Annotated in this window: 46 protein-coding genes, 2 tRNA genes and 1 other annotated feature (2 of these 49 cut by a window edge); of the genes, 6 read left to right on the plus strand and 42 right to left on the minus strand. The window is 36.4% G+C overall.

Going from position 1 to position 57671, the window contains the following annotated elements:
* Together ACZLXV_RS04655 and abc-f are read left to right on the plus strand one after the other, a co-directional pair.
* Positions 1-314 carry the 3' portion of a metal-dependent transcriptional regulator gene (locus tag ACZLXV_RS04655; RefSeq protein WP_022224418.1) on the plus strand. 52 nt of this gene lie to the left of the window's left edge, so only the last 314 of its 366 coding nucleotides appear in the window; its start codon lies beyond the left edge, outside the window; the stop codon is at positions 312-314.
* Between the two features lie 152 nt (positions 315-466).
* Positions 467-2416, plus strand: a complete 1950-nt coding sequence (abc-f, locus tag ACZLXV_RS04660) for a ribosomal protection-like ABC-F family protein (protein ID WP_022224417.1) — start codon at positions 467-469, stop codon at positions 2414-2416.
* A gap of 115 nt (positions 2417-2531) precedes the next feature.
* On the opposite strand, the gene ACZLXV_RS04665 is transcribed toward abc-f, so the two are convergent.
* The 10 genes from ACZLXV_RS04665 to ACZLXV_RS04710 form a co-directional block, all read right to left on the minus strand.
* Positions 2532-4094, minus strand: coding sequence for an AAA family ATPase (locus tag ACZLXV_RS04665; RefSeq protein WP_482382649.1), 1563 nt, complete (start codon positions 4092-4094; stop codon positions 2532-2534).
* Positions 4095-4144: 50 nt separating this feature from the next.
* The gene (locus ACZLXV_RS04670) at positions 4145-5422 is read right to left on the minus strand and encodes a vWA domain-containing protein (RefSeq protein WP_482382650.1); all 1278 of its coding nucleotides are present in this window, start codon (positions 5420-5422) and stop codon (positions 4145-4147) included.
* Positions 5423-5445: 23 nt separating this feature from the next.
* Positions 5446-6399: a leucine-rich repeat domain-containing protein gene (locus tag ACZLXV_RS04675; RefSeq protein WP_482382676.1), complete on the minus strand. Its 954-nt coding sequence runs from the start codon at positions 6397-6399 to the stop codon at positions 5446-5448.
* 203 nt (positions 6400-6602) lie between these two features.
* A complete protein-coding gene (locus tag ACZLXV_RS04680; protein WP_482382677.1) occupies positions 6603-7775 on the minus strand; it encodes an FprA family A-type flavoprotein in 1173 nt (390 codons plus the stop codon).
* 11 nt (positions 7776-7786) lie between these two features.
* Positions 7787-8722 (minus strand): cytidylate kinase-like family protein, encoded by a 936-nt coding sequence (locus tag ACZLXV_RS04685; RefSeq protein ID WP_022224412.1) that lies wholly within the window; start codon positions 8720-8722, stop codon positions 7787-7789.
* A 63-nt stretch (positions 8723-8785) separates the two neighbouring features.
* Positions 8786-10873, minus strand: a complete 2088-nt coding sequence (locus tag ACZLXV_RS04690; protein ID WP_482382651.1) for a L,D-transpeptidase — start codon at positions 10871-10873, stop codon at positions 8786-8788.
* Positions 10874-11027: 154 nt separating this feature from the next.
* Positions 11028-11876, minus strand: a complete 849-nt coding sequence (locus ACZLXV_RS04695) for a purine-nucleoside phosphorylase (RefSeq protein ID WP_367334695.1) — start codon at positions 11874-11876, stop codon at positions 11028-11030.
* A 22-nt stretch (positions 11877-11898) separates the two neighbouring features.
* Positions 11899-13824, minus strand: coding sequence for an ABC transporter ATP-binding protein (locus tag ACZLXV_RS04700; RefSeq protein WP_482382652.1), 1926 nt, complete (start codon positions 13822-13824; stop codon positions 11899-11901).
* Positions 13825-13844: 20 nt separating this feature from the next.
* On the minus strand, positions 13845-15584 hold the full coding sequence (locus ACZLXV_RS04705; protein WP_482382653.1) for an ABC transporter ATP-binding protein: 1740 nt from the start codon (positions 15582-15584) through the stop codon (positions 13845-13847).
* A 42-nt stretch (positions 15585-15626) separates the two neighbouring features.
* Complete coding sequence (locus ACZLXV_RS04710) at positions 15627-16124, minus strand: DUF5721 family protein (RefSeq protein ID WP_022224407.1); 498 nt, start codon at positions 16122-16124, stop codon at positions 15627-15629.
* A gap of 225 nt (positions 16125-16349) precedes the next feature.
* Between ACZLXV_RS04710 and ACZLXV_RS04715 the strand changes: the two genes are divergently transcribed.
* Positions 16350-16544: a hypothetical protein gene (locus ACZLXV_RS04715; protein ID WP_022224406.1), complete on the plus strand. Its 195-nt coding sequence runs from the start codon at positions 16350-16352 to the stop codon at positions 16542-16544.
* Between the two features lie 183 nt (positions 16545-16727).
* Here ACZLXV_RS04715 and ACZLXV_RS04720 read toward each other — a convergent pair whose 3' ends face one another.
* Complete coding sequence (locus ACZLXV_RS04720) at positions 16728-18632, minus strand: hypothetical protein (protein WP_482382654.1); 1905 nt, start codon at positions 18630-18632, stop codon at positions 16728-16730.
* 209 nt (positions 18633-18841) lie between these two features.
* Here ACZLXV_RS04720 and ACZLXV_RS04725 point away from each other — a divergent pair, with 209 nt between their 5' ends.
* Positions 18842-20473, plus strand: a complete 1632-nt coding sequence (locus tag ACZLXV_RS04725) for an ABC-F family ATP-binding cassette domain-containing protein (RefSeq protein ID WP_022224404.1) — start codon at positions 18842-18844, stop codon at positions 20471-20473.
* 86 nt (positions 20474-20559) lie between these two features.
* Here the strand turns inward: ACZLXV_RS04725 and ACZLXV_RS04730 are convergent, their stop codons facing one another.
* From ACZLXV_RS04730 to ACZLXV_RS04750, 5 genes are all read right to left on the minus strand, one after another.
* Entirely contained in the window at positions 20560-21510 is a 951-nt protein-coding gene (locus ACZLXV_RS04730; protein WP_482382655.1) for a glycosyltransferase family 2 protein, read from the minus strand.
* Positions 21511-21564: 54 nt separating this feature from the next.
* Entirely contained in the window at positions 21565-22011 is a 447-nt protein-coding gene (locus ACZLXV_RS04735) for a GatB/YqeY domain-containing protein (protein ID WP_367334700.1), read from the minus strand.
* A gap of 77 nt (positions 22012-22088) precedes the next feature.
* Positions 22089-22160: transfer RNA gene (locus tag ACZLXV_RS04740), tRNA-Gln, on the minus strand.
* Between the two features lie 66 nt (positions 22161-22226).
* Positions 22227-22298, minus strand: a tRNA-Gln gene (locus ACZLXV_RS04745).
* Positions 22299-22509: 211 nt separating this feature from the next.
* Positions 22510-23100, minus strand: coding sequence for a zinc dependent phospholipase C family protein (locus tag ACZLXV_RS04750; RefSeq protein WP_482382656.1), 591 nt, complete (start codon positions 23098-23100; stop codon positions 22510-22512).
* Between the two features lie 252 nt (positions 23101-23352).
* Between ACZLXV_RS04750 and ACZLXV_RS04755 the strand changes: the two genes are divergently transcribed.
* The gene (locus ACZLXV_RS04755; RefSeq protein WP_482382657.1) at positions 23353-24681 is read left to right on the plus strand and encodes a hemolysin family protein; all 1329 of its coding nucleotides are present in this window, start codon (positions 23353-23355) and stop codon (positions 24679-24681) included.
* A gap of 65 nt (positions 24682-24746) precedes the next feature.
* Here the strand turns inward: ACZLXV_RS04755 and ACZLXV_RS04760 are convergent, their stop codons facing one another.
* From ACZLXV_RS04760 to asd, 12 genes are all read right to left on the minus strand, one after another.
* Positions 24747-26600 (minus strand): right-handed parallel beta-helix repeat-containing protein, encoded by a 1854-nt coding sequence (locus ACZLXV_RS04760; protein WP_482382658.1) that lies wholly within the window; start codon positions 26598-26600, stop codon positions 24747-24749.
* Positions 26572-27882, minus strand: coding sequence for a right-handed parallel beta-helix repeat-containing protein (locus ACZLXV_RS04765; protein ID WP_482382659.1), 1311 nt, complete (start codon positions 27880-27882; stop codon positions 26572-26574). The genes ACZLXV_RS04760 and ACZLXV_RS04765 overlap by 29 nt, the downstream gene beginning before the upstream one ends.
* A gap of 146 nt (positions 27883-28028) precedes the next feature.
* Positions 28029-28958, minus strand: coding sequence for a hypothetical protein (locus tag ACZLXV_RS04770; protein ID WP_482382660.1), 930 nt, complete (start codon positions 28956-28958; stop codon positions 28029-28031).
* Positions 28959-29218: 260 nt separating this feature from the next.
* A complete protein-coding gene (gene fliB / locus ACZLXV_RS04775) occupies positions 29219-30184 on the minus strand; it encodes a flagellin lysine-N-methylase (RefSeq protein ID WP_482382661.1) in 966 nt (321 codons plus the stop codon).
* Positions 30184-30336, minus strand: coding sequence for a hypothetical protein (locus tag ACZLXV_RS04780; RefSeq protein ID WP_022224395.1), 153 nt, complete (start codon positions 30334-30336; stop codon positions 30184-30186). The genes fliB and ACZLXV_RS04780 overlap by 1 nt, the downstream gene beginning before the upstream one ends.
* 180 nt (positions 30337-30516) lie before the next feature.
* Positions 30517-31194 (minus strand): orotate phosphoribosyltransferase, encoded by a 678-nt coding sequence (gene pyrE, locus ACZLXV_RS04785; protein WP_022224394.1) that lies wholly within the window; start codon positions 31192-31194, stop codon positions 30517-30519.
* A gap of 54 nt (positions 31195-31248) precedes the next feature.
* Positions 31249-32151 carry a dihydroorotate dehydrogenase gene (locus tag ACZLXV_RS04790; RefSeq protein ID WP_022224393.1) on the minus strand — a complete coding sequence of 301 codons (903 nt, stop codon included), beginning with the start codon at positions 32149-32151 and terminating at the stop codon, positions 31249-31251.
* A 26-nt stretch (positions 32152-32177) separates the two neighbouring features.
* The gene (locus tag ACZLXV_RS04795) at positions 32178-32963 is read right to left on the minus strand and encodes a dihydroorotate dehydrogenase electron transfer subunit (RefSeq protein ID WP_482382662.1); all 786 of its coding nucleotides are present in this window, start codon (positions 32961-32963) and stop codon (positions 32178-32180) included.
* 20 nt (positions 32964-32983) lie between these two features.
* Positions 32984-33901, minus strand: coding sequence for an orotidine-5'-phosphate decarboxylase (pyrF, locus tag ACZLXV_RS04800; protein ID WP_367336600.1), 918 nt, complete (start codon positions 33899-33901; stop codon positions 32984-32986).
* A gap of 18 nt (positions 33902-33919) precedes the next feature.
* Positions 33920-35197 carry a dihydroorotase gene (locus ACZLXV_RS04805; RefSeq protein ID WP_482382663.1) on the minus strand — a complete coding sequence of 426 codons (1278 nt, stop codon included), beginning with the start codon at positions 35195-35197 and terminating at the stop codon, positions 33920-33922.
* A gap of 73 nt (positions 35198-35270) precedes the next feature.
* Positions 35271-35675 carry an NUDIX domain-containing protein gene (locus tag ACZLXV_RS04810; protein WP_022224389.1) on the minus strand — a complete coding sequence of 135 codons (405 nt, stop codon included), beginning with the start codon at positions 35673-35675 and terminating at the stop codon, positions 35271-35273.
* A gap of 79 nt (positions 35676-35754) precedes the next feature.
* Positions 35755-36852, minus strand: a complete 1098-nt coding sequence (gene asd / locus ACZLXV_RS04815) for an aspartate-semialdehyde dehydrogenase (RefSeq protein WP_022224388.1) — start codon at positions 36850-36852, stop codon at positions 35755-35757.
* 247 nt (positions 36853-37099) lie between these two features.
* Between asd and hisS the strand changes: the two genes are divergently transcribed.
* Complete coding sequence (gene hisS / locus ACZLXV_RS04820; RefSeq protein WP_482382664.1) at positions 37100-38338, plus strand: histidine--tRNA ligase; 1239 nt, start codon at positions 37100-37102, stop codon at positions 38336-38338.
* 159 nt (positions 38339-38497) lie between these two features.
* Here hisS and ACZLXV_RS04825 read toward each other — a convergent pair whose 3' ends face one another.
* The 14 genes from ACZLXV_RS04825 to clpP all read right to left on the minus strand — a co-directional run.
* The gene (locus ACZLXV_RS04825) at positions 38498-40036 is read right to left on the minus strand and encodes a L,D-transpeptidase family protein (RefSeq protein WP_482382665.1); all 1539 of its coding nucleotides are present in this window, start codon (positions 40034-40036) and stop codon (positions 38498-38500) included.
* Between the two features lie 310 nt (positions 40037-40346).
* The gene (locus ACZLXV_RS04830; protein ID WP_482382666.1) at positions 40347-42137 is read right to left on the minus strand and encodes an ammonium transporter; all 1791 of its coding nucleotides are present in this window, start codon (positions 42135-42137) and stop codon (positions 40347-40349) included.
* 282 nt (positions 42138-42419) lie between these two features.
* Entirely contained in the window at positions 42420-43169 is a 750-nt protein-coding gene (locus ACZLXV_RS04835) for a hypothetical protein (protein ID WP_482382667.1), read from the minus strand.
* A 169-nt stretch (positions 43170-43338) separates the two neighbouring features.
* Positions 43339-43674 (minus strand): DUF6142 family protein, encoded by a 336-nt coding sequence (locus tag ACZLXV_RS04840; RefSeq protein WP_022224383.1) that lies wholly within the window; start codon positions 43672-43674, stop codon positions 43339-43341.
* Between the two features lie 23 nt (positions 43675-43697).
* Positions 43698-44177, minus strand: coding sequence for a VanZ family protein (locus ACZLXV_RS04845; protein WP_482382668.1), 480 nt, complete (start codon positions 44175-44177; stop codon positions 43698-43700).
* A 253-nt stretch (positions 44178-44430) separates the two neighbouring features.
* Positions 44431-46869: a phenylalanine--tRNA ligase subunit beta gene (gene pheT, locus ACZLXV_RS04850; protein WP_482382669.1), complete on the minus strand. Its 2439-nt coding sequence runs from the start codon at positions 46867-46869 to the stop codon at positions 44431-44433.
* Positions 46870-46916: 47 nt separating this feature from the next.
* On the minus strand, positions 46917-47936 hold the full coding sequence (gene pheS / locus ACZLXV_RS04855; protein WP_022224380.1) for a phenylalanine--tRNA ligase subunit alpha: 1020 nt from the start codon (positions 47934-47936) through the stop codon (positions 46917-46919).
* Positions 47937-48129: 193 nt separating this feature from the next.
* Positions 48130-48358, minus strand: a binding site (T-box leader).
* Positions 48359-48372: 14 nt separating this feature from the next.
* The gene (locus tag ACZLXV_RS04860) at positions 48373-49761 is read right to left on the minus strand and encodes a UDP-N-acetylmuramoyl-tripeptide--D-alanyl-D-alanine ligase (RefSeq protein WP_482382670.1); all 1389 of its coding nucleotides are present in this window, start codon (positions 49759-49761) and stop codon (positions 48373-48375) included.
* 17 nt (positions 49762-49778) lie between these two features.
* On the minus strand, positions 49779-50894 hold the full coding sequence (locus ACZLXV_RS04865) for a D-alanine--D-alanine ligase family protein (RefSeq protein WP_482382678.1): 1116 nt from the start codon (positions 50892-50894) through the stop codon (positions 49779-49781).
* A 75-nt stretch (positions 50895-50969) separates the two neighbouring features.
* Positions 50970-52682 carry a C40 family peptidase gene (locus ACZLXV_RS04870; RefSeq protein ID WP_482382671.1) on the minus strand — a complete coding sequence of 571 codons (1713 nt, stop codon included), beginning with the start codon at positions 52680-52682 and terminating at the stop codon, positions 50970-50972.
* Positions 52683-52759: 77 nt separating this feature from the next.
* Entirely contained in the window at positions 52760-53371 is a 612-nt protein-coding gene (gene yihA / locus ACZLXV_RS04875) for a ribosome biogenesis GTP-binding protein YihA/YsxC (RefSeq protein WP_482382672.1), read from the minus strand.
* A 6-nt stretch (positions 53372-53377) separates the two neighbouring features.
* Positions 53378-55741, minus strand: coding sequence for an endopeptidase La (lon, locus tag ACZLXV_RS04880; RefSeq protein WP_482382673.1), 2364 nt, complete (start codon positions 55739-55741; stop codon positions 53378-53380).
* 203 nt (positions 55742-55944) lie between these two features.
* A complete protein-coding gene (gene clpX, locus ACZLXV_RS04885) occupies positions 55945-57228 on the minus strand; it encodes an ATP-dependent Clp protease ATP-binding subunit ClpX (protein ID WP_482382674.1) in 1284 nt (427 codons plus the stop codon).
* A gap of 24 nt (positions 57229-57252) precedes the next feature.
* Positions 57253-57671, minus strand: partial view of an ATP-dependent Clp endopeptidase proteolytic subunit ClpP gene (gene clpP / locus ACZLXV_RS04890; RefSeq protein ID WP_022224373.1) — the 3' portion only. It continues 169 nt past the right edge of the window; the window shows 419 of its 588 coding nt (coding positions 170-588); its start codon lies beyond the right edge, outside the window; its stop codon occupies positions 57253-57255.

Here is a 57671-nt window from a genome sequence, read left to right on the forward strand (position 1 = left end):
GTAAAACCCTCCCTGTTGTCAGGGGTGTAGATATAGCAAATCATCTTGGCTTTAAAAAGTCCAGTGTCAGTGTTGCCATGAAAAATCTTCGTGAAAAGAAACACATCACAGTCACTGATGCCGGTTACATATATCTTACCGATTCAGGTCGTGAGATAGCAGAAATGATATATGAAAGACATGAATTTATTTCCAAATGGCTTATATCTCTCGGTGTTCCTGAGGAAATTGCTCTTGAAGATGCATGCCGCATCGAGCATGTAATAAGTAAAGAAAGCTTTGAAGCAATGAAAAACAGTCTTCATAATAATTAAATAATATGATTTTTCAGAAATGACTAAATTGTACTTTATACAGACAGAATTACTCCAAAAAAGTTTTTCTGTCTGTATTTTTAAGCTTGCAAAAATCACTGTTCAAATTTATACTTAACTTTTGTATATAAATTTTTCACACGGAGGTAAATATGATATTACAATGCAGCCACATCAGCAAATCATTTGCAACAGATGTAGTTTTAAATGATGTATCATTTCATATAAATGACAACGAAAAAGCCGCCATCGTAGGTGTAAACGGTTCCGGTAAATCTACCTTATTAAAAATTATAGTAGGAAAAGAAGGTTACGATTCCGGTGATATTATTATAAAAAAAGACGCTTCTGTCGGATATCTTGCACAGAATCAGGAATTTGAATCAGGTGAAAGCATTATAGAAGAAATGCAGACCGCTAAGCCTGAGGTAAAGATCTTAGAAAAAAAAATGCATGAACTTTCAGAAAAAATGAATAATGCATCAGGTGATGAACTTGATTCTCTTATCAAGCAATATGATAATGCCAGACACCGCTTTGAACAGCTTGACGGTTATTCATATGAAAGCGAGATAAACGGTGTCTTAAAAGGTCTTGGTTTTGAAGATAATGATTTTAGCAAACCTATCTCCAAACTTTCAGGTGGTCAGAAAACCAGAGTTGCACTTGCTAAAATGCTTTTACAGGCTCCCGATTTAATAATACTCGATGAGCCGACAAACCACCTTGACATGAATTCAATCCACTGGCTTGAAGGCTATCTAAACAGCTATAAGGGTGCCGTTTTAATAGTTGCTCATGACAGATATTTTCTTGATAAAATAGTCACTAAGGTTGTCGAATTAAGACAGACACATTCAACAGTCTTTTCAGGCAATTACAGCGATTATTCAACAAAACGCCAGGCACTTCTCGACAGCCTTATGAAACAATACATGAATCAGCAGGCTGAGATAAAACATCAGGAGGAAGTTATCACAAAACTTCGCTCTTTCAACAGAGAAAAATCCATAAAACGTGCAGAAAGCCGTCAGAAAATGCTCGATAAGATGGAGCGTATCGAAAAACCTGTTGAAGAAAACACTCAGATGCACCTCCTTTTTACACCGAAGATACAAAGCGGAAATGATGTACTTACAATAAAAAATTTATCAAAGAGTTTCGGTGAACACTCACTCTTTTCAGACATTGCATTTGAGGTAAAACGAGGTGAAAAAGTAGCCATAATCGGTGACAATGGTACAGGCAAAACCACTATCCTGAAAATGATAAACAAAATGCTTGCCCCTGACACAGGCAGCATAACACTAGGCACCAATGTTCAGATTGCGTACTATGACCAGGAACACCAGGTACTCCACATGGAAAAAACATTGTTTGAAGAAATTCAGGATACATATCCTACAATGACAAATACGCAGATAAGAAATATGCTTGCCGCATTTTTGTTTACGGAGGATGATGTCTTTAAGAAAATTAAAAATCTGAGCGGTGGCGAAAGAGGTCGTGTATCTCTTGCCAAACTTATGCTGTCAGATGCAAACTTCCTCATCCTTGATGAGCCGACAAACCACCTTGATATAGACTCAAAGGAAATCCTTGAAAATGCAATAAATAATTTTGAGGGAACGGTTCTTTATGTATCTCATGACAGATTTTTTATAAACAAAACAGCGACAAGAATACTTGACCTTACCAGACATCAGATAGTAAACTATGTCGGTAACTACGATTACTACCTTGAAAAAAAAGAGGACAACGAGCGTGCGCAGCTTAATGACCTGACTTTAAATCAAACCTCCGGAAACAGTTCCACTATGATTTCTGATACAGACAGCTCAGATAATACTTCTTCCGATACAAAACTCAGTTGGAAACAGCAGAAGGAAGAACAGGCTCGTCTTAGAAAAATCGAAAATGAAGTCAAGAAAATTGAAGCTGAAATTGAAAAACTTGAAACAGAAAACGAAGAACTCACAGAACTATTACAGACAGATGAAGTGTCAACTAACTCTGTTAAATTACAGGAGATTTCTTCTAAAATAGAACAAAATACAGACAGACTTGAAGAACTTATGGAAAGATGGGAAACGATACAGTAAAATGACAAAAACAACGGCTTAGTGATATACAAAAAATTATTTTTTTCCATACGCTAAGCTGTTACTTTTGTTTATCCTAAAAATATTTAAGAAATAATTAAAATTTATTGCCTTATCAGAAGTCCCTTACATGCTCTTCTCCGTAAATCTCATCTTTTCTCAGTTTTGACAATATTTCTTCTTTCTTTGTACCGACAAGAAGCTCACTGTTATATTTGAGATATTTTTCACTCGGATTGTCAGAAAGAAACATAGCTGTTTCACTATTTAATGTAAGCTCTGTTACAAATACGACCATTTCCTGACCTGCACCAATTGCCTCTTCAATAAACAAGAATACATTTTCAAGCTGTTCTGATGCCAAATCCTCGCTTTTTTCAAGTTCCTGTCTCATGCATTCAAATCCTGTAAGTGCTTCCCTAAATGCCGCATCTGCATCTTTTTCCGAGCTTATATGTGTCTTTGATAATTTTTCTATTATATATTCATTCGCTTTTATCTCATCTCTGCTTAAAAAGCCTGCTTTTTTACTCCTGTCAAATTCGATTTTCTTTTGTTCAAACATGTCTGCAAAAATGCTTCCATCCTGACCGATACCTGCTGTATCTCTGCACTCTTTTTGTTCATAGCCGTTTTCTTCAAGTCCATTTTTATATTTTTTCAGAAAATCATACCATATATCAGTAATCATCTTATTCAACGATACTTTATGAAATGATACCTCAAGTCCGCTTATCAAAAGGTTTACAACGCTTATCCTCTCATCAAATGATGCGTCAAATATGTTTTGATATGCCTGTTTTCCGGGATTTCCTGCAAGTATATCCAAAATACCGTAATTATTTTTGTATTTTTCATAAAGTTCAAAATACGCAGCTACATCTTTTGCCGTATCTTCATGCTGTATAAATTCGGCAATTATATCCTCATCAACTTTTATCCCTATCTCATTGTATGTATCATAAAGATTACTCAAATCCTCCCAGCCTCTTGCTGTAACAAACTGCATACCGTCTATATCTGCCTCAACTTTATAAAAATTGTTTGGCCTGAGTTCAAGATAATTTATTATTGCCCTGTTTATATGACTGTTTATCGCATATTCTTTCCATATATTAAAATCCGCTTCAACGTTTATTTTTCTTACTCTGTCAAGAGTTACCATGTCAAATTCTCTTACAGATTTATTATATTCTGCCGGATTCCCTGCCGCTACTATTATCCATCCCTTAGGTATCTCCTGATTTCCGAATGTTTTGCATTGCAAAAACTGAAGCATTGTCGGTGCAAGCGTTTCCGACACACAATTTATCTCATCGATAAACAAAATTCCCTCCGGAATGCCGCTTTCCTTAATTTTTCTATATACACTTGCAATAATTTCACTCATTGTATATTCTGTGACAGAATATTTTTTTCCGTCAAATTCTTCCTCAACAATAAACGGCAGACCAACTGCACTCTGCCTTGTATGATGTGTAATCGTATAAGAGACAAGTCCTACTTTACACTCTCTCGCAATCTGTTCCATAATCTGTGTCTTGCCAATACCCGGAGGTCCTATAAGTAATATTGGACGCTGTCTTATAGCTGGAATCATATACTCCCCGTCAGCATCTTTTTTCAAATATGCTCTAACTGTATTCTTAATCTCTTCCTTTGCTTTCTTGATATTCATTATCTAATCCTCTCATTAATTTTCTTTTTATCCTGCTTTATCTACTCACTTTATTCCAGTTCAACCTTCATTGCCCATGCCGGCACCTCACACTCACTCATCTTATCAATAAAAACAAACGCTGTCTGATAAGGCATTTTCTTTTTCGGATATCTTCCCTTTCCATCTGTAAAATAAAGAAGTCCCTGCAGTTTTTTTATTTCACCTGTATCAATCAGCTTGTTTACATACTCAAATGCCGGTCTGAAATCAGTGTTTCCTCCTCCGGCTAGTTCAAAATTATTAATAAGAACATCTATATCCGTATCTTTCGTGATGATTATATCCGAATGTACCATCTCATCACATTGTATTATATGAATTTTTCTTTTATTAAAAAAGCTGTCTGTCTCCGATAATATTATAAATGTCTCTCTGAGAAACTTTTTGACAAGTTCTCCTTTTGTCGAATAACTTGTATCGACAACTATTACAAGTTCCTCTATTCTCAAGTTTTCTTTTGTTTCCATCGGCTCAATAAGCGGCATATTTCTATACAATCTCAAACCATAAGTATAATAGTTTAAGTCATATTCATCCATGTCTATCCTAAGTTCTTCTTTTAATTTACAAAACTTTCTCAAAAAGTCTTTATAACTTTTCTTTCCTCTCTCTGCCTTTATCTGCTGCTGCCAAAAGTTCTTTCCCTCTTCACTGTCCTTGCCCTGGCTTTCCTTTTTTATCTCACTTTGCCTTGATATTTTATCCCATTTATTTTTCGTCTGATTCTGCACGGCCGACATTTTATTTTCTTTTGGCCAATGCGTATGCGTATCCGTATAAAACTCGACTGCAAGCCTGTTTATGGTTTCACTGTCGAGTTTCATTAGTTTTCTGTATATAACTGCTGCCGACAGTCCTGCCTTATTTTCATCCATCTTCTCATAAGTCTGCATCCTCAGCCAGCTAAGAGGTCTTTTTAATATTTCATTTTCCATCTTATCGATTGTATATTCAACGATAATATCACATGCTATCCCCCATAAAAATAAATCTCTCTCACCTCTGACCCAGAGATGGCTGTATATGCAGTGAAGAATGCTATGTAAATAAAGTCTGTCCAGATATTTTGAATTTTTCTTAAACACACTTATCATATGCTCCGGCTTAAAATAAATAAAATTGCCATCAGTTGACATTGTATCAATTGTCTCGTCAATTTTAGGAATAAGTGAACAAAAAGCCACATCAAAAAATCGAAGTTCCATATAAAGCTCATTTTTTATAAACTTAAAAATATCATTGGCAGCCTGCCATTCCCACTCGCTCTGTGTCTGAACTTTTGACATAAATCCCTCCATTTCCGCTATAGCTAAAAAGAGTATCTTTCTTTTCTTATATCCTCTTTTTTACGCCGATACTTTAAAACAAGTGCCGTTACTTCTCCAAACCCTGTCTCAGCTGCCTTAACTATTGCAGTTTCTATCATTTCCCTATCTGAACCAAACAGCTCAAGCATAAATTCCACTTCATCAATACTCTTATTTTCAATAAAAAGATTTACTATTTCACTTTTATTGTTTTCAAGATATTCCATATATAAATCTTTTTCAGAATCATTAAGCATGTACGGATACATCAACCGGTACATTGCTATTTTCCCTGCGACCTCAACACTTTCTTCTGCCGATGCCTTTGGAAATATGGTGTCATATTGTCTCATATCTGCCCTGCCACCGTCAAAACACTGTCTCGCCCTGAATCCCTCGCCCTCTATATTTCTTCCAAATATATGAGCCGGGGCTATTTCATCATAAGATTCACTATATTCCGGATAAAGAACTTTTGCGGTTATCTTATCATATTTCATATAAGTTACTTCTATCTCCGATGATATACGGCTTAAAACCTGCCTAAGTCCTGTTACATCTTTTATATCACTTAGGATACATATTTTATGCAGATTTCGACAATTCATAAAAACATCACTGCCGACTTCTTTTATATTACTTCCCATCGTAATATCAGTAAGTTCCCGGCAGTTATAAAATGCGTTATTTCCTATCTTTTCAACACTTTTTGGAAATGTTATGCTGTTTACAAATCCCCCAGAAAACTCATGATACAATATGTCTGTATCTCTTTCATCATATTCTTTTTGTAATTCTTTTGGCAGATGCATAGTTTCAGAAAAACAATATTGTGCAATATCAGTTATCCCTTCCGGTATATCCACTACGCCACTTTTAGAAAACACACGGTAAAGTATTGTCCCTGTCTCTTTTTCATCTGCTATCAAAATTAAATCATTTATCTTTCTTATCATTTTAATCACTTATCCCTTTTAATACTCAACAGATACGATGCAGGAGTCAAAATCAAACAGCAATATATGTTTATATACCAATTGCTATTTGGTTATATTTACATACTAACAGCCCGAAAACAAAGTTTCCGAGCTGTCTATTTCACTCATTATCAAAATGATGCAAGGGGCAAAATCTGATAATCACACCAATATCCCTGATATTATTTTCCAAGAAGTTCATCAATCATCTTGTCCATCTGCTCAACATTTTCAGCCTTGACTGTTGATTTTATTGAAACTGTGTTTTCACATATTTCAATGTTCTTCATGCCTTCAAGACTTTCACGCATCTTCTTAGCTGCAAGCGGAGCCCATGAACCATTCTCAACAAGTGCCGCTTTTCTCTTTTGGAAATTCTTTGCTTTCAAGTGACCAAGGAAATCCTCCATAACCGGGAAAAGTCCACCGTCATATGTCGCACATGCAAGCACCATCTTGTCGTACCTGAAAGCAGCCTCTACAGCTTCTGCCATATCGTCTCTTGAAAGATCCATTACTTCCATCTTTTCAACACCTTTGGCTTTAAGTTTTTCAGCTATCTGCTTTGCAGCTTTTGCAGTATTTCCATGAATTGACGCATAAGCCACAAGAACACCTTCATCCTCCGGCTCATAACTGCTCCATGTATTATATAAATTAAGATAATATCCAAGATTTTCTTTTAATACAGGACCATGAAGAGGACAAATTGTCTGAATGTCAAGTGCCGCTGCCTTTTTCAAAAGATTTTGCACCTGTGCACCATATTTTCCTACTATATTAAAATAGTATCTTCTTGCTTCACAAGCCCATCCTTCTTCGTCCTCAGTGTCAAGCGCACCAAACTTTCCAAATCCGTCTGCCGAGAAAAGTATTTTCTCTGTCTTTTCGTATGCAACCATAACTTCCGGCCAGTGAACCATCGGTGCCATAACAAATGTAAGAGAATGCTTTCCGAGAGAAATCTCATCACCCTCTTTAACTACAACCTGTCTGTCAGAAAAATCTTCATCAAAGAATTGAGGAAGCATCTGGAATGTCTTTGCATTTCCGATTAGTTTCATATCAGGATACTTATCTGCAATAAGTTTGATATTTGCCGCATGGTCAGGCTCAAGATGTGAAATGACAAGATACTCAGGTTTCTTTCCGTCAAGTGCCTCCTCAACATTTTTTACCCATTCTTCTGTTGCTCTTGCGTCAACTGTATCCATAATAGTTATTTTATCATCAAAAATAATATATGAATTGTATGAAACTCCATTAGGAACAACGTACTGGCTCTCAAAAAGGTCGATATCCTTATCATCAACACCAACATATTTAATACTATCCGAAATAAACATAAGCTTAATTTCTCCTTTCATTAGTCAAATAATTTAAACATTTTTTCTATCACCTCTACAGTACCATCTATACCGTAGCAAGCTGTATTAAGACACATATCATAATTTTCTGAATGCCCCCAGCGGCGGCCTGTATAATAATTATAATATGCTTTTCTGACGCGGTCCATTGCTCTTACTTTCTCCGCGGTCTCATCATATCCTGCACCTGTACATACCATATCATGTTTGACTCTCTGTTCAAACGGAGCACCTATAAACACTGAAACATGTGGTATATCTGCATGTTCAAGCACAACATCTGCACAACGTCCAAGGAAAATACAATCGCCTTTTTTTGCCATTTCCTCTATCATCTGGCTCTGTGCAAAGAAAAGTTCATCGTTTCCTGAAAATTTGCGAAGTGAAAATGGTGTCTTGTTTAACCAGCCTTTTTTACTGTCTGCCTGCGATGCATCGACTGACGAAAAGTCTTTGCCTATATGCTCACAAGCCATTTTTATAATCTCATTGTCATAGTATGACATGTTTAATTTTGTTGAAAGCCTTAAGCCAACCTCATGTCCGCCGCTTCCATATTGACGTCCTATACATAAAATCTTATTCTTTCCGCCTTTAAATATACTCTTCATTTCAGAAATATCACTTATAAAACTATCAGGCAATTGTTTAGTAGGATTATACTGCTCAAGCATTTCATTGAGTTCTTCAAGTTCTTTTCTGCACTCACTTGCAACACTTGAATCCTTTATGGTAGAAATCATATTTCCTATAAGAATAGTCTCATCTCTTATAAAATGTCTTTTATCCTCATCAAGATGTTTAAGCATCTTTTTAACAGACAAATCTTTTCCCGCAGGAAATACTTTTCCCATCGTACTTCCTGTTGCCTCATAAACTTTTACGTCAAGCTCATAGATTTTTTCTACAAGCTGTTTTACATCATATTTTTCCATATCTATACACCTCCAAAACTGTCCTTTGTCCACATCAATAATACAGACAAAGACACATAATTATCAATATCCTACTTTTACACCTTTACCGGTCATATATCCGCTTATCTTTCCTGCCTTATAATCTTTTTTCTTTGTTGATATAGGTACTGACGGGTCAGTAGGGTCATAATTTATTGAGCCTGTAACCTTTATGGCAGCTTCTTTTCCAAGAGGTCCGGGCTGTTTTGAATTACCCTTTTCAATCTTTACCTGGCTTCCTACTGCCACATAATCATAAAGCCATTTTGCATCTGCTACAGTCATTCTTATACATCCCGCTGATGCAGCACTTCCGAGTTTGTTGTAAGTTGTCGGATTAAGTGCATAATGTGATTTGCTTCCTACTGCTATTGCATGAAAATAAACATTTCCTACAACATGGCTTGCCCATCTCGCATATACAGTACTTCCATCAGGCTCGTTCATAGGTTTTAAACTGTATTTTGATGCCTGACCGTTACTGCTTATGGAATATGAACCTAACGGAGTATAAGACGATGTCGTTGTAAGTCCTGACTCTCCTGAAACAGTTGCAGTATCTCTTCCGACAGACACTGTACATGTCTTTATCGGAATAATAAAACCTTTTTTCTGACTGTCATACGCATATATCGTAACACAACAGGCTGCTCTGTTTACCACAATCTTAAATTTATTGTTTCCCTTTTTCAATTTGAGAATGTTTGTAAGGTCTGTAACCTTATCACCGTTTTTATAATAAAATTTGTATGTCTTTCCGGCGTATGTCTCATAACGCCATCCGTTTTTGCCGACATCAACTGTTTTTACATTAAATTCTTTCGTTCTGAATTTTATTTCCCTGTTCCATTGTGTATAACCGCAGGCAATAACCTGAAATCTGCCTTTTTCCGTATATTTATAATTTGCGATATAAGCTTTATTTGAATATACCCCAATAAGACTTTTTTCAAACTTTCTTTTACCGTTTTTTATGCTGTAAACTTTAAATCTCACTCTTTTTATATTTCCCGGAATATATACATTCACAATTTTAAACTTGCATGTTCCGTTTGAGAGTTTAACTACCGTAAGTGTTCCGTTTTTCACTTTAAGAGTTGCATTTCCGGTAGCTTTAAGAGTTCTCGTTATTCCTGCATTGTCAGTAACCAAAACTTCTATCTTGTACTTTCCAAATTTATAATTTATGGATTTTAAAGGTATGTCTGAATAGTAATATGTACTTGTACCATTGTGGACACCTTTTGATGTACATACAATTTTTCCGGCACTGTTATAGATATTGAATGTGACATCCTTTACTACCAATGCTGAATTAACTTTTTCCACAAACACACGAAAAGTCTGGTTTTTTTCTGTCTTTGCTGTCGATTTTGAACCTATCTTTCCGTATGTAAGTGCAACATCAAACTGTGTCTTTGCAATCTCTTCTTTTCCTGCTGCAAGTTTGCTATTCTGGACAGTGATAACAGCATCATATTTTCCGTATGACGTACAATATTTTGTAAGGTCAATATCCCAGCTTTTTGATGCATTTGGTATTTCAACAGAAGAACCTATCTTCTGCTCGTTCGTTCCGTCTTTTTTTGCAATTGAAAGCTGAATCTGATTGTCTTTGCCAGGAACTAAAACATCATTGTTAGAATTAATAAATGATATAGTTCTGTTCACTTTTGATTTGTAACCGTCAACCTTTAAAACCATATTTTCACTGTGAACAGTAAAATCACACTTTGTCGGTGCCTGTACTGTAAAATTGTCGCTCATCACAAACGATACTGTATACTCTTTATAAGCATATGTCTTTAAATCAGACATTGAAAATGAGCCCGTATATTGTCCGTTTTTGCAGTTATCGGCATCAAAGGTAACAGGCTGTTCAAGCATGATTGCTTCATTGCCATCATTATCATTGTATGTAACTTTTGTTGTCATGCTTTTTGTCGCCTCAGTATCAATGCCGTTTAATGTGTATGTACATATACCGTTTGTACGGTCTGTATTTACATTGGCACTGTACTCTGCCGCCCTTGCATTGGATGAAACCGAAAAAAGTGCAGTAAATGCTATCACCAAAAACATCATTTGTAATATTCCAATCTTTTGTCTTTGCCTACCTTTTTCTAACATTTTGTTCCTCCCATTTAAATAAAATTGATTTTCACAGATATATTTTACCACTTCTTAATATTGTAATGCAAGCAAAGACACCACAATATTTTATGATTTAACTAAGATATATTTTCTCTACAATCATAATACATTATGGGGTCATTTTTTTGTTCTATTTTATACTTTCATGTATGTTTTTTATGCTTTCTGTCACAAGTTTTTTAAAGTCTTTTGAAACTCTATCTGCCGTCTCCTGCACCTCTTTGTGGCTTAGCTTTTTCACACTCATTCCACTTGCGAGATTAGATATGCATGAAATTCCACATATCATCATCCCCATATGATTTGCCGCTACCGCCTCGCATGCGGTGCTCATTCCGACAGCATCGGCCCCAAGTGCCCTGCACATCTTTATTTCTGCCGGGCTCTCGTATGCCGGTCCCGTAAACTGAAGGTAAGTTCCCTCTTTAATATCAATGTCAAGCAGTGCCGCCGTCTTTTTTATTATCTGTCTTAACTTTATGTCGTATATCTCACTCATATCAGGAAATCTTGCACCGAGTTCGTCAATATTTTCCCCAATTAGAGGTGACGGAACAAAACTTGATATTTGGTCTTTTATCAGCATAAAATCTCCGGGTCTGAAGTCATAATTTACACCGCCGCTCGCATTCGTGAGGAACAAAACTTCTGCACCCATAAATTTCATGAGCCTTATCGGAAGCACCACATCAGACATATCATATCCTTCATAGTAATGTACACGCCCCTGCATGCAAACAACAGGTACATCTCCCACATAACCGAAAATGTATTTTCCCTGATGTCCGGGAACAGTTGATACCGGAAAACCTTCTATATCATGATAGTCAAGTTCACAAACCACATCTATTCCCTGTGCATAATCGCCGAGACCCGATCCAAGAACAAGCGCTATCTCCGGCTTAAAATCGACCTTGTTTTTAAAACACTCGTAACATTTTTTCAATTTATCATAAATTTCTTTTGACTCTTTTCCCATACCTGAACCTCCTTTAAGTTTATTATCCTGCAATTCCTTTTCCAAGTTTGCCTGTATAAAGCTGATAATACTTTCCTTCTTCTTTTATAAGCTCATCATGAGTTCCTCGCTCAATTATCCTTCCCTGTTCAAGAACCATGATGCAATCACTGTTTCTGACTGTCGAAAGTCTGTGGGCAATAACAAACGTTGTTCTTCCTTTCATAAGACTGTCCATTCCCTGCTGTACAAGTTTTTCTGTTCTTGTATCTATAGAACTTGTAGCCTCATCAAGTATAAGTGCCGGTGGGTCGGCAACTGCTGCCCTGGCGATTGCAAGAAGCTGTCTCTGTCCCTGGCTTAAGTTTGCTCCGTCACCTGTAAGCATTGTATCATATCCGTCAGGAAGTCTTGTTATAAAGCTGTGTGCATTTGCAAGTTTTGCTGCCTTTATGATTTCCTCATCCGTGGCATCAAGCTTACCGTACTGGATGTTCTCCCTTACTGTTCCCGTAAAGAGATGTGTGTCCTGTAAAACGATACCGAGTGAACGTCGCAAGTCATTTTTCTTTATCTTATTTACATTGATACCGTCATATCTTATCTTTCCATCCTGAATATCATAAAATCTGTTTATAAGATTTGTAATAGTAGTTTTTCCTGCTCCTGTCGCTCCGACAAAAGCTATCTTCTGCCCCGGCTTTGCATACAAAACTATATCATGAAGTATCATCTTGTCATCATTGTATCCAAAATCAACGTGGTCAAATACTATATCGCCTCTCATATGTGCATAAGTCGTTGTTCCATCATCCTTATGGAAATGTTTCCATGCCCACATTCCGGTGTGTTCCTCAGTCTCGGTTATATCTCCATTGGCATCTTCTTTTGCGTTGACAAGTTCAACATATCCGTCATCAACCTCAGGTTTTTCATCGAGAATCTTGAAAATTCTGTCGGCACCTGCAAGTGCCATTACAATTGAGTTAAACTGCTGGCTCATCTGGTTTACAGGCATTGAAAATGATTTATTGAATGTAAGGAAACTTACAAGAGCTCCTATGGTAAATCCGCCTACACCGTTTAATGCAAGTATACCACCTACCATTGCACAAAGAACATAACTGATATTTCCAAGCTGAGCATTTATAGGCATAAGTATATTGGCAAATTTGTTTGCATTGTTTGCACTGTCAAACAACTGATCATTCAATTTGTCAAAACCTTCCTTGCTTTCTTCTTCGTGGCAAAATACCTTGACAACCTTCTGACCTTCCATCATCTCTTCAACATAACCGTTTAACTTACCTATATCTCTCTGCTGTGCCATAAAGTAAGAACCGCTTAATCCTCCGAGTTTCTTTGTCACTACCAACGTAACTCCGACCATTGCAATTGTAAGTACGGTAAGAGGCACATTGAGTATAAGCATATAGATAAAGACGCTGACTACAGTTATTGCACTTGATATTGCCTGTGGAATACTCTGGCTTATCATCTGTCGAAGCGTATCTATATCGTTTGTATAAAGTGACATAATATCTCCATGTGCGTGCGTATCAAAATATTTAATAGGAAGTGTCTCCATTTTATTAAACATTTCTATTCTAAGTCGTTTAAGTGTACCCTGTGTTACATATATCATAAGTCTGTTGTATAAAAATACTCCTACAACACCTGCTGCATAAAATGCCCCAACTTCTGTTATTTTGGCAAAAAGTTTAGAAAAATCAGGGTTGGAACTCTGTGACAAAGGTAATATATATTTATCAATAAGTGTCTGAGTAAACATTGTTCCCTGATTTGTGGCAAATACGCTTACCACTATTCCAATAACCACAATAATACAGTGAAGCCAGTAATATTTAAATATGTATTTCATCAATCTGACAAAAAGTTTACCGGGATTTTCTATCTTCATTCCGGGTTTCATCCCTTTAGGTCCCGATCCCTTTGGTCCTCTAGCCATAAAAACTTATCCTCCTATATTTATTTTTCATCGAAATCTGCATTACCGTTTACCTGAGATTCATATACTTCTTTATAAATCTCATTGCTTTCAAGAAGTTCATCCGATGTTCCGAATCCATTTACGCATCCGTCTTCCATAACGATTATCTTGTCACAGTCCTTTATGCTTGATACTCTCTGTGCAATGATAATCTTTGTTGTACCGGGTATTTCCTCGGCAAATGCTTTTCTTATCTTTGCATCTGTGGCTGTATCTACGGCACTTGTCGAATCATCAAGAATAAGCACCTTAGGCTTCTTTATAAGCGCCCTTGCAATACAAAGTCTCTGTTTCTGTCCGCCTGATACGTTATTTCCACCCTGTTCAATATATGTATTGTATCCATCCGGCATCCTATCAATAAATTCGTCTGCGCAGGCAAGTTTACATGCTTTTATACATTCCTCATCTGTTGCATTTTTGTCACCCCAGCGAAGATTTTCAAATATTGTTCCGCTAAACAGAACATTTTTCTGCAATACAACTGAAACTTCATCTCTAAGAGTCTCAATATCATACTCTCTTACATCGACACCACCGATTTTTACACTTCCATCCGTGACATCATAAAGACGGCTCAATAGATTTACAAGACTTGACTTAGCACTTCCTGTTCCTCCTATCACACCTATTGTCTGTCCTGATTTTATCTCAAGATTTATATCTTTCAATACAGGAGTTTTGGCATCTTTTTTGTAACTGAAGTTTACATTTTCAAATGAAATATCACCGTTTTTAATTTCCATAACAGGATTCTCAGGATTTGTTATGTCAGGCTTTTCATTTATCACTTCACATATACGCTCTGCACTTGATACACTCATTGTTATCATTACAAATACCATTGAAAGCATCATAAGACTCATAAGAATATTCATACAATAAGCAAGAAGTGTCGAGAGCTTACCAATGTCCATGCTGCCGCCTACAATAAGCTTTGCACCTACCCAGCTTATAATAAGTATGCAGCTGTAAACCGTCAGATTCATAAGAGGCATATTGTAAGCAACCGTTTTTTCTGCATTGATAAACATCTTATATACATTTTCACTTGCCTTAGCAAACTTTTTCTGTTCAAAACTCTCTCTTGAATAAGCCTTTACTACTCTTATGGCATTTACATTTTCCTGAACACTTTCATTCAATTTATCGTATTTCTTGAACACCTGATCAAAATATTTCATTGCTATCTTTATGATAAGTGCAAGAAAACATCCGAGTATAATAACTGCAATAAGATAAATTGAGGCAACCCTTGCATTTACATAAAATGACATTGCCATGGCACAGATAAGACTTGCAGGTGCTCTCATGCACATACGAAGTATCATCTGATACGCATTCTGAACATTTGTCACATCCGTTGTAAGTCTTGTTACAAGCCCTGATGTACTAAACTTATCAATATTTGAGAAACTGAAAGTCTGTATATTATCATACATTGCCTTTCTTAAGTTTCTCGCAAATCCTGTCGATGCACTTGCACCGTATTTTCCACCCATTGCGCCTGCCCAAAGGCTTATAAACGCTGTTAATACCATGAGTGCGCCCATAAGGTAAATATGTCTAAGATTACCTTTTTGTACGCCACCACTAATTATTGAACCCATTATCAACGGAATTATTGTTTCCATGATAACTTCCAAAATCATAAATACAGGAGTAAGAATCGAATCTTTTTTAAATTCTTTAACCTGTGCGCCCAATGTTTTAAGCATTTTTGTCCTCCTTATAATTTATTAATTAAGAACACGAAACCGTTACTGCACAGCAGCTGAAATTTTCAATGTTCTAATCCACTCTCTTATGGCATCATCCCATCCCCTGTCAAGTGTTTTATCCATCGTAAATTCTTTGTGAGTGATACCCGTAACCATCGTAAGCTCACCTTTTTCAAATTTTATCTGAAGATACATATCAGGCATTTCACTTAAATACCTCGAAAGCACACCGCTGTTTTCAAGAATTTTTTCTGCACATTTACGGCTTGCTTTAAGGGATATCTTCATATACTCCGGTGTCTTTTTTCCTTTTATGTAATCAAACAAAAAATCTCTTGCCTCACTCCAATACAGAAGTGGCTGCAATTGATTTTCTTTTTCGTCATCATCATACCAATTTAAATTTCTTTTTCCATTTATTTCAAATGCGGCAAATGTTACCACTTTTGAATGTTCCAGTAAAAACTCATCAAATGTCTCTTTTAACAACAGATGAGCCATCGTAATTTTTATATCATTTATTTTTAAACTTAACATAAAATTTCAACTTTCCGTAAATACTATTCACACGACAACAAATACAGATTTCAATACAAGCGTTTTCTGTATGTTGTCTTTATATATATGTAACTGTCAAACAACTTTGCATAACATCAGCTTGACATCGCTGTTCAGGCGGTATGCAAATAATATGAACTCTATTTTGCGCATTTTGCAGAGTTCATATTATCAGCAATAAAAATGCGCAGAAACGAGGCCAAAATGAAAAAAAATGCTGAAATGATGAGAGAAGTTGCTTCACTTTGCAGCAAATACTGCAGCTGTGATGACTGCGGATGCGGTTCAAAAAACTCTTCAGCATCCACTGCATCCTGTCAGACTTGTACACATTACGATGAAAAAAATGTATGCGATATCGATCTTTATGAAGAAATCGTCACTAATCATCAGTTGTAATACTGCCATTTTTTAATGTTGGAAGGCAAAAGGTATTTTGCCACAACCGACGCCACGGATTGCTTCATTTTTAAAGTGTGCTTTACTTTTACAGATAAAGCACACTTTTTTTTATCGTTTATATTTTATTGTTGCTGCTTATTTTGCTGCCATTACGCAAGCATGTATAAATCAAAATACATTTTATCTTCCGACAAATACAGCTATACTTCTTGGCTGCATGAGATACTCTCTATATGTACCTCTCTCCTGTTTAGCCTTTTTTCTTCTTTTCCTTTTTGCCGGCACATCCAAAAATTCACCGACAGATGTATCTACTACAGGATACCATTTTCTTCCTATAGCAGGATTTGGAAGTTCAAATACTTTTTTCTCCCAAAACATATTGAAAACTATGTATATATCATCGTCCTCATTCTCACCGTATTTCCCGCCAAGAAGCACTCCAAGCATACGGCTGTAATTTGAGAAATCTGCTCTCCATGCCTGTGTACCGTGAATAGATATATCGGGTATACCTACACCCTTTGTGTCTAGCATTGTAAACGGCTCTTTTGCGTGAAGTATACAATGTTCTCTTCTAAATGCTATAAGCTTTTTTACAAAATCCAAAATATCCTGCTCAGATTTAGTGTGATTCCAATTGAGCCATGTAATATTGTCATCATGACAATACGCATTGTTGTTGCCAAGCTGGGAATTTCCAAATTCATCTCCGGCAAGAATCATAGGCGTTCCCTGACTGCATAAAAGCATCATAAACGCATTTCTTATCTGGTTCATTCTGCTGCGCATAATGGCTCTTTTTCTTGTTTTTCCCTCTACACCGCAGTTCCAGCTGTAATTAAACTCTGTTCCGTCTCTGTTTCCCTCACCATTTGTTTCATTATGTTTTATATCGTATGAAACAAGATCCATAAGAGTAAAACCATTTACATGCGTTATAAAGTTGATAATGGAGTATACAGATGAATTTCTCTTAAATCTTTCTGCAAATGTCTGAACCATTCCCTCATCACTTTTTAGGAAACGTCTTGCATCATTCATAAATCCTTCATTGTACTCGGCAAGAGAATCATTATTTAGTGCTCCCGTATCACGCAACATATTTTCATCCCAATAAGATGTCATAAGCTTTACGCCCGAAATAATAGGGTCAGATACAAGCGATATTGAAGGCATAACTTCCTGATTAATCCTAAAACCGTCTATATGGTAATTTATAACCCAATGCCTCAAACAGTCAGTCATAAGGCATAAGTTTGTCCCGGGCATAAAATATATATCCATAAGCACTTCAATGCCTGCAAGATGCATCTTTTTGACAAACTCCTTAAACTCTCTGTCTGAATGTTCTGCCTCTGATGCATAAGAAGATTTTGGAGCCAGATAATATGTATTTTTTGTTCCATAACCCCAATAGTTTAACTTATGCTTTGTCTCATGTTCTTTGTCTTTCTCTTTTTCAAAAGGTGTATATTCATCATAACAAAGCTCATCAAACTCATAACACGGTAAAAGCATGACTGCATTTATCCCAAGTTCTTTTAAATATGGTATCTTCTCCGCAATTCCCAAATACATCCCCTTATTTTTGACTTTTGAAGAAGAATGTTTTGTAAAACCTCTCACATGAAGCTGGTACATTATCACTTCGCTAAAATGTCTTCCCGGCATTACATCATCCTGCCATTCAAATTCTTCAAGACATATTCCGGCACGCAGAAAATCAGAACCTTTGCGCTTTCCCCATTTCTCACGGCCATGTATAATCTGTGCATACGGATCTACAAATTCCTGACCGTCTGCCTCATACATATATTCATATTCTTCTGACAATACGGCTGCTATATCACAGTTATCATAACCTCTTATGCCGGTGATTGTCAGAAAATAAACGCTTCCTTTTTTATATTCATCTTTCAAAGGAATAACTGCTGCCGGAAGTTTTCTTCCTATACGATAAAGTTTCAGCGCACACACTTTTTTGTCCGGCAGATAAACTGCAAACTGCACTCCCTTGACTACTTTTGTCACTCCCAGTGTAAGTGTGTCTCCGGGCTGAACATTAAACAACTCCTTTGACATCTTCATTTTCTCCATTCAATTTGTAATGTTTTTATTTTACTACAAAATTTAGCTATCTGCAAAACATTATTTGTTAAATATTTGTGTTCATCATATTAACAATCAATAAACTATTAAAACATTTTTTCCCTACACCCTTGCAAATTAGCCATTTTTCTGTAAAATAGAAAGAGTTGTATAGTTAATGATTTAAGAAAGGAAACATTTAAATGATACAAGCCAGCAATATAACACTGCGCCTTGGAAAAAAGGCACTTTTTGAAGATGTAAACATTAAATTTACAGAGGGAAACTGCTATGGTCTTATCGGTGCAAACGGTGCCGGAAAGTCAACATTTTTAAAAATCCTCACAGGTGAAATTGAACCAAGTAAAGGTGAAGTTATTATAACACCGGGTCAAAGGCTTTCATTCTTAAAACAGGACCACTTCAAATACAATGAATTTGTTGTTCTTGATACAGTCATTATGGGTAATGAACGTCTTTACCAGATAATGAAAGAAAAAGATGAGATATATGCTAAAGAAGATTTTTCTGAGGAGGATGGAATCAAAGCCGGAAAACTTGAAGAAGAATTTGCAAATATGGACGGCTGGAATGCTGAATCCGATGCCGCAACACTCTTAAACGGTCTCGGACTTCCTACTGACATTCACTATAAAAAAATGAGTGAACTTCCTGACAGTGATAAAGTCAAGGTTTTACTTGCCCAGGCACTTTTTGGAAATCCTGATATTCTTCTGCTTGATGAGCCTACAAACCATTTGGATCTTGATGCCATCGACTGGCTCGAGGAATTCCTTATAAACTTCGACAATACTGTTATTGTTGTTTCACATGACCGTTACTTCCTCAACAAAGTCTGCACACATATTGCTGATATAGATTATGCTAAAATCCAGCTTTATGCCGGCAACTATGACTTTTGGTACGAGTCAAGCCAGTTAATGATTAAACAGATGAAAGAAGCCAACAAAAAGAAAGAAGAAAAAATTAAAGAACTTCAAAACTTCATTCAGAGATTTAGTGCAAACGCTTCTAAATCAAAACAGGCTACATCCCGTAAACACGCACTTGAAAAAATCCAGCTTGACGAAATGAAACCTTCAAGCCGTAAATATCCATACATTGATTTCAGACCTGACAGGGAAATCGGTAATGAAGTCCTTACTGTTGAACATATATCAAAAACCATAGACGGAGTTAAAGTTCTTGATGACATTTCATTCGTAATAAACAGAGAAGATAAAGTTGCGTTTGTCGGAAGCAACACTATCGCTGCAACTACTCTTTTCCAAATACTTACAGGCGAAATGGAACCCGACGAGGGTACATTTAAATGGGGCGTAACAACAAGCTTTTCTTACTTCCCTAAAGATAATACAGAGCTTTTTGACAGAGACGAAACTATCGTTGACTGGCTTATGCCTTTCTCTCCTGAAAAAGATCCTACTTATGTAAGAGGTTTCCTCGGACGTATGCTCTTTCCTGGTGAAGACGGTGTAAAGAAAGTCAATGTACTTTCCGGAGGAGAGAGAGTTCGTGTTATGCTCTCAAAAATGATGATTCTTGGTTCAAATGTTCTTGTAATTGATGAACCTACAGCTCACCTTGACATGGAATCAATCACTGCACTCAACAACGGACTTATAAAATTCCCTGGTGTTATCCTCTTTACTTCACAGGATCACCAGTTTATACAGACTATCGCAAACCGTATTATGGAGATAACTCCCGGCGGACTTATCGATAAGCTCACAACATATGATGAGTATCTCGAAAGTGATGAAATGGCAAGAAAGAGACAGATTTTATCTGTACAGAGCGATGATGAAGATTAATTTCTTCTTATCCGTTAAACCAAAAACAGAGAGTTTCCTTTTAACTCTCTGTTTTTTATGTTTATTTTTAGGTTTACATGAAATAACTATTCTTTGTAGAGAATATTTTCAATAATGAAGCGTGGTCTTTCCTTCACTTCCATATATATTTTTCCGATATATTCACCAATAATTCCAAGTGACAAAAGAATAAGTCCGCCTATTCCCCATAACGATATAACTATTGTAGTCCAGCCCTGAACAGTATGACCCAAAGCCCACACTACAAGAAAATATATGAGCATAACAATACTAACCGTAAATACTAATGTACCTAATGTTGTTATCATTCTTATAGGTTTGACACTGCATGATGTTATTCCGTCTATCGCAAAAGAAAGCATCTTCTTTAAAGGATACTTTGACTCTCCCGCAAATCTTTCGTGTCTCTCATAGTATACGACATCTGTCTCATATCCAATCATAGGAACTATTCCTCTGAGGAAAAGATTAACTTCCTTATACTTCGCAAGTCCCTCTAACGCTCTTTTGCTCATAAGACGATAATCTGCATGATCCTGCAATGTATCGGCACCCATAAACTTCATAAGCTTATAAAATGCATGTGCAGTGCTTCTCTTAAATACTGTATCTGTAGCTCTTGTGGAACGAACTCCATAAACGACATCCTTACCCTCATTAAACTTGTCGATAAACTGTTCAATAACTCCAACGTCATCCTGCAAATCGGCATCGAGTGAGATAGCCGCATCCGCATAATCCTTTGCAGTCATAAGACCGGCAAGCAGTGCATTCTGATGCCCTTTATTATGAGCAAGGTTTATACCTGTGAATATTGGATCAGATTCATGCAAGTCCATTATCATATTCCATGTATTGTCCTTAGAACCATCATTTACAAAAGCAATCTTACTTTTATCGCTTATTTTCCCACTTTTTACTAATCCGGTCATAATACTTTTAAGCTGTTTTGATGTTTCAGGCAGAACTTCCTGCTCATTATAGCACGGAATTACAAGCCATATTATTTTTTTCATATTGTCAATTCCCTATCCTTATTTACTTTATTATTTTCTAAATTACATCATTGATTACTTAAACATACCGCCAAGCACCTGATTTACGAGCTTTCCGTCTGCTTTCCCCTTAACTTTCGGCATGAGGACTTTCATAATTTTTCCCTTATCTTTTGCCGTAGGTTCAGTAATTTCAAGTTCTGCCAGAACACTCTCAATCACAGTCTTAATCTCTGCCTCGTCCATCATCTTTGGTGCATATTCCTCTAATACCTTGATTGTATAATTGCACTCTTCAATAACGTCTGTTCTGTCAGCAGGTGTCATCTCCAAAGTTTCTTTAGTCTGCTTGATAAGCTTTAATATAATTTGGTCACCTTCTGCATCTGTTATCTCTTCTCTTTTATCTATCTGAAAATTTTTCAGTGCCGTAAGAAGGCTTGATAATACCGCTTTTCTTTCTTTATCTCTTGCTTTCATTGCAGCCATCATTTCGCCTCTTATAAAATCTACTTTATTCATTGTATATTCCTCCTATAATTTTTTTCATAAAAGCAAAAATCGCAGAACAATCCAATGAAAATTCTACGACCTTTAAACTGGGCTACAAGGATTCGAACCTTGAAATGCTGGAGTCAGAGTCCAGTGCCTTACCGTTTGGCGATAGCCCACTATATTTAATTGTGCCAGTTTTTCACTGAACTTATATATCAAATATTGATATAATATCTGATAAACTGGGCTACAAGGATTCGAACCTTGAAATGCTGGAGTCAGAGTCCAGTGCCTTACCGTTTGGCGATAGCCCATCATTTTTTTGCTCTCTCGCTGAGCACTTGCTTAGTATATAACATCTTCTTTTAAAATGCAAGTGTTTTTTTAAATTTTTTTCAAAAAATTTTAATATGCACTAAAAAAGTATCTGATACTTCTTTTTTCTCGTATCAGATACTTTTCAATCTATCGTCGCGTCGTACGGCTCCGCCCTCATAAAACTTGCCGTCTTCCATAATCCAAACTCTAAAGTGATACTAAAGATAAGTGCAACTGCTTTGTAAGTTCCTCAAATAATATAAGTAACGCATCAACAACAGTATGACAAAGCTCTATAATATATTCACAATCACGCTTCACTCCGCTTTGCATACGCATATAAATCTGATGCATTCTTTGAACAAAACTAAGAATTGCTTCAGGTGTATGAACCGATTCACTCAATCTTCCTCTTTCTACTTCCGGCTTTCTTACATATTTGCGAAGTTCTTTTTTAAGTTCTTCTTCATAGATACAATGATCTTTTAAATTTCCGGGGAAATTCTGATTGTGTGGAAAGGTAAAGTAATCAGCAACATAATGTGTAATCACTCCTAAATGTCTGCATGTATAACTATCAAGACCTCTAATCGGGTCAAAATGTGATACCAGTTTACTGATTTCTTTCTCAAGTACATCAAAGGAATCCTCAATAGTATGTTTCCTTACTAAAAATGAAGGAATACAATCCGGTAATATACTTCCAATATAGAATGCTCCTTTATGATGTTTAACTGACTCCATACCTTCATTGTTCATCAAGTACCACGCCAATGAAATATGGGATTTCTTTCGCATATCATCCTCCTCACTGTGACATATACACGATTGACATCGCTGTCTTAATTTGTAACTACATTGTATAACACCTTTGTAATTTTTGCAATAGTTTTCTGACAATTTTTCTGAACTTTTTATATAAGTTCCACAATTTTCCATAATTATATAAACTCATTCAAAATCGCGTTTGACTTGACAACAGCATAATATAACGTTAAAATATTGAGTGTTTATACATATAAAATAATTTATTGATTGGAGTTGATTTATTTGGATTCAAGTGACGCCTCGAAACTATTGATTTTATTTATACTGTTGTTGTTTTCTGCATTCTTTTCTTCTGCGGAAACATGTCTTACAACCGTAAACAAAATGCGTTTAAAATCTATGGCAGATGAAGGCAACAAAAAAGCTGCATTAGTTTTAAAGCTAATCAGCAACCAGACAAAGATGCTTAGTTCCATTTTAATAGGAAATAACATCGTCAATCTTTCGGCATCTTCTCTTGCTACAACTTTTGCCATAAACCTGGCAAAAAAATCCGGTTTTTCAAATGCTACGAGCCTGATTACCGGTGCAGCTACAGGTATAATCACCATACTTGTTATTATTTTTGGAGAAATTCTTCCCAAATCAATAGCGACTATGAATGCAGACAAAATGTCACTTATTTATTCTAAACCAATTTATACGCTTACAGTTATATTAGGACCATTTGCTTATATATTTGATAAATTTTCCAAGCTGCTCTTAAAGATTTTTCATATTGATATTACAAAGCAGCCGGCAATTACAGAAAACGAACTTAGGACTATTGTTGATGTAAGCCATAAAGAGGGAGTTATCGAAAGCGAAGAACGCCAAATGATTACAAATGTTGTTGATTTTGGTGATTCTCTTGCAAAAGATGTGATGGTTCCCAAAATGGATGTAGAATTTGTTGAGCTTAGTCTGACATATGATGAGCTTATCGAAAGCTACTCAAAAGAAAAATTTACACGTATGCCTGTTTATGACGACAGCAGGGATAATGTAGTTGGAATTATAAACCTCAAGGATATCTTCTTTTATCAGGGGGACAAAAAGGATTTCAAGATTTCTGACGTAATGCGTGAAGCATATTTTACCTATGAATATAAAAAAATCTCTGAACTTTTCTTTGAAATGAAAGAAGCATCCATTCCTATGGCAATAGTCCTGGATGAATATGGCTCTACATCCGGCATACTTACAATAGAGGATCTGATAGAAGAAATTGTAGGTGAGATAAGGGACGAATACGATGCCAACGAAGAAGATGATATCACCAAAACTGATGACGGTGATTACATTCTTTTAGGTGTCGCTAAACTTGATGACATTGATGAGGAACTCGGAATTAAAATCGAATCTGAAGACTATGATTCCATCGCAGGACACATTATAAATCTTTTGGATCATTTTCCTGATGCCGGCGAAACTGTTTCGGATGATTATGCTGAATATACGGTTCTTGAAGCCGCCAAAAATCATATTGATAAAGTAAAACTTCATCTTCTCCAAAAACCTGAAGATGATGATGATATAAATGATAACGATAAAGAAGCACATGCTATATAGGCTGTGCTTCTTTTTTCACAATATATGAACTCAAATTCTTTGATAATACCATCTGAATTCAAATCTCAGGATATATTCTGGGGTCTGCAATCCTCAAACAGGCATTTTTCTATATTCTGACCAACCTGCCTGTCAACGGCACCTCCACCACTCTCAGCTATGCATCTCTTAAAATTGCAACGTCTCACAAGTCCGCTTCTGCCATACATCAACACTCCTGCACCTGACTTGCCTCTGCAGTTGACAAATACACATTTCTCTATTTCACCGCCTTGTGTATATATTGCACCATCCTGACAGAAATTAAAGATACATTCTTTTATCTGCGGACGATACGCATTAAACACTGCTCTTCCTCCATTCATGTTTCTAAACATGGAATTTTTTAATATTATCTTTGTACCCTTGACATTTATACCGCCTGTCTTAAGTGCTCCGTCAAACTCACTGTTTAATATCTCACATTGTTTTGCATTTTCAAGATAAAGCATGTCTGATTCCTGAAGATAATTGCAGATAATTCTTGCATTTTTCATTTTTATACTGCCCGCACATCTTATAGGATAATTGAGATACAGTGACGCATTTAAAATATTCAAAGCTCCTTTTGTCTCTACATAAACAGGACAGTCAATTATCGTAGATTTGTTCAAAAACATTTCATCGGAAACTTTCATTTCACCACGCTTTGAAATAACCTGAACAAACTCTGCCCCCGTAGGATGACATGCAACATACTCAAAGCCACTGTTTTCCTCTGTAGCAATCCCCGAGTAAAATACTGCCGCACCATATTCAGCTACATTGCAGTTGGTAAAGTGGCATTTATTTAACTTTATGCTGTCAGTCGCAAATACCGCACCGCCACGTCTTGCTTCACAATCCGTAAACCTGCAGTCTCTTATACTGCCGTCACCTCCGCGTGCCATAACTGCACCTCCGTCTTCCGGAGAATAACAGCGGCTGAAGCTGCATCTTTCTATATCAAGTCTTTTTCCCCAGAAACGTATCGCAGCACCTCTTGTGGTATGGTATATATTAGAATCTTTAACACTAACTTCTCCTGCTTCGGCTCTGATAAACATTCCGTAATTTCTGCAGTCTGCCTCACATTTTTCCACAATCACCCTGCTGTAATCATCCTTAACATTTATGCATGCCCTGTGACTGTCACTTTTTCTTATAAATTTACTGTTTATAATTTCAAGTGTGCCGCCGTCAAGCAGTATATTTCCATAAATTCGGACAAGTGCATGATCAAACACAAGCTTTGTTCCCCTTGCAAGAACAATGTCATCATATATTTGACACCTGTCTGTTATTCTTACTTCCTTCTTTTCGTTTATCTCTCTCTGTGTACACTCAACTGATTCATAAATCTGAAGTGCAAAATACTTAAGATCAATAAGTTCAATTTTAGGATATAAATTCTTTATTATCTTGGCAAGTTCAAAGCATTCTTTCACATTATCTTCAAAAGCACATACAATGTATTTTTTTACCAATTCGTAAATATTCTCTGAAACACCGAGTTTCAGTGCAAATTTTAATGCAAATTCATTCTCCTCAGGAGATATAAAATTATCTGCCATTGCCACATTCACTAAATCCATCAGGAAAATTATCTTTTCCTCACCTGTCTTTAAATTGTCTAAAATATATTCAACGACAGTTTCATGTTCATTCAGATTTCTAAGCGCCCATGCTATATCCCCTGCGTTCATTTTAAGGCCATACTTCATAAGGCGTTCCAGCTCAAAATTGTTCAATGGCCTAATATTTCTGTTGAGTTTTGCCTGCATGGTAACTGCCGATGTGTACATAACTTTAAATTCTGTGCTGTATGAACAAAACGGGTGCTCCGGCGTAAGAAATATCTTCCGCCTGCAATTAAACTTGGTTAATATATCTAATATCATCAGCCGTCCCCCTTTTTTCAATTCGCTGAATTTCAAAGTCATCATCATAAACATTAAATATCTGGTTTTCATTTGGATTGCATTCCCTGCATATGCAGTTTTTAATAAACTGTCCAAACTTTTGATACTTAAAATATATTGCTGCTCCGAGATATTTTGCATTACATTCGTCAAACACGCAATCCTCACATTCCACATTGCCGATAGATTCGGAATACAAAGCAGCTCCATACTCGGCGATACATTTTATAAACTCACAATTTTTTATCTCTACCCTTGCTCTGTTATATAATGATACCGCCCCACAATCACAATTGATAAAACGACATCTCGTTATAACTGCCGACCTGCCATAAAACGACACCGACCTGTTGCCCGCAGCATTGCTTACTATCGTATCTGTCAATATAAGACGTCCCGATGTCTGCTTCATAACTCCGCTAAACTGACCGCAGTCGATAAATGAATCTGAAATCTGCACTATCGCTGCATTGTCAATCTGCATAAAATACTCATAATCGTTTTTTAAAACTCTTACTCTTGTATTATATAGTCTTATTCTTCCTCCATTTACCTTTATCCGGCCATATATTTTCAGGATGCCGCCGCTCATTAAAAGCGAACCTCCACGTTCAACTTCTATGTCTCCATTTACGGTAACAGGTTTGTCTATCACAAATGTCTTTCCCGCTTTTACGACAATATCTCCATATTCTTCTTCCAATATAAATTCCGGGAAAAAATATGTAAGTATCGAATACCTGATTTCATATCCTTTTTTTCTGAATGCAGTGTACATTTCTGTCGCTCTGTCAACATCTTTTTTTGATGAGCAGTCACTAAATCCCTCAAAAAACTTTCTCTCTATATCAGAAAATCTAAATATCTGCTGATAATAGTCAAGTATCTTCTCACAATAGTCCTGTGACCACAGTGTCAACTGATACATTTTATATAAATCAAGTATAAAACAATACTGTACTTCTTTTTCTTTTAATTTATCAATACATTCTGTCAATCTGAAATCAAAATAATTATTTATGTCTATTATTACCTGTTCCATGTTTTTCTTTGAAATACACAGCTTATCAAGTATTTCGTCAAAATAATTCTGAAGTTCCATCATAGCTTTCATGTTGCCAAGTGCCATGACGCCAAGACCAAAAACATATAAATATCTGAAAGAATCCTCATATCGTATCATTGGATGATTTATTCTCTCCAACTCACTCTGACGTTTCTTTAAATGATTTAAAAACTCAAAATTCCCCCCGTTTTCCATAGCAATCCTCCTTGTAAAGCAGATTGAACATATATTTTATATATTCCGCCTGCCTTCGCCATTTATTCATGCATGGCTTTATTCACAGAACTTTCTAACGCTCCTAAACTCTATGCCTCTACAAATATTATAACATACTTTCAGGGTTATTTATATGAATTTATTTTTTGTCTTGAATACTCAGGTCTCATCCCAAATTCGCTAATACCGCTCTTGCATATATCATCTATATATATCTGTCTTTGCTGTCTCTCCTTTTTCTTTTTCACCTCACTTATCATATTCAGTACAATATTTGCACTCTTTTTACACTGTCTCATAAAGTATTCATTTTCCATTCTCACAGGACCTGTAAAATTATAATTCAAAAAATATTGTAATTTTCCATATTCAAGTGCTTCACTAAATTCTGAATTATACGGTATCACGCCTATTTTGTTTCTTGGAATATTAAACTCATAGCATATCTTTTTCCTGTTCCATCTTTTCTCCGGCTGATATTTTCCTACAATATATACCGCTTTTTCTCTAAGGGATGTGTAGTTCTCAAAAAAATCATATATATTTTTAGAATTTTGAGACAGGTTCACCACGACAATATCTGCATCATATAAAATCTGTTTTGTACTAAGATTCTGATTTGATTCAGTATCAATAAACACATAATCTCCGGCTTTTTCCAGCATTTCAAATAATTCGTTGTGAACAAGACTGAAATCGTAATTAAATACCTCTTTATTAAAAACCATTCCTGATGGTAATAAAAACATATTTGATAACAATAGATTTATTGTTGAGCTCTTAATTATCTCCTCATGTGTTTCCCCAATAAATATCCTCTTTAGTATATACTCCAACCCATACTTTACATAATATCCACCTGTTTCCCTTAAAAAATCTATTTTATCCTTCTGAATCAGAACTTTTTCAAGTCCTCTTTCCTTGTTAAAATGATTTTCAAGTAAAATCTCCCTCTTCATGCCTGCGTTTTTTAAAGAAATTATCGATGTAATGCATGCCATATTTGATGTGACACACATATTGTTCCCACCGTTGCTCCAAAAAGCTATTTTCATTCATCTTCTCCAATCGTTTTATTTCTCTACCCATCATTTTTACCCTCTCTATTTCATTTTTTTCAATTTAACTCCCGTATTTGTAATCATAAATATTTTTCTCCTACATGTAAAGCTTTTTATGACATATTTTAGACACACTTATATCTTTCTCTGTTATTCACAAATTTTTACATCTTTTTTCTACAAAACAAAAAAAATGTCACTCTCACAGCGACACTTTTCTCGTATTCCAAGACACTCTATTTTATTTTTCGTCATTATGCTAATTTTTCTAAGACTTTTTTGTGCATTATGCCTGCACTTATCTTTCCATGTATGGCTGCCTTATATACCCAATGTACAGATTGAACAATATCCAGACTAAAATCATTGTCTTCAGACTGTGCCATGCTAAACAAAATAACCCTGTTCATAATAATTTCTCCTGTTATCTGGTACAATCTTTCACTTAAACTTTGATTGTTATTCTCGTATCCGGCTGTTAATAATCGGTACAAACTGTAATTTTTCTCAAATTTTATCAGTCTTTTTTCATATTCATGAATAAACTTATCATATTTTTTACTAAATGAATTTTCATCCATCTGCGATTCATAAATATCCAAGCTTCCGTCTATATATATGCAGTCATTACATTTTATAATCATATCTACGGCAATATCCGCAAAATCATAAAATAATTCACATAATTTGTCACTTTTTTTTGAATATTTTTCCCTGATTTTTGTAAATAATTCATTTAATTTTTTAACTTCATATGATAATTCCGGAATTTCATCAAATGCTATAGTATGCATTTTTTTGTCATCTGACATCTCATACCAGATATTACTGTAGTCATATTTACAGAGATAGTTTATTACAACAGGACATGAGGCAGCCATTGAAAGCAGCATAATATTCTCTCTTTTAAATGATAACCTTGGATATTTGCGGCATGTGTTGCAAAGTGTTTTCTCATCAGAATTTCTCTGTATTCTGCACAATCCGTCACTATCAAGCATCGCACAATCACCGTTGTTTTTATTTTTAAATGAACATACGCCGTTATTTTCTACGATATTCGATAATATATCTTCCCTCAATGTGGAATTTTCCATATTCTTAAATCTCTTGTATGCTTCTTTATCTACAACGATTTTCCAGCCGCTACAGCATGTTGCCATACAATCTCCTGCTATGCATTTAAAATCTTTATATGCTCCAAATACATATACTTTCATTAGAACATCAGCTCCGATTTATCTTTTAGAAGTCTTGCTCCCTTTGCTATAAATAATACTCCGGTTGTAATTCCTGATATTATAAGCAATATCCCCATAACAAGATTAAATGAACCTACGGATTTCATTGTTTTATATACTTTTTCTCCCATACAAACCTCCATCTCAATCCTATTTATAATTATTGTAATATTATATTGTAATAACAATCCTATAATTTATTTTTAAATCAGTAAATACACCGATAAAAAATCGATGTATTTACAATTGTTGTTAACATTTATATCTTTAGTGCAAGCCGCAATAAAAGTTAATCCATGCAAAATCATTTTTTATTTTACACCGTACTGCTCATAATACGCATCTATTGCTTCTTTAAGTTTATCGTCAATAAGAATCTTTCCCTGGCACTCTTTGTTATAAAGGCACTCGACAACATCTTCCATTGTAACGATTGCATTTGCACCAAAGCCATATTTTGACTGAATTTCATCAAGAGCACTTGCATTTGTTGTAAGTCCTCTCTCCATTCTGTTTAAAGAAACCATAAGACCTTTTATCTCTACATCACCCTGTGCTTTTATAATAGGAAAAGTCTCTTCTATAGATTTTCCTGATGTTGTAACATCCTCAATGATCACAACTTTGTCTCCGTCTTTAATCTTGCTTCCAAGTAGGATACCTGTATCTCCGTGGTCTTTAACCTCTTTGCGGTTAGAACAGTATCTTATTTCTTTTCCGTATAACTCACTGTATGCAATAGCTGTTGTTACGCTAAGAGGTATTCCCTTGTATGCAGGTCCGAATAATACATCAAAATCATCACCATAATGCTCATGTATGGCTTTTGCGTAATACTCTCCAAGTCTTTTAAGCTGTGAACCTGTCACATATGCTCCTGCATTCATAAAAAATGGTGATTTTCTTCCGCTCTTAAGAGTAAACTCTCCAAACTTTAAGACGTCACTCTCAACCATAAACTCGATAAACTCTTTCTTGTAACTCTCCATAATCAAACCTCTTTTCTATATTTTTGAATTTTTTTCTAAATATCTGTATATTTATTATTTTACGCAGCCTATAAGCTCGTTTATATCTTTAACTCCGTTTTTATCCATAAACTCTGCTATTCCATCAATAACTTCAATTGTCGCTGCCGGATTGTTAAAGTTTGCTGTTCCAACGGCAACCATTGTAGCACCCGCCATGATAAATTCAAGTGCGTCTTCTGCCGTTCTTATTCCACCCATTCCTAGAACAGGTATATTTACAGCATTTGCTGCCTGATATACCATTCTTACGGCAACCGGTTTTACAGCCGGGCCTGACATTCCACCTGTCTTATTGGCAAGTGCAAATGTTCTCCTGTTTATGTCAATTTTCATACCCGTAAGTGTATTTATAAGTGATATGGCATCTGCGCCGCCTGCTTCTGCCGCCTTTGCCATCTCTGTTATATCTGTCACGTTAGGACTAAGTTTCATTATTACCGGCTGTTTAGCGTGAGCTTTTATTTTGCCTGTAATCTGCTCAACAAGTTTAGGGTCTTGTCCGAACGCAATGCCGCCTGCTTTTACATTCGGGCATGAAATATTTATCTCAAGCATCGATACATCCTCTGAGGCAAGTCTGTCAACAACTTCTATATATTCCTCAGGTGTCTTTCCGCATACATTTACTATGATGTTGGTATCATATTTCTTCAAGAAAGGAATGTCCCTGTTTACAAATGTATCTATTCCCGGATTCTGAAGTCCTATCGCATTCAACATTCCACCGTATGTCTCACAAACTCTCGGTGTGTCATTTCCAGGCCATGGAATACTTGCTACACCTTTGGTTGTAACTGCGCCGAGTCTGTTCAAATCCACATACTCGCTGAACTCTTCTCCCGAACCAAATGTACCGGATGCTGTTGTAACCGGATTTTTCATTTTAACTCCGGCAAAATCTACTGAAAGATTCATAAGTTTCCTCCATTCTGTACAGTAACCTAAATTTCTATATCCTCTGCATTAAATACAGGCCCATCTTTACATATTCTCTTATTATGAACTTTACTGTGGTCATCAATTTCTTTTGATTTACATACACATCCGAGACATGCACCTATTCCACAAGCCATTTTTTCTTCCATCGAAATCTGCGCTTCTATATTTTTTTCCTGTGCATAGGCTTTTACTCCGCGAAGCATCGGTATAGGCCCGCATGAATAAATTACATCTGCTTCAAGCACATTCTCTTTTATTGCATCTATAACATTCCCCTTTGTTCCGACACTTCCGTCCTCAGTAGAAACATATACATTGGCATATGGCTCAAATTCATTTTTAAGGAATAAATCATTATCCCTGTATCCAAGAACTACTGAAACATTTTCTTTAGAATTAAGAGTTTTTGCAAGTTCAAGCATAGGCGGTATTCCTATTCCACCACCTATAAGTACGGCTTTGCCTCCTTTAAAGCTGAATCCGTTTCCAAGCGGTCCAACAACCGGAATCTTCTCTCCCTTTTTCATCTTTGAAAACTCATCTGTTCCTTTTCCGACAACTCTGTAAACAACTCTTAAACTTCCTGAATTTTTATCAATTTCACATATACTTATAGGTCTTGGTAAAAGTCTGCTGCCGTCAGAACTGTACATTGAAATAAACTGTCCCGGAATTGCATTTTCCACAACATTTGACTCTTTTTCAAATTCAAGCCACATGCTGAATATGTCTTTTGTTATATTTTCCTGTGATTTTATCACAGCCATAGTCTTTTTCTTATCAGCCATAAAAACCTCATTTCATTTCCTTAAAAAATACTATTTATATCGTTTTTCATATTGATAACAGCTTCTCTTGATGCATCCGCAAAATTTTCCTCACCAAATTTGCTGTATGCCTCCTGCCTGTATGCTGCAATTATTCCTCTTGATGAATTTACTATGGCTCCAAGACCATCCTCGTTAAAATATGGTTTAAGATCTTTTGCTGTACCGCCCTGTGCACCATATCCCGGAACAAGAATATAAGTTTTTGGCATAAGTTTACGAAGAACTTTTCCCATCTCCGGATATGTAGCTCCTACAACACAGCCTACATAACTGTAATCATCACCCATGCAGTCTTCACCCCATTTTGCAACCATCTCTCCGACAAGTTCATAAAGAGGCTTTCCGTCAACTTCCTTATCCTGAAATTCTCCACTTGATGGATTTGATGTCTTTACAAGAACAAAGATACCCTTCTTTTCTTCTTTACAAACATCTATAAAAGGTTTTACTCCGTCACTTCCAAGATAAGGATTTACCGTTGCAAAATCTTCGTCAAATCCTGCATAAAACTTTGAACCGACCTGAACTTTTCCGAGATGACCGACAGCGTATGCTGTAGATGTAGAACCAATATCACCACGCTTGATGTCACCAATAACAACAAGTCCTTTTTCCTTGCAGTAATCTATAGTCTTTTTATAAGATACAAGGCCAGGTATTCCAAACTGCTCATACATGGCAATCTGTGGTTTTACAGCCGGAATAAGGTCGTATGTGGCATCAACTATAGCTTTATTGAACTGCCAGATTGCCTCTGCTGCTCCCTCAAGTGTCTCTCCGTATTCTGCAAATGCCTTTTCCTGTATATGTTTTGGCACATAATTGAGCATAGGGTCAAGACCTACAACTATAGGTGCATTTTTTTTCTTAATCTCCGAAACTAATTTATTTATCATTTATTTTCCTCCATTTCTTTATTCATGATATACTATTTTTCCATCGACTATCGTCGTAATAACTCTTCCTTTTACCTTTTTGCCGTCAAACGGTGTATTTTTTCCTTTTGATACAAACTTTTTGCTGTCTATCTCATATTCCTCAGTAATATCTGCAATAACTATATCGGCAGCCTTTCCCTGTGCAAGATTTCCCTTGTCTATACCAAGAACTTTTGCCGGATTGACACTCATTTTTTCTACAAGCTGTGAAAGTGTAAGAACGCCCTTATCTACAAGTTCTGTATAACCAAGTGCAAAAGATGTCTCAAGACCTACTATTCCAAAAGGAGCTTTCAACATGGTCTGATTTTTTTCTTCTTCCCCGTGAGGTGCATGGTCTGTAGAAATAACTTCCATAATTCCGTTTTTGAGACCCTCTTTCAAAGCATCAACATCTGCTCTGCTTCTGAGTGGAGGATTCATTTTAAATCTTCCATTATCCTCTGTAATCTCATCATCTGACATAGTAAAATGATGCGGGCAGACCTCTGCACTTACAGAAAGTCCCTGTTTTTTTGCCATCTCAACCAGAACCACACTGTCCGCTGTTGAACAATGACAGAGATGAAGCCTGTTTCCGGCTTCTTTTGACATGATAATATCCCTTGCAACAATTACATCCTCAACCGAATTTGTAATTCCAGGAAGTCCAAGTTCTTCTGCCTTCTTTCCTGCATTCATGACACCACCCTCGACAAGAGCTTTATCTTCACAGTGAGAAAACATCGGCAGATTAAGTCTTGCAGCCTCCTTTAATGACTTTCTAAACAGTGACGAATCCATAACAGATTTGCCATCCTCACTAAGTGCAACTATGCCCGCTTCTTTCATCCCCTCAATATCAGCAAGTTCTTTGCCCTCCTGTCCGACGGTACATGCTCCTATCGGAAGGATATGAACAGGTGCGTTTTCTGCTCTTTTAAGCAGATCTTTTACACTTTCGGCACTGTCAATGACAGGTTTTGTATTTGGCATAGGACAAATAGATGTAACTCCACCCCTCGCTGCTGCCTTAGCACCCGTTTCAACAGTCTCCTTGTACTCAAATCCGGGTTCTCTCAAATGTACATGCAAATCAATAAATCCAGGCATAACAGCTTTTCCCTCCGCATTTATTTCCTTTGCATCGCCAGCCTGCATTATACAGTCAGCAACTTCCTTTATTTTTCCATCTTCTATAAGAATATCTCTTTTTTCATCAATATTATTTGCAGGATCTACCAGCCTGCCATTTTTTATAAGAATTTTTTCCATAATATGTTTATGCCTTTCCCTATATACACAGAGAGCACCCGCCAAATTTCATTGACAGATGCACTCTTTTTATTTAATAAAGTTCCGCCTTTTCAAGGTCTTTAAGCATACGTTCATTATGGATGTAATTTTCAAAATCAATTGCTTCAATCCACTTAGCATCATGCAGTTCTTCCGATAACACAACATCATCCTCGTCCTGTTCTGTAAGACAAAGATACGCCAGTCCCAGATTGCACTCTGAGCCAATCATAAATGTCCATGTATAAAGAACTCTGTCTACTTCCGTAATAAGTCCCGTCTGCTCCTGAATATTTCTAACTACCGCTTTGTCCGGTGATTCACCAAACTCTGCCTCTCCATCAATAAATTCCCATTGATAAGGTTCTACGATATTATCATCGTACCATTTTTCTACTGTCAGATATCTATTGCCCTTCTGAACAATTCCTTTGACTAAAATTCGATACTTATTCATTTGGCACCTCCATTCATGTTACTGTTATTAGTTTTTTAACATAACTGAATCCGCCGTAAAATATATGGGCGCTTATAAATTATTTTGCTGTAATATATCCCTTAGCTTTAAGAAGCTCTGCGATAAGCACGGCTCCGCCTGCTGCACCACGAACAGTATTATGTGATAAACCAACAAATTTGTAATCAAATACTGTATCTTCACGAAGACGTCCAAGTGATACTCCAAATCCGTTTTCATAGTTTACATCAAGTGAAACCTGTGGACGGTTATCCTCCTCAAGATACTGTATAAAGTGCTTTGGAGCATTTGGAAGACCAAGTTCCTGTGGCATTCCGCTAAACTCTCTCCAAACTCTAATAATTTCTTCTTTAGAAGGCTTCTTTCCTTCTTCAAATGTCATAAATACTGCTGCTGTGTGACCATCCTGTACAGGTACACGGATACACTGTGTTGTAATAACAGGTCCTTCTGCTTTTACAATCTGACCGTTCTCAACGTGACCCCATATACGAAGTGGCTCCTGCTCACTCTTTTCTTCCTCACCGCCGATAAACGGAATGATGTTGTGCTCCATCTCCGGCCAGTCCTTAAATGTCTTTCCTGCTCCTGAAATAGCCTGATATGTTGTTGCAACAACTGTCTTTGGCTCATATCCTGCCTTTTTGAGGGCATGAAGTGCAGGTGTGTAACTCTGGATAGAGCAGTTTGGTTTAACTACTATAAATCCTCTTGTTGTTCCAAGACGTTTTTTCTGATCTGCAATAACCTCAAGATGCTCCGGATTAAGTTCAGGCACAACCATCGGTACATCAGGTGTCCATCTATGTGCACTATTGTTGGAAACAACTGGAGTCTCTGTCTTTGCATATTCTTCTTCAATCTTCTTAATCTCGTCTTTTGTCATATCTACGGCACTAAATACGAAATCAACTTTTGAAGCAACATTCTGAACATCGCTGACATCCTGTACCACAATCTTCTTAACGGCTTCAGGCATTGGTGTAGTCATCTTCCAACGACCCCCGATTGCTTCCTCATATGTCTTTCCTGCACTTCTTGGGCTTGCAGCAATTGCTACAACCTCAAACCAAGGGTGATTTTCTAATAATGAGATAAATCTCTGTCCTACCATTCCAGTACCACCAAGGATACCAACTTTTAACTTATTGTCCATGTCTTTCCTCCATATAGTTTAACTCACCGATACTACGGCTTTTTTCATTTTTCAATTTTACACTATTCACGCTAATAAGTCAAAAAAGATTTTTTTTGCTTTGAAAAATATCCCGTAATCTATCCCGTCCTTGCCCTCAAAGGCAAGATATGATAAAGTATTAAAGGTTATTTTATTAAAAAAACATGATTTTAAGTTAATGTCTAAATTTTACCAAAATTATATTTCAGAAAGGATGGTTAACAATATGAAATCTACACCAGTCAAAGGAACAAGAGATTACCTTCCAAAAGAAGTTGAAATAAGAGATTATCTTCAAAATGTAATCGCTGAAACATATAGAGAATCAGGTTTTATGCGCATCACTACTCCTATTATTGAAGATGCCGTAAATCTTGATAAAAGCGAGGGTGGTGAAAACCTTAACCTTATATTCAGGGTTCTCAAAAGAGGAAAAAAACTTTCATCTGCTCTTGAAAAAAGCGATGTAACAGAAAAAGAACTTTCAGATATGGGACTCCGATATGACCTCACTCTTCCTCTTTCCAGATATTTTTCAAATAATAAAAACGAACTTATGACACCTTTTAAGGTAATTCAGATGGACAGGGTTTACAGGGCAGAAAGACCTCAGAAAGGCCGTCTGCGTGAATTTATGCAGTGTGATATAGATATTATAGGAAACGATTCACGAGATGCGGAAATAGAACTTATTCTTACTACTACAAAAGCTTTAAACAGAGTGGGTCTTAAAAATTATACAGTCAAGATAAATGACCGCCGTATCCTTAAAAGCATTTTCTCTTATGCAGGTTTTGATGAAGCTGACAATGAAAAGCTTGCCATTATCTTTGATAAACTTGACAAAATCGGAATTGGCGGCGTAAAAACAGAACTTGAAGACAACGAATTTGATAAAAACGCTATCGAGAAGTTTATCAATCTCTTTGAGGGAGGAAGTTTAACTCTTGACTCCATCGCTGATGTCTGTGATGCAGAATATGTAAATGACCTTAAATATATTATCGATACTGTAGATAAAGCTTCAAACGGAACGATACCTGTCGAATTCACTCCTTCTCTTGTAAGAGGTCAGGGCTACTATACAGGTACTATATTTGAAGTCGCAGCCGAGGGTTACAGTGGTGCAGTCGCAGGCGGCGGACGCTATGATAATCTTATCGGAAAATTCCTAAATCAGGACATCCCTGCAGTAGGTTTCTCTATCGGATTTGAAAGAATTTTCGGTATCCTTATGGAACAGAATTATTCAATTCCTGACCGTAAAAAACGTATCGCTGTTTTCTACGACAAAGAAAACTATGCAGACGCTCTTTCATATGCTGAAGATTTAAGAAATGAATATATGGTTTCAGTTATCGCACGACCTAAAAAACTCGGTAAGTTCTTAAATAAACTTGAGCAGAATGATTTTGATGGTTTTGCTGTTTATGGCGAATCTGACGGAATTAAGTTGTTTGGATAGTTTTAGAAATACCCAGACGAAAAAATCGGACGCAAAAAAAGAATTATGAAAAATATTTATAATAATAATCAAGTTTATACAAAAAACAGTTCTACTTCTGAGATACTCAGAAATAGAACTGTTTTTATATTTTATAATAATCTTCTATGAATTATATTTTTAATAATGCATAAATACCATCTGCTTATAGCTTGTGAGTTCATATATACTTGCTGCGCTTGATGGGCTGAGATTGAGACATCCGTGTGAACCTCTCACTTTATAAAGGCTAGGGCTCCAGCTTCCCCATGGCTGCCACTCTGCCTGATGGAATCCTGTTCCTGTCCATGTGATTCGTACCCAGTTCGCAACAGGTGTCGCATAGTTGTCTCCTCTAAGTACTCTATGTCTTGCATGGTCTTTTATAAAGAACATTCCTGTTGTTGTCTTTCTGCCCGGTACAGGCTTTCCTGAAATTGTAGGGCATGAATAGATAACCTTTCCGTTTTTAAAGACATATACCATCTGTGCGCCTAAATCAGCCTCTATATAACTGTTTTTATTCCAGTCATTCATTTTGTTTTCAGGGTCATATCTGTATGCTGTTCCAAGCCATTCAGGTTTGTTTGTGACTGTAACTGCTTTCTGGCTTTCTTCATCATTATTTTTAATATATGCACGCTGAAGTTTTTTACTCATCTTTTTATTTACGCTGTCTTTTAACTGAGCGCACATTTTTTCATAATCAAGCTGCCATCCGTAATCACCACCTGAAAGTTTAATCATCTTTCCTGTGTGACTCTTAAATTTTCTTGTTCCGCCTAATGTTTTATACTTTAAGCATAATTTTTCCATCCAGTCACGCATTGCCTGATTATCGAGAACAACTTTTCCGTTGTTATATGTAATCCACTTGCTGATATCCTCAGGGGTCGCACTTTCCTGAACTCCCTTATGAATAGTCCAAGTCACCCATCTGAGTGCTACTGCATTACATGCATTAACTTCTTTTTTTATCTCTTTATCATCAGATGTAATCTCCGGTTTAACATATACATCAGGATATTTTTCACTGTCACTTATATCCATTGATGTCTCTCCGTTATCAAGTGCCTTTTTAACCTCTTCTGAAAAATTATCCTTATCGAGCGTATTTCCAGGATTTTCTTTTACAACCTGATAACAATTTTTCTTTTTAGAATATGTTGCTTTTGCATCTACGGGAGCAACTATTTTATAATTGCTGTCTCCTTTTACAATCGATGCAGATTTCAATATGGAATCAACTTTATTCTCATCAAATGAAACCTTTGGCTCTATCTTTGTATCGTTGTTTTTAAATAACTTTGAAAATGAAAACTTTGAATGCTGTTTTTCATATGCCTTCTTTACAGCTGTCTCAACATCAACATTATAGTCAATGTCATCACCGTTTATTGTAAGGCTTCCATCATTGCGGCCTTTAATTTGAAGCTCATATGAACTGTAAACTTCTTTCATAGTTTTGGTTGCTTCCGAAAGTGTCATGCCGGAAACATCTTTATCACCTATTTTAGTATTTGAGTACCAATGTCCGTTGTAGTAAACTCTTATTCCAATTACGATTGCGAGTACCAAAACAACTACAACTCCAATAGCAATCGCAGCAATCTTTTTGCCAAGACCCGATGTACCATTGTTACCTGTAATACTATTCTTTTGTTTATTACTGATTTTCATGATATCCTCCATAAATCATTATATCTTTTCCCTATTCCACTTTACGAATTATAGTTTTAAATTGATACAATGTCAATACTTAGCGGCATTACATTTTTGTTACGATTGTTACAATTCATTAACGCATCGCCATTTGCACAGTTTTATTTTAATTTTAATTTTTGGTATTTTTGCAAAATTAAGGAGACTTAAAAAAGTCTCCCTAATCCGTTCTCTTTATAATATTCTGTATATTTGGTAAAATCCTTCAAAATTTACTTACCTGCATACGGACAGCTATTGTAAAGCTTGTGATTGACCCAGGCATAAATTAAAGCTCATCATCACTCTGCAATGCATCAAATCCACTGTCACCTGTACGAACCTTAACAACATTTTCAACATCATATACAAAAATCTTTCCGTCTCCGATATTTCCTGTATAGAGTGCTTTTTTCGCTGTCTCAATAACTTCCTCTACAGGTACGGCACTTACTACAACTTCAACTTTCATCTTAGGAAGAAGTACCACATCAAGCTCTGCACCACGATATTTTGTGGTCATACCTTTCTGTGTTCCACATCCAAGTACCTGAGTAACTGTAAGACCATTTACTCCTATATTGTTAAGAGATTCTTTAAGTTCTTCAAACTTACTCTGCTTACATATAATTGAAACCTTTGTAAGTTTAGCCGTTTCTGTTTTTTCCTCTGCCTTATTTTCCTTAAATGCAGCAGGCTTAGGTGCTGAAGTTTTTGATACATTTGTAACCTCAACCGCCTTATCCATAGGAACATTTCCCTTAAGTGTCTCAACTGAAGTTCCTGCTGAGTAGAACATGTTTCCTGCCGGCATAAAGTCTGCATATGCTGATGAAAGTCCATGTTCAACCGAATCAAGACCCTGAAGTTCTTCCTCTGCTGATACTCTAAGACCTAATGTATTCTTAATAACAAGGAATGTTATAGTAATTGTAACAATTGTCCATGCTATTGTTGCTCCCATACCAATCAACTGAAGTCCAAGCTGTGTAAATCCACCGCCATAGAAAAGTCCCTCGGCTTTTATTGCTCCGCCATCAAGCGCAATCTGAAATCCCGGTGCTGATTTTGTAGCGAAAAGTCCGACTGCAAATGTTCCCCAAATACCATTCATCATATGTACTGCTACCGCACCTACAGGGTCATCAATCTTGAGTTTGTAATCAAGAAGCCATACACCGAATACAACAAGCACACCTGCCACTGCACCGATGATAAATGAACCTAAACAATCAGTAACATCACATGATGCTGTGATTGCAACAAGACCTGCAAGTGATGCATTAAGACACATTGAAACATCAGGCTTGCCATATTTAATCCATGTAAATATCATACATACTACTGTTGCCACTGCCGGAGCAATTGTTGTTGTAAGGAAAATTGAACCTAAATCCTCAAGTGAAGTTGCTGCTGCTCCGTTAAATCCATACCATCCTAACCAAAGGATAAATACTCCGAGTGCACCTATTGTAAGGTTGTGTCCCGGAATAGCATGTGGTTTTCCTGTTCTCATGCTGAATTTACCGATACGAGGTCCAAGCATTGCTGCTCCGATAAGAGCACATATACCACCTACCATGTGAATACAGTTTGAACCGGCAAAATCATGAAATCCCATCTGTGCAAGAAATCCGCCGCCCCATGTCCAATGAGCCTCAATCGGATAAATAACTGCTGAGATAACTGCTGAATATACACAATATGAGATAAATTTAGTTCTCTCTGCCATTGCACCTGAAACTATAGTAGCTGTTGTAGCACAGAATACTAAGTTAAATACAAATCCTGAGAAATCAAAATCTGAATAATTCTTAAATATATCAAATCCCGGTGTTCCAAAAAAGCCTCCAACATCGCTTCCAAGTAATAATGAATAACCTATCACAATGAACATTACTGTTCCTATACAAAAGTCCATAAGGTTTTTCATAATAATATTTCCTGAGTTTTTCGCCCTTGTAAATCCTGCTTCAACCATTGCGAAGCCTGCCTGCATCCAGAAAACCAATGCGGCACCTATGAGGTACCAAACACCCCACAGATTACTGTTAATATAATCTAAAATTTCATTTGACATATAAATGTGCCTCCTTTTTATCGTGATGCCATCCTAAAAATTCATATATAAAATTGTCAGAATGTATCATGTTTTAACCTGTTTTTATCTGTGTGTCCGGACAACAAATCTAACTGGCAAAATAATACAAAAAAAGTGCCACGAATATTTCTTCGTGACACCTTTGTCATGACTATTATTATATACATAAATAATCGTCTGTCAACCAACTTTTTACATTTTAGCAAAAATACTATAATAAATACCAAAAATCAACTTTTTTTGGTATATTTTTATATATAGTTACTTCATCATCCACTTTATAAATTGGACAGCCTCTTCCTTATGCTTTGATGTTGCTGTTATGCCTATTACCGGTTTCTTTACAAGTCCCCCAAGTGACTTGGTATATTTCTCACTGCCATCTAAATAAAGTCCGAAATTATATGTTTTACCATCTGCTGATTCAGCTTCATTGGCAGTCTTTTCGCTTTCTCTTACATCCTCTCCCGATACATATTCACAGAAAAACTGCTTATCTTTGTCATAATCCTTGTAAAATGATACCGTGTCATCTGCCGAAGGTTCCATCATACAGCCTTCTTTAGCCCTTGTCTTATATGTATCTTCCGATGCTATAACAACATCGATAATCCCTGAATAAATATATGTCTGCACCTGTTTAGAGTCTGTTCCGTTGTCTATCTTTACATATTCCTTTTCACCGTCAATATTTAAATATTTCTCAACAGCTTTTTCAAAATCAGCGACTTTATCTTCATCGAGAACATCATCTTCTATCGCTATATAAAGAGCACACTGCGGTTTTTTCTCAACGGCATTCTTAAAAAACAGAACTGCAAGAATTGCCACCACCACAATAACTGCCACAGTTCCCATATAATACTGCCTGAAATACTCTCTCTTCTGACGCCCTTTTAATTTTTTCAGCTCTCCGTTATTTGCGTCAAGCCCATCTTCTCTCTTCTGATAAATTTCAGAATCATCTTCTAACATTTTCTTTTTTTCTTCTTCTGAAAAGTTCATTGCCATATAATAATCTTCCTCGTTTCCATATGATTTTTAACAGTAATATAAAATATATTATTTCTTCTGTTTAATAAATCTGATTATAACTTTTATTTTTTCTACAAAAAACATAATTTTTTTAATTCTTTTTGCACAAATTATACGAACTTATTCTGAACTTATCTAAATTCTTCTACATATACGACCCCCATATATAGACTATCATATAACCTATTATCTGCAATCCGTTAACAACGGCACCTATCGTCGGAAACAGATATCTTATATTTTCTTTTCTGAGACTCATCCACGATAAAATAAATCCTGAAACACTTATGATAAAACAAAGTATTCCCACTATACCTACTATAATTCCGCCTTTTCCGCCATTATCACCTGAGATAAAGCATGTGACAATAAACATAATAAGTGCAAATACTCCTATCAAAACTGACCATATTCCCGATATAGGATGCTTTTTATCGGTAAGTCTCAGTTCACCTTCTTTTTTTCGTTTTCTCTTAAACATAATACTCCTCTATACTCTATATTCTACTTTTTCTTCCGCCTTTTCTTTGATGTCTTATGTCTGAATATAAACATGCATATCAAAAAACATATATAGCCCAAAATCCCGCCTGATGTGTTTAAAATAACATCATCTACATCACAGGAACCAAGTTTCGATATAAGCTGTGTCAATTCGACTGCGATTGAACATAAAAGACATATAAGTGTAACTTTAAAAATATTTCTGTTTTTATTAGATAAAATTGGTAACACAAACCCCAACGGCATAAAACATATAACATTTCCCATAAGATTTAAAATAACGTAAAAACTGCCGAGTTTTTTATAATTTGTCATATATCGCTGTATTTCGGTAAATGGCTTCAGATTATAGTGATATGTATCACTCGGTGTTCTTCCAAGCATTTCACTAAAAAACAAAAAATAAACCATCATTATAAGATATATTATAAATAAAATCCACGAAACAGCTTTTATTATAAACTTATGTTTCTTTTTCATTTTAGTCCCCATTCCCATGCGCCTTAAATTTGTGCACATGATTTCCGCGCATAATGAAGTTTCGTCAGAAACTCCTAAGATGAGCACGCTTTGCTTATTATATCATAATATATTAAATTTATCAGTTTTACTATATTAAAATAATTAAATTTTTATTACACAATAAACAGGCAATTCCGTTTTTAACGATACTGCCTGTTTATCATAAATTTATCTTATACGCCGGGCACGCTTTAAACCATGCCTGCTTATATTACTGACGAAGAACAACTTCTATCTCAGCTAGTGCCTTTATAATCTTATCCATTGCTGCATTTACTTCGTCATCTTTAAGTGTATGGTCTTTTGCCCTGAATACTATCTTGTATGCAAGTGACTTAAATCCCTTGCTAAGCTGTGAACCCTCATATACGTCAAAAAGTTCATATGACTCTACAAGTTTTCCACCCTTTTTGCTTATGATTTTCTCTACATCTCCTGCAAGAACTTCTTTCTTCATGCTGAGACTGATGTCTCTTGTCATAGCAGGGAATTTTGGTACACCCTCATATTTTACTTCAAAATCAGCCTTGTCCATAATTGCTTTCATATCAACTACAGCAATATATGTTCTCTCTCCGATTGCAAAATTCTTCTGTACTGTCGGATGAACTTCTCCCAAATAAGCAATCTGTACTCCGTCATACATAACTTTTGCCTGACGTCCCGGATGGAGGAATGCTTTTCCTGCCTGAGGGTCATACTCTGCCTTTTTCTTAAGACCGAGTTTTGACATAAGTGTTTCTATAACACCTTTCATTGTGAAGAAATCTCCGTCCCCGTACATTCCGAGTGTAAGCTGCATACGCTCATCCGGAAGTTCAGTAAGCGGAAGCTGTTTTGGAAGATATACGTTGGCAAGTTCATAAAGTCTTACGTTCTTGTTTCTTCTATTATAATTGGTTGAAAGTGATGTGAGCATTCCACCGAGTGCAGATGTTCTCATTACACTGTAATCCTCACCTAAAGGATTCGTTATCTTTATGCTCTTTCTAAGTACATCATCCTCAGGAAGATTTAACTTGTCATAAATTTTCGGACTCTCAAATGAGAATGTCATTCCCTCATTAAATCCATAGCCCTCTACTACTATTCTCGCTGCTTTTTCATGTTTAAGTTTCTCAGACAATCCTCCTGCTGTAGCTGAACTCTTTGGAAGTGTCATAGGAATCTTGTCATATCCGTAAAATCTTGCTACTTCTTCTGCAAGGTCGGCAAGTCTCTCAAGGTCCTGTCTCCATGTAGGAACGATAACTTCTTTCTTATCTGTATCAACAGTAAGGTCAAGTTTTTCAAAATATTTTACCATTGTATCTTCATCAATGTCTGTTCCAAGAAGTGCATTTATCTTTTCTACATTGTAAGGTATTGTTATCGGCTCTTTCTTTACAGGATAATAATCTATTGCTCCGCCGACAACTTCGCCTGCACCAAGTTCCTCTACAAGCTGGCATGCCCTGTTCATGGCTTCTATTGCATTGTTCGGGTCGAGTCCCTTTTCAAATTTTGCCTGAGCATCAGTACGCATACCAAGTTTCTTTCCTGAAAGTCTGATATTTGTTCCGTCAAATGTCGCTGCCTCAAAAAGCATTGTCGTTACATCGTCAGTTATCATTGAGTTTTCTCCACCCATGATACCTGCTATTCCAACAGGCTTCTTTCCATCGCATATCATAAGCATTGTGTCATCAAGTTCTCTTTCCTGACCATCGAGTGTAACAAACTTTTCCCCATTGTCTGCTTTTCTTACGATAATCTTTCTGTCCTCAATCTTGTCAAGGTCATATGCATGCATAGGCTGTGCATATTCTTCCATAACATAATTAGTTATATCTACGATATTGTTTATAGGACGTATTCCGACTGATGCAAGTCTTCTCTGCATCCATTCAGGTGACGGTGCAATCTTAATGTTCTTTACAACTCTCGCTGTATATCTTGGGCAAAGCTCAGGATTTTTCACATCTACTGATATATAATCATTTACATCTTCACTGTTTCCTGTCTCTTTAACTTCCGGTACGACAAGCTCCTTGCCAAATGTTGCAGCAACCTCTCTTGCAATACCAATCATCCCGAAACAGTCTACTCTGTTTGATGTTATCTCATACTCAAATCTTACATCATGAAGTCCGAGAAGTTCAACCACATCTGAGCCAATTTTTGCATCCTTGTACTCAGGATTATCACTTAAAATGTAAATTCCGTCTTTTGCAGCATCAGGATACATATCCGTTGTTGAACCAAGTTCCTCAATAGAACACATCATTCCGAATGATTCAACACCGCGGAGTTTTCCTTTCTTTATCTTAAATCCGTTTTCTGACTCACCGTCTTTATGTGAACTTGCGACATGTCCTCCATCAAGAACAACCGGTACTTTCTGACCTTCTGCCACATTTGATGCTCCTGTTACAATCTGTACTTGTGTGCCATCTTCGTCCACCTGTACCTGACAAATAACGAGTTTGTCTGCGTCAGGATGTTTCTCAATCTTATTTATCTTACCTACAACAATTTTATCAAGGTTCTTGTCAAATTCAGTAAATCCCTCAACTTTTGTGCCTGATAAAGTCATCGCATCCGTATATTCCTGAGCTGTACAATCAAGTTCAGGAACATATGCTTTTATCCATGAAAAAGATGTATCCATATTTTTATACCTGCTTTCTTTTCTACTATCATTACTCTTTACAAATTTTAGAACTGTTTAAGGAAACGAGTGTCATTTTCATATAAAAGTCTCATATCGTCAATTTCATATTTGAACAATGTGATTCTCTCAAGACCTACACCAAATGCAAATCCTGTATATTCCTCAGGGTCTATTCCACTCATTTCAAGTACATGCGGATGCACCATTCCACATCCAAGAATCTCTACCCAGCCTGAACCTTTACAGAAACGGCAACCTTTTCCGCCACATTTGAAACATGTAACATCCATCTCTGCACTCGGCTCTGTAAACTGGAAATGATGAGGACGGAATTTTACTTTTGTATCCTCTCCAAAAAGTCTCTTTGCAAATTCCTGAAGTGTTCCTTTAAGATCCGCAAATGTTATATTCTTGTCGATTACAAGTCCCTCTATCTGATGGAATGTAGGTGAATGTGTAGCATCTACCTCGTCTGAACGGAATACTCTTCCCGGTGCTATCATTCTTATAGGAAGTTTTCCCTTCTCCATCTCATGAACCTGAACTGATGATGTCTGTGAACGAAGAAGAATATCCTTTGTTATATAGAATGTGTCCTGTTCATCTTTTGCAGGATGATTATCAGGAATATTAAGTGCCTCAAAGTTGTAATAATCATATTCAACTTCAGGACCTTCAACAACTTCATATCCCATTCCCACAAATATATCTTCAACTTCTTCAAGTGTTATTGTATTTGGATGGCTGTGTCCCATTGCAAGTTTTTTGCCCGGAAGTGTGACATCTATTGTCTCACTCTTAAGTTTTTCCTCCAAAACCGCTTTTTCAAATATATCTCTTTTTTCATCTAATTTTTCTTCAATGGCTTTTCTTGCCTCATTTACAAGCTGTCCAACCTTCGGTCTGTCCTCCGGTGCTACATCTTTCATCGCTTTTAATACTGATGTAAGTTCTCCCTTTTTTCCTAAAAACGATACCTTAATCTCATTAAGTCTGTCCAAATGCTCTGACGAATCAATCTGTGTCATCGCATCATCAAGAATTTTCTTAAGTTTGTCTTTCATTTCTTTTTTCCTTTCTTATATTTTTCGCTGTCATTTTGTCATTTTTAATGACATATCTTTTATTGCCGCAGTACGATTCTAACGGGAGTTTTTTTATGTTATAGGAAACTTCTTTTTTTCCTATAACAAAAAAAACTCTCCGCAAACAAAACGGAAAGTTTTATATATAAAGGTACCTCCCAAACTGCCTGCAGTCAGGGACGGCTTCTGCCGCGGTACCACCCTGTTTTTCATGTGAACTACACATAAACACTTAATTTGCAAATAACGGCTGCCAATCCGTCACCGCCTACTAAAAACTTCAACAGTGAAGCTCCTGTGGGAAATTCATCATAAACCGTAACATAAAGATGCTTTCAGCCGGGGACATCTTCTCTCTAAATGAATAATCTATAACTACTTTGCACATTCAAAGCTTTTAACGCACATTATTCTATCACATCTGTTTTAAAACTTCAACTATCTTTTCAAATTTCATTCCATGGGATGCTTTTACGAGAATTGCATCATTTGCTTTTACAATATCTTTCAAATTTTCTATTGCCTCATCTCTCGATGGAAAATAATATAAATTTTCTTTCTTGCCTGCCGCCTTTGCGCCGTCATAATACTCTTTGGCAAGTTCTCCTGCACATATGATACAGTCTATACCCTTTTTAGCCGCATATTCACCGACCTCATAATGCATTTTTCTTTCATCAGCACCAAGTTCAAACATATCACCGAGTATCGCAACTTTTCTTTCATCAGTCTGTATCAGAACGTCAATTCCCGCTTTCGTGGAAACAGGGTTTGCATTATAGCAGTCATCCATTATCGTAAAATGCTTAGTTTCAACAATGCTGCTGTGTCCCGATACCGGCTTAAACGCTGCAACTCCCGCCGCAATCTGCTTTTCATTTAAGCCAAGTTCAAGTCCGATAGCAACAGCTGCAAGTGCATTTGATACCATATGATGTCCCGGAACATTTACACGAATTTTCATTTTCCCATTAGGTGTAACTGCCGTAAAAGATGTTCCTGCAAGACCTTTTGTGTCTACATCTGTGGCATACACATCATTTTTCTTATCAAATCCAAAGAAAACAGGTTTTAACCCATTCACTTCTTTAACTGTTGCAAGCTTATCGTCATCCCCGTTAAGAAATGCTTTGCCACCCTCTTTAAGAAAATTAAATATTTCCGTCTTTGCTTTAAGAACACCATCTCTGTCACCCAGATTTTCGAGATGGCACTGACCTATATTTGTAATAACACACATATCCGGTTTAACTATTTTTCCAAGCCTTGACATCTCACCAAAATCACTTATTCCCATCTCTACTATTGCCAGTTCATGTTCCTCTCTCAGTCTGAACAATGTAAGCGGTACACCAACTTCATTGTTGAAATTGCCCTGTGTCTTTAATGTATTAAACTTTTCCGATATTACCGATGCAAGCATCTCTTTTGTTGAGGTTTTTCCGACACTTCCCGTAATACCTACTATTTTTGTCTGCATAACTTCACGATAAAACTCTGCTATGTCTTTTAATGCCTGGAAGCATGATTTTACAACTATGTATCCCTTATTTTCTGAAACAGTGACATCATTTGCATCAGGCTCATTTTCCGATAAACATACCAATGCACCGTCTTCATACGCTTTAGCTATAAATTTATTGCCGTCTGCTCTCTCTCCCTTTATCGCAACAAACATACAGTCGTTTTCAATTTTTCTGCTGTCTGTCGTTATTGAAGAAATTTCCTGATTTTGTGTCTTGTCTCCTTTGTAAAACTTACCATTGCAGATTTCAGCTATTTTTTCTATTGTCAATTCTCTCATATGACTAAGCTCCCATTCTAAAGTTTTTTTAAGTCAGCTTTACCATAATGACTGTTTGTTCCCGGTTTAGGAAGTTCTTCTGACTCACCGTTGTATGCTGCAAGTGCCTGTGCTATAACCTGCTCGCACAAAACTCCGTACTCTATTCCGAGAACTTTTGCCTCCTGTGGTAAAAGACTTGTAGCTGTCATTCCCGGAAGGGTATTTGCTTCAAGGCAGTACATATTGTCATCCGCATCGAGTAAGAAATCAATTCTCGCATATGAGCCAAGCTTAAGTTCCCTGTATACATCAATGGCATATGTCTGCATTTTGTCTGTTATCTCATCCGAAAGCGGAGCCGGACAAACGTCTGTTGCCATTCCCGGCTGATATTTTGTCTCATAATCGTATACACCTGACTTTGGTATAATCTCTATGATAGGCAGACTCTTTCCACCAATAACACCTACCGAAAATTCTCTTCCTTTAATATATTCCTCGACTACAACTTCATTCTCATATTTGAATGCCAAGTCAAGAGCTTTTTTGTACTCTGTCTCATTTTTGACAATACTCATTCCGACACTTGAACCGCCGCAACAGGGTTTTACAATGCATGGATAACCAATTTCTTTAGGAAGTTCATGGATATGGGATTTAGTCATTGTAAAACCGTTTGGTGTAGGTATTTTACTTTGTAAAAATACCTTCTTTGCCATTCCCTTATCCATAGCAAGAGCACTTCCAAGATAATCCGAACCTGTATACTTTATCCCCAGTACATCGAAAGCCGCCTGAACTTTTCCATTTTCGCCATCTGCACCGTGAAGCCCCATGTAAACTATATCTGCCTGCCTGCAGATTTCAATAACATTTGGTCCGAACAGCCCTTTTTCATCACCGTTTCTCATTTTCTTGACTTGTTCAATATCAGGATCAACTGCCTGTATATCATTTACCTGACTGTCCATCTCAGCAGCTTTTTCAAATATATTACTTACATCCTCGCCTCTTTTTTTATATCCGAGAAATACATCAAGAAGAATAACCTGATGTCCCTTTTCCCTAAGAGCCTTTAAAATACCTGCACCTGAAATAAGTGAAACATCCCTCTCTGTACTTATACCACCAGCTAAAACGACTATTTTCATTTTAATCTTCATTGCCTCCAATTTTTCAAATTATAATTTTAAGTATATAATCACAGTATACCTAATAATCTATCACTATTTTGTCGGTCTTGCAATCATTACTACAGAACTGCTTTTGTATGCATAATGTATAACTCTGTTATGAGAACTGCTTGCTGAAACACTTTTTCCGTTTCCGACATACATCTCAACATGACTTATATTTTTATATCTTCCGTTCTTCTGATATGAATAAAAAATAACATCTCCCGGAAGAAGCTTTGAAGCTGAAACTCCTTTTTTATAAATAATCTTATTATTTTTTGTACACCAGTATCCCATACTTGCTGCTGTCGGTGCCCATGATGAATTTACTCCAAAATTAACTCCATATCTTCTGTATGTTCTCCATACTATTGAACTGCAGTCATAATAATGAGCAGACATTCTTCTCGCCTGACTGTATCTTGTCTTTGTCTTTGAAATTTCAATTTCTTTTTTTGCTGCCCTGTAAGCATTTTTAGAAGCAATCTCAACATTTGCCGTAATATTTTTTCCGTCTACATTTGCAACTACTTTTACATGACCTGATTTTTTTGCACTTATCACTCCTGTGTCTGTAACGTCAACAGTAGCCGCATTCTTTGACTCATATGTAACGTCACTGCCTGAAATCGTTCCCTTTACAGGCATTTTTCTTTTTGCACCCTTATATGTCACTATAGTTGTATATCTTAAAGACGGATTAGTAATCTTAACGTCACAATCCATTTCTTTTCCGTCAACAGAAATCGTTATATTGTCTGTTCCTTTTTTTAATGCATACAACTTGCCGTCATCTGTAAGTGATACCTTATTTTTTGTTGACTTAACCAAAGTTACTGCGCTGTTTTCACATGTTCCCTCTAATTTTATTGCTTTTTTTCCGCCGACAGCAACAATCATTTTACTGTCAGGAATAACAGGATTTGTAACTGTTACAGGAACTCCGATATTCAAAACATCTCCATTTTTTGCAGTGATAGCCGCATTTATGGTTGTATCACCGATTCCTACAGCCTCAAGTTCTCCGTCTGTGACTTTCATTATATCTTCGTCACCAGAAGTCCATTCTATCGGTTTATCACCTGCAAGACTTGTATAATCACTTATCTCAGGTGTATATGGTTCTGTTCCTACAGCTCTTACAACCACATCATCAGTATATTCAGGTGTATTCACAGAAACATCTGCCACTTCGATTTTTTCACCGTTTTTTCCTGTCATGTATATTTTTGAGTCAGTAAATCCCTGAACTGTTATACTTCCGTCATTACTCACTGTTACGCTGTCCTTCTCTGATGAAAAAGTATACTCACATGCATTATAAGCTGATGCAGCTTCTATAATTTCTGATTTTCCATAACTTACATTTAATGTTTGAGGTTCCTTTATATTGATTGTAAAAGGCACAATTGAAAATACATTCCTGTACGAAAATTTAATGTCGATAATGACTGTTCCCGGCTTTTTTGTCATAAGATTTCCGTAACTGTCAAACTCTGCACAATCAGTGCTTCTGTTAGCTATATTAAACTCATATGAAAGTAACTGTTCATCCTTATCTTTGTTGTAATCATCACCATAATTATCCTGCATGTATGCATCGTCAACGAAATCTCTCAAATTGATGGTTGTTCCGGCAAATACTTCTACCTCATCACTCTTTAACAGATTTCCAAATGCCGATGCATCCCTATACATAAAACACATCATAAAACCAATTAAAAACATTCCCAACAGTATCTTACCATATCTTCTGTTACTCAAAACCTTACCTCCTGTTTTAATCTTACATAAAATTACTGTGCCTTTATTTATATAATTTTTAATTATATAATGTATAATTACTCCTGATTTTTTTCATCATTAAATCTTTCACAGACAAGATCAATATATTCCATTATCTCGTCTCTTCCGTTTTTTGTTAATGATGAAAAAGGAATTACAGGCGTACCCTCTACCACATTTAAAGTCTGCTTTATATCCTTGATAAGTTTCGCTTTTTGTGACCTTTTCACTTTGTCTTCCTTAGTCGCAACGATAACCGGATTGAATCCATATTCTACACACCAGTCATACATCTGTATGTCATTGCTGTTCGGCTTATGTCTTATATCTACCAGCAAAAATACCAGTCTTAAAACTTTTGAATTTTCAAGATAATTGTCTATCATCTTTCCCCATTTTGCGACAGTTTCCTTTGATACTTTGGCAAAACCGTATCCAGGCAGATCGACAAAATATAAAGCTTCGTTTATATTATAAAAATTGATTGTCTGCGTTTTTCCCGGCTGCGAAGATGTCCTCGCATATGCTTTTCTGTTCATCAATGCATTTATAAGTGAACTTTTTCCAACATTTGACCTTCCTGCAAATGCAATCTCTACTTTGTCATTTTCAGGAAGAACACTTGTTATTCCGCAAACCGTCTCTAAGTTAACACTCTTTATCTTCATATAATCTTATTCCTCTAATACTAATTTCCAAACTTCAGGTGCTTCTGTTACAAATCTTATATCAACACATTCCGTAACTTCACTGTCAAATTCCTCAACATCTTTTCTGTTCTTTTCAGGTACAAACACAAGCTTTACACCAACTGCTTTTGCCGCAAGAATTTTCTCTTTTAAACCGCCTATCGGAAGAATTCTTCCACGAAGCGTAATCTCGCCTGTCATTGCCGCATCAGCTTTGACTTTTTTGCCGGTGCATGCCGAATACATGGCAGTCGCCATTGTAATTCCTGCTGAAGGACCATCTTTTGGTACTGCTCCCTCTGGAACATGTAGATGTATATCATGCTTTTCAAAGAAATCATCAGCTACAACGTCCGTAAGCTGTGATTTAACATAGGACAATGCTATCTTTGCTGATTCCTGCATAACATCACCGAGTTTTCCGGTTAACTGTAATGCTCCTTTTCCCTTCATGACATTTACTTCTATCTCTAATGTATCTCCCCCGACAGAAGTCCATGCAAGACCTCTTACGATACCAACCTGTGGCTTATCTGAAACCGCATCAAGTGTATATTTATAATTTCCAAGGAATTTTTTAATATTCCTGTTTGAAATTCTTATCTTTACCTCGGAATCTTTTGCAGCCTCAACTGCGGCTTTTCTGCACAATGTTCCAATCTTTCTCTCAAGACCTCTTACGCCTGCCTCCCTTGTATAATTCTGGATAACGGTATGAATAGCTTTATCCGATATATTAAACTGTTCTTTTGTCAATCCATTGGCATTTATCTGCTTTTGTACAAGATAATTTTTTGCTATATGGAATTTTTCATTTTCAGTGTAACCTGACAACTGTATTATCTCCATACGATCTAAAAGAGGTCTCGGTATGGTGTCAAGCGAGTTTGCAGTACATATAAACATCGCCTGTGATAAATCTACAGGTAATTCTACATAATGATCTGAAAAATTTTTATTCTGCTCAGGGTCTAACACTTCAAGAAGTGCAGATGAAGGGTCTCCCTTATAGTCAGCTCCCATTTTGTCTATCTCATCAAATAATATAAGCGGATTTTTTACTTTTGCGTTTCTTATTCCCGCAATAATGCGTCCCGGCATAGCTCCGACATAAGTTCTTCTGTGCCCTCTTATCTCAGCTTCATCCCTTACACCACCGAGACATATCCTTATGTATTTCCTGTTCATCGCTCTTGCGATAGACTTTGCAATAGATGTTTTTCCTGTTCCCGGAGGTCCGACAAGGCACATTATAGGACTGTAACCGTCTTTTTTTATTGCCTTAACCGCAAGACACTCAATAACTTTTTCTTTTACATCCTTTAAACCATAATGGTCCTCATTTAAAACATTCTCGGCATTTTGAATATCAGTATTATCCTCACTGGCTTTTTTCCACGGAATTGTGAGAAGTGTCTCAATGTACCCTCTTATCACTGAATTTTCTGACGAATTTGAATTTGTGAGTTTAAACCTCTTTATCTCCTGTGCTATCTTCTTTTTCACCTTTTTAGGTGCTTTAAGTTTTTCAAGCTTGGCACTGTATCTGTCTGCATCTGTCTCCGAATCGTCGTCGCCAAGTTCTTTATGAATAGCTTTTATCTGCTCATGCAGATAATATTCTTTTTGATTTTTTTCTACCTGCGACTTAACTCTTCTTGCAACATCATCCTGAATTCTCAGTATTCCTATTTCCCTGCTCAATATTATGGATATATCTTCATGTCTCTGGTATATATCCTGTTCATTAAGAATTTTCTGCTTAAACTGATAGTTGACAGGTATGCTTGTAGCAATCTGATTTATAAGACTATTTAAGTCAGTGCAGTCCATAATTTCCTCAACTACGTTTTTATTTATCTTTCCCTGCTCATTCACATAGACTGTAAATAAATCTTTCAATCCTCTTATAAGAGCAATCGTTTCTACATCATAACTTATCTGTCTTGTCTCTTCGAGTTCCGTAAGGTCTGCCTGATAATATCCGTCATTATATTCAAGATTTTCAAGTTTCATTCTCTTCTGTCCTACTATAATGACTCTTACAACATTTCCCGGCATACTCACAAGCTGTTTAACCTGTGCAAGCGTTCCAACATCAAACAAATCCTCCTGTTTCGGATGTTCTACTTTAGGGTCTTTTTGTGCAACAGCAAAAATATACTGCTTTTTATGCATTGCCTCATTGACCGCTTTTACTGTCGCTTCTCTGCCGACCTCAAAATATACTGTCGTTCCCGGAAATACTACCACATCTCTCAAAGTTACAACAGGAACTGATGTATAGTTTTCTATATTTTCTATATTATTGTTAGAATAATTCTCATTGTTGTCTATGTTTTGTTCCACTCTAATTCCTCCAAATTTAAAGTTTCGCTCATAAGTCTTTTGACCCTTGGCATCATCTTATTATTTTATGAACTTATAAGCACACTTAAATAACATTATATAATATAAAAGAGGGATTAACAAGTAATCCCTCTGATTTTATATTATATAACTATTTCAAGATTTCCGTCCACACATTCTGCATGACCGATAACAGTAATGTTTTAGGCGCTCTTTCCATCTTGTTTTGAGGAAATCTGCCTTACCTCGTCATCGTCCATTATCAGTTTTGGTGATTCTTTATCTAAAACAGCTTCTTTTGTAATGACACATTCTTTTATGTCATCCTCTGACGGAACTTCATACATTACATCAGTCATAACATCCTCCATAATGGCACGAAGTCCTCTTGCTCCCGTTTTTCTTTCAAATGAAAGTTTTGCGACAGCCTTGATTGCCTCATCATCAAAACTAAGTTTAACTCCATCAAGTTCAAGAAGCTTTTTATACTGTTTTGTGATAGCATTTTTAGGCTCAACAAGTATCCTTTCAAGAGCTTCCTCTTCAAGAAGATCAAGTGCAACATTTATCGGAAGACGTCCAATAAGCTCAGGAATTATTCCGAATTTAACAAAATCTTCCGGAAGAACCTGTCTGAAAAGGTCACCGATATTGTCATCTTTTTCAGTTGCAATTTCTGCATTGAACCCGATGGATTTCTGACCTATTCTTGTTCCGATAATCTTCTCAAGTCCGTCAAATGCACCACCACAGATAAACAATATATTAGTTGTATCAAGCTGATAAAACTCCTGATGCGGATGTTTTCTGCCGCCCTGAGGAGGAACACTTGCAACGGTTCCCTCAAGGATTTTCAAAAGTGCCTGCTGAACACCCTCTCCTGATACATCTCTTGTAATGGATACATTTTCACCCTTTCTGGTAATCTTATCTATCTCATCTATATAAATAATTCCATGCTCGGCACGCTCAAGGTCATAATCTGCTGCCTGAATTATCTTAAGAAGTATATTTTCAACATCTTCTCCAACATAACCTGCCTCTGTAAGAGCTGTTGCATCCGCAATAGCAAATGGCACATTAAGTATTTTCGCAAGTGTCTGTGCTAAAAATGTCTTTCCTGAACCTGTAGGTCCTACCATCATGATGTTACTCTTCTGTAACTCAACATCCATATTTTTGCCTGAGAGCACTCTTTTATAGTGATTGTACACTGCAACCGACAATACCTTTTTGGCATCATCCTGTCCTACAACATATTCATCAAGGAAACTCTTAATTTCCTTTGGCTTAAGTAAATTAATATCACTATCGTCGAAATATTCTTCGTTGTCAATTCCAAGTTCTTCGTCAAGAATTTCTGAACAAAGTTCTATACACTGATCGCATATATACACATTTGGTCCTGCTATGAGTTTGCGAACCTGCTGCTGAGTTTTTCCACAAAAAGAACACTTTAATTTTGCGTCGTCTTTTTTGTTTGCCATTTCGACCTCCCCTGAACATTAACTTTATTTTCTATTTGTTACTATCTCGTCAATAAGACCATACTCCTTAGCCTCTAAAGCTGTCATATAGTTATCACGCTCTGTATCTGCCGCAATTACATCAAGAGGCTTTCCTGTATTCTCTGCAAGTATCTGATTTAATCTCTCTCTTGTCTTAAGTATCTGTTCTGCAACAATCCTTATCTCTGTTTCCTGACCTTTTGCTCCGCCTGAAGGCTGATGTATCATAATCTCAGAATTAGGAAGTGCAAATCTCTTTCCCTTTGCTCCACCTGCAAGAAGGAATGCTCCCATACTTGCAGCAAGTCCCATACATATAGTAGAAACATCACACTTTACATAATTCATTGTGTCGTAAATTGCAAATCCGGCACTTACTGAACCTCCCGGACTATTTATATAAAGATGTATATCCTTTGTAG

The sequence above is a fragment of the Butyribacter sp. genome (assembly GCF_056818865.1).

Coding starts and splice junctions, on each gene's coding strand:
- abc-f (WP_022224417.1), top strand. CDS start 467: ATGATATTACAATGCAGCCACATCAGCAAATCATTTGCAACAGATGTA.
- ACZLXV_RS04665 (WP_482382649.1), bottom strand. CDS start 4,094: ATGAATATCAAGAAAGCAAAGGAAGAGATTAAGAATACAGTTAGAGCA.
- ACZLXV_RS04670 (WP_482382650.1), bottom strand. CDS start 5,422: ATGTCAAAAGTTCAGACACAGAGCGAGTGGGAATGGCAGGCTGCCAAT.
- ACZLXV_RS04675 (WP_482382676.1), bottom strand. CDS start 6,399: ATGATAAGAAAGATAAATGATTTAATTTTGATAGCAGATGAAAAAGAG.
- ACZLXV_RS04685 (WP_022224412.1), bottom strand. CDS start 8,722: ATGGAAAAATATGATGTAAAACAGCTTGTAGAAAAAATCTATGAGCTT.
- ACZLXV_RS04690 (WP_482382651.1), bottom strand. CDS start 10,873: ATGTTAGAAAAAGGTAGGCAAAGACAAAAGATTGGAATATTACAAATG.
- ACZLXV_RS04695 (WP_367334695.1), bottom strand. CDS start 11,876: ATGGGAAAAGAGTCAAAAGAAATTTATGATAAATTGAAAAAATGTTAC.
- ACZLXV_RS04700 (WP_482382652.1), bottom strand. CDS start 13,824: ATGGCTAGAGGACCAAAGGGATCGGGACCTAAAGGGATGAAACCCGGA.
- ACZLXV_RS04705 (WP_482382653.1), bottom strand. CDS start 15,584: ATGCTTAAAACATTGGGCGCACAGGTTAAAGAATTTAAAAAAGATTCG.
- ACZLXV_RS04710 (WP_022224407.1), bottom strand. CDS start 16,124: ATGTTAAGTTTAAAAATAAATGATATAAAAATTACGATGGCTCATCTG.
- ACZLXV_RS04715 (WP_022224406.1), top strand. CDS start 16,350: ATGAAAAAAAATGCTGAAATGATGAGAGAAGTTGCTTCACTTTGCAGC.
- ACZLXV_RS04720 (WP_482382654.1), bottom strand. CDS start 18,632: ATGTCAAAGGAGTTGTTTAATGTTCAGCCCGGAGACACACTTACACTG.
- ACZLXV_RS04725 (WP_022224404.1), top strand. CDS start 18,842: ATGATACAAGCCAGCAATATAACACTGCGCCTTGGAAAAAAGGCACTT.
- ACZLXV_RS04730 (WP_482382655.1), bottom strand. CDS start 21,510: ATGAAAAAAATAATATGGCTTGTAATTCCGTGCTATAATGAGCAGGAA.
- ACZLXV_RS04735 (WP_367334700.1), bottom strand. CDS start 22,011: ATGAATAAAGTAGATTTTATAAGAGGCGAAATGATGGCTGCAATGAAA.
- ACZLXV_RS04750 (WP_482382656.1), bottom strand. CDS start 23,100: ATGCGAAAGAAATCCCATATTTCATTGGCGTGGTACTTGATGAACAAT.
- ACZLXV_RS04760 (WP_482382658.1), bottom strand. CDS start 26,600: ATGATATTAGATATATTAACCAAGTTTAATTGCAGGCGGAAGATATTT.
- ACZLXV_RS04765 (WP_482382659.1), bottom strand. CDS start 27,882: ATGGAAAACGGGGGGAATTTTGAGTTTTTAAATCATTTAAAGAAACGT.
- ACZLXV_RS04770 (WP_482382660.1), bottom strand. CDS start 28,958: ATGAAAATAGCTTTTTGGAGCAACGGTGGGAACAATATGTGTGTCACA.
- fliB (WP_482382661.1), bottom strand. CDS start 30,184: ATGAAAGTATATGTATTTGGAGCATATAAAGATTTTAAATGCATAGCA.
- ACZLXV_RS04780 (WP_022224395.1), bottom strand. CDS start 30,336: ATGGGAGAAAAAGTATATAAAACAATGAAATCCGTAGGTTCATTTAAT.
- pyrE (WP_022224394.1), bottom strand. CDS start 31,194: ATGGAGAGTTACAAGAAAGAGTTTATCGAGTTTATGGTTGAGAGTGAC.
- ACZLXV_RS04790 (WP_022224393.1), bottom strand. CDS start 32,151: ATGAATCTTTCAGTAGATTTTGCCGGAGTTAAAATGAAAAATCCGGTT.
- ACZLXV_RS04795 (WP_482382662.1), bottom strand. CDS start 32,963: ATGGCTGATAAGAAAAAGACTATGGCTGTGATAAAATCACAGGAAAAT.
- pyrF (WP_367336600.1), bottom strand. CDS start 33,901: ATGATAAATAAATTAGTTTCGGAGATTAAGAAAAAAAATGCACCTATA.
- ACZLXV_RS04805 (WP_482382663.1), bottom strand. CDS start 35,197: ATGGAAAAAATTCTTATAAAAAATGGCAGGCTGGTAGATCCTGCAAAT.
- ACZLXV_RS04810 (WP_022224389.1), bottom strand. CDS start 35,675: ATGAATAAGTATCGAATTTTAGTCAAAGGAATTGTTCAGAAGGGCAAT.
- asd (WP_022224388.1), bottom strand. CDS start 36,852: ATGGACAATAAGTTAAAAGTTGGTATCCTTGGTGGTACTGGAATGGTA.
- hisS (WP_482382664.1), top strand. CDS start 37,100: ATGAAATCTACACCAGTCAAAGGAACAAGAGATTACCTTCCAAAAGAA.
- ACZLXV_RS04825 (WP_482382665.1), bottom strand. CDS start 40,036: ATGAAAATCAGTAATAAACAAAAGAATAGTATTACAGGTAACAATGGT.
- ACZLXV_RS04830 (WP_482382666.1), bottom strand. CDS start 42,137: ATGTCAAATGAAATTTTAGATTATATTAACAGTAATCTGTGGGGTGTT.
- ACZLXV_RS04835 (WP_482382667.1), bottom strand. CDS start 43,169: ATGGCAATGAACTTTTCAGAAGAAGAAAAAAAGAAAATGTTAGAAGAT.
- ACZLXV_RS04840 (WP_022224383.1), bottom strand. CDS start 43,674: ATGTTTAAGAGAAAACGAAAAAAAGAAGGTGAACTGAGACTTACCGAT.
- ACZLXV_RS04845 (WP_482382668.1), bottom strand. CDS start 44,177: ATGAAAAAGAAACATAAGTTTATAATAAAAGCTGTTTCGTGGATTTTA.
- pheT (WP_482382669.1), bottom strand. CDS start 46,869: ATGGATACATCTTTTTCATGGATAAAAGCATATGTTCCTGAACTTGAT.
- pheS (WP_022224380.1), bottom strand. CDS start 47,936: ATGAAAGACAAACTTAAGAAAATTCTTGATGATGCGATGACACAGATT.
- ACZLXV_RS04860 (WP_482382670.1), bottom strand. CDS start 49,761: ATGAGAGAATTGACAATAGAAAAAATAGCTGAAATCTGCAATGGTAAG.
- ACZLXV_RS04865 (WP_482382678.1), bottom strand. CDS start 50,894: ATGAAAATAGTCGTTTTAGCTGGTGGTATAAGTACAGAGAGGGATGTT.
- yihA (WP_482382672.1), bottom strand. CDS start 53,371: ATGAAGATAAAGAGTGTTAACTTAGAGACGGTTTGCGGAATAACAAGT.
- clpX (WP_482382674.1), bottom strand. CDS start 57,228: ATGGCAAACAAAAAAGACGACGCAAAATTAAAGTGTTCTTTTTGTGGA.